The sequence below is a fragment of the Clostridium sartagoforme AAU1 genome, assembly GCF_000401215.1.
Classification (GTDB): domain Bacteria; phylum Bacillota; class Clostridia; order Clostridiales; family Clostridiaceae; genus Clostridium; species Clostridium sartagoforme.
This window is the reverse complement of the sequence record NZ_ASRV01000033.1, coordinates 1-50,739: the sequence shown is the minus strand read 5'-3', so window position 1 is coordinate 50,739 and position 50,739 is coordinate 1. Positions and strand designations below refer to the sequence as shown.

47 protein-coding genes and 2 pseudogenes are annotated in these 50,739 nt (G+C 27.1%); 47 read left to right on the top strand and 2 right to left on the bottom strand.

Translation table 11 applies throughout. From position 1 onward, the window contains the following. From A500_RS02935 to A500_RS02800, 30 genes and pseudogenes are all read left to right on the top strand, one after another. Nucleotides 1-277, top strand: a 277-nt coding sequence (locus A500_RS02935) for a LytTR family DNA-binding domain-containing protein (protein ID WP_016206097.1), incomplete at its 5' end; no start/stop codon positions are given. Nucleotides 278-545: 268 nt separating this feature from the next. Then, complete coding sequence (locus tag A500_RS02930) at nt 546-1,256, top strand: hypothetical protein (protein WP_016206096.1); 711 nt, start codon at nt 546-548, stop codon at nt 1,254-1,256. Nucleotides 1,257-1,391: 135 nt separating this feature from the next. After that, on the top strand, nt 1,392-1,871 hold the full coding sequence (locus tag A500_RS21065; RefSeq protein ID WP_242835029.1) for a cysteine peptidase family C39 domain-containing protein: 480 nt from the start codon (nt 1,392-1,394) through the stop codon (nt 1,869-1,871). A gap of 21 nt (nt 1,872-1,892) precedes the next feature. Further along, nucleotides 1,893-3,647: a peptidase domain-containing ABC transporter gene (locus A500_RS02925; RefSeq protein ID WP_341349933.1), complete on the top strand. Its 1,755-nt coding sequence runs from the start codon at nt 1,893-1,895 to the stop codon at nt 3,645-3,647. Next, entirely contained in the window at nt 3,634-4,131 is a 498-nt protein-coding gene (locus A500_RS02920; protein ID WP_016206095.1) for a hypothetical protein, read from the top strand. Before A500_RS02925 ends, A500_RS02920 begins: the two co-directional genes overlap by 14 nt. Then, entirely contained in the window at nt 4,118-5,230 is a 1,113-nt protein-coding gene (locus A500_RS02915) for an HlyD family secretion protein (RefSeq protein WP_016206094.1), read from the top strand. Before A500_RS02920 ends, A500_RS02915 begins: the two co-directional genes overlap by 14 nt. Nucleotides 5,231-5,368: 138 nt before the next feature. Further along, nucleotides 5,369-5,764: a hypothetical protein gene (locus A500_RS02910; protein WP_016206093.1), complete on the top strand. Its 396-nt coding sequence runs from the start codon at nt 5,369-5,371 to the stop codon at nt 5,762-5,764. 136 nt (nt 5,765-5,900) lie between these two features. Then, complete coding sequence (locus A500_RS02905) at nt 5,901-6,389, top strand: RNA polymerase sigma factor (RefSeq protein ID WP_016206092.1); 489 nt, start codon at nt 5,901-5,903, stop codon at nt 6,387-6,389. Further along, the gene (locus A500_RS02900; protein ID WP_016206091.1) at nt 6,379-6,897 is read left to right on the top strand and encodes a zf-HC2 domain-containing protein; all 519 of its coding nucleotides are present in this window, start codon (nt 6,379-6,381) and stop codon (nt 6,895-6,897) included. Before A500_RS02905 ends, A500_RS02900 begins: the two co-directional genes overlap by 11 nt. Nucleotides 6,898-6,907: 10 nt before the next feature. Continuing rightward, complete coding sequence (locus A500_RS02895; protein WP_016206090.1) at nt 6,908-7,405, top strand: zf-HC2 domain-containing protein; 498 nt, start codon at nt 6,908-6,910, stop codon at nt 7,403-7,405. Nucleotides 7,406-7,634: 229 nt separating this feature from the next. Then, a complete protein-coding gene (locus A500_RS02890; RefSeq protein WP_016206089.1) occupies nt 7,635-8,204 on the top strand; it encodes a Uma2 family endonuclease in 570 nt (189 codons plus the stop codon). 230 nt (nt 8,205-8,434) lie between these two features. Then, nucleotides 8,435-10,837: a hypothetical protein gene (locus A500_RS02885; protein ID WP_016206088.1), complete on the top strand. Its 2,403-nt coding sequence runs from the start codon at nt 8,435-8,437 to the stop codon at nt 10,835-10,837. Beyond that, entirely contained in the window at nt 10,837-11,760 is a 924-nt protein-coding gene (locus A500_RS02880) for an ABC transporter ATP-binding protein (protein ID WP_016206087.1), read from the top strand. Before A500_RS02885 ends, A500_RS02880 begins: the two co-directional genes overlap by 1 nt. Nucleotides 11,761-11,773: 13 nt before the next feature. Next, nucleotides 11,774-12,661 carry an ABC transporter permease gene (locus A500_RS02875; RefSeq protein ID WP_016206086.1) on the top strand — a complete coding sequence of 296 codons (888 nt, stop codon included), beginning with the start codon at nt 11,774-11,776 and terminating at the stop codon, nt 12,659-12,661. Nucleotides 12,662-12,665: 4 nt separating this feature from the next. Next, on the top strand, nt 12,666-14,219 hold the full coding sequence (locus A500_RS02870) for a hypothetical protein (RefSeq protein WP_016206085.1): 1,554 nt from the start codon (nt 12,666-12,668) through the stop codon (nt 14,217-14,219). 12 nt (nt 14,220-14,231) lie between these two features. Then, complete coding sequence (locus tag A500_RS02865) at nt 14,232-15,215, top strand: AAA family ATPase (RefSeq protein WP_016206084.1); 984 nt, start codon at nt 14,232-14,234, stop codon at nt 15,213-15,215. Between the two features lie 3 nt (nt 15,216-15,218). Beyond that, nucleotides 15,219-16,103 carry a DUF58 domain-containing protein gene (locus A500_RS02860; RefSeq protein WP_016206083.1) on the top strand — a complete coding sequence of 295 codons (885 nt, stop codon included), beginning with the start codon at nt 15,219-15,221 and terminating at the stop codon, nt 16,101-16,103. A gap of 27 nt (nt 16,104-16,130) precedes the next feature. Next, nucleotides 16,131-17,918 carry a vWA domain-containing protein gene (locus A500_RS02855; protein ID WP_016206082.1) on the top strand — a complete coding sequence of 596 codons (1,788 nt, stop codon included), beginning with the start codon at nt 16,131-16,133 and terminating at the stop codon, nt 17,916-17,918. Between the two features lie 14 nt (nt 17,919-17,932). Further along, nucleotides 17,933-20,779: a VWA domain-containing protein gene (locus A500_RS02850; RefSeq protein ID WP_016206081.1), complete on the top strand. Its 2,847-nt coding sequence runs from the start codon at nt 17,933-17,935 to the stop codon at nt 20,777-20,779. 265 nt (nt 20,780-21,044) lie between these two features. Next, complete coding sequence (locus A500_RS02845) at nt 21,045-21,464, top strand: PTS sugar transporter subunit IIA (protein ID WP_016206080.1); 420 nt, start codon at nt 21,045-21,047, stop codon at nt 21,462-21,464. Next, nucleotides 21,461-21,931 (top strand): PTS sugar transporter subunit IIB, encoded by a 471-nt coding sequence (locus tag A500_RS02840; protein WP_016206079.1) that lies wholly within the window; start codon nt 21,461-21,463, stop codon nt 21,929-21,931. The genes A500_RS02845 and A500_RS02840 overlap by 4 nt, the downstream gene beginning before the upstream one ends. A gap of 24 nt (nt 21,932-21,955) precedes the next feature. Next, nucleotides 21,956-22,723 carry a PTS mannose/fructose/sorbose/N-acetylgalactosamine transporter subunit IIC gene (locus tag A500_RS02835; protein ID WP_016206078.1) on the top strand — a complete coding sequence of 256 codons (768 nt, stop codon included), beginning with the start codon at nt 21,956-21,958 and terminating at the stop codon, nt 22,721-22,723. A gap of 24 nt (nt 22,724-22,747) precedes the next feature. Further along, nucleotides 22,748-23,578: pseudogene (locus A500_RS02830) on the top strand (PTS system mannose/fructose/sorbose family transporter subunit IID). A 65-nt stretch (nt 23,579-23,643) separates the two neighbouring features. Further along, nucleotides 23,644-24,204, top strand: coding sequence for an SIS domain-containing protein (locus tag A500_RS21060; RefSeq protein WP_242835028.1), 561 nt, complete (start codon nt 23,644-23,646; stop codon nt 24,202-24,204). An 8-nt stretch (nt 24,205-24,212) separates the two neighbouring features. Beyond that, nucleotides 24,213-24,611, top strand: a complete 399-nt coding sequence (locus A500_RS21055; RefSeq protein WP_242835026.1) for a phosphoheptose isomerase family protein — start codon at nt 24,213-24,215, stop codon at nt 24,609-24,611. A 121-nt stretch (nt 24,612-24,732) separates the two neighbouring features. Continuing rightward, nucleotides 24,733-27,477, top strand: a complete 2,745-nt coding sequence (locus A500_RS02820; protein WP_016206077.1) for a sigma 54-interacting transcriptional regulator — start codon at nt 24,733-24,735, stop codon at nt 27,475-27,477. Between the two features lie 13 nt (nt 27,478-27,490). Continuing rightward, a complete protein-coding gene (locus A500_RS02815) occupies nt 27,491-28,120 on the top strand; it encodes an HAD family hydrolase (RefSeq protein ID WP_016206076.1) in 630 nt (209 codons plus the stop codon). Nucleotides 28,121-28,179: 59 nt separating this feature from the next. Continuing rightward, nucleotides 28,180-28,842 carry a hypothetical protein gene (locus tag A500_RS02810; protein ID WP_016206075.1) on the top strand — a complete coding sequence of 221 codons (663 nt, stop codon included), beginning with the start codon at nt 28,180-28,182 and terminating at the stop codon, nt 28,840-28,842. Nucleotides 28,843-29,061: 219 nt separating this feature from the next. Continuing rightward, nucleotides 29,062-29,379, top strand: coding sequence for an RNA polymerase sigma factor (locus A500_RS02805; RefSeq protein ID WP_016206074.1), 318 nt, complete (start codon nt 29,062-29,064; stop codon nt 29,377-29,379). A gap of 8 nt (nt 29,380-29,387) precedes the next feature. Further along, a complete protein-coding gene (locus A500_RS02800; protein ID WP_016206073.1) occupies nt 29,388-30,047 on the top strand; it encodes a hypothetical protein in 660 nt (219 codons plus the stop codon). 224 nt (nt 30,048-30,271) lie between these two features. Here A500_RS02800 and A500_RS20690 read toward each other — a convergent pair whose 3' ends face one another. Further along, a complete protein-coding gene (locus A500_RS20690; RefSeq protein WP_016206072.1) occupies nt 30,272-30,427 on the bottom strand; it encodes a hypothetical protein in 156 nt (51 codons plus the stop codon). Between the two features lie 297 nt (nt 30,428-30,724). Between A500_RS20690 and A500_RS02795 the strand changes: the two genes are divergently transcribed. The 4 genes from A500_RS02795 (at nt 30,725) to A500_RS02780 (ending at nt 34,766) form a co-directional block, all read left to right on the top strand. Continuing rightward, on the top strand, nt 30,725-31,393 hold the full coding sequence (locus tag A500_RS02795) for a response regulator transcription factor (RefSeq protein WP_016206071.1): 669 nt from the start codon (nt 30,725-30,727) through the stop codon (nt 31,391-31,393). Further along, nucleotides 31,393-32,949: a sensor histidine kinase gene (locus A500_RS02790; protein WP_016206070.1), complete on the top strand. Its 1,557-nt coding sequence runs from the start codon at nt 31,393-31,395 to the stop codon at nt 32,947-32,949. Before A500_RS02795 ends, A500_RS02790 begins: the two co-directional genes overlap by 1 nt. Before the next feature lie 152 nt (nt 32,950-33,101). Then, nucleotides 33,102-34,001: an ATP-binding cassette domain-containing protein gene (locus A500_RS02785; protein WP_016206069.1), complete on the top strand. Its 900-nt coding sequence runs from the start codon at nt 33,102-33,104 to the stop codon at nt 33,999-34,001. A 21-nt stretch (nt 34,002-34,022) separates the two neighbouring features. Further along, nucleotides 34,023-34,766 carry an ABC transporter permease gene (locus A500_RS02780; RefSeq protein WP_423219273.1) on the top strand — a complete coding sequence of 248 codons (744 nt, stop codon included), beginning with the start codon at nt 34,023-34,025 and terminating at the stop codon, nt 34,764-34,766. 289 nt (nt 34,767-35,055) lie between these two features. On the opposite strand, the gene A500_RS02775 is transcribed toward A500_RS02780, so the two are convergent. Continuing rightward, nucleotides 35,056-35,472, bottom strand: a complete 417-nt coding sequence (locus tag A500_RS02775) for a YjdF family protein (RefSeq protein ID WP_016206067.1) — start codon at nt 35,470-35,472, stop codon at nt 35,056-35,058. Between the two features lie 400 nt (nt 35,473-35,872). On the opposite strand from A500_RS02775, the gene A500_RS02770 reads away from it, so the two are divergent. The 13 genes and pseudogenes from A500_RS02770 to A500_RS21615 all read left to right on the top strand — a co-directional run. Next, entirely contained in the window at nt 35,873-37,915 is a 2,043-nt protein-coding gene (locus A500_RS02770; protein ID WP_016206066.1) for a YgiQ family radical SAM protein, read from the top strand. 43 nt (nt 37,916-37,958) lie between these two features. Continuing rightward, complete coding sequence (locus tag A500_RS02765; protein ID WP_016206065.1) at nt 37,959-38,762, top strand: RelA/SpoT domain-containing protein; 804 nt, start codon at nt 37,959-37,961, stop codon at nt 38,760-38,762. A gap of 192 nt (nt 38,763-38,954) precedes the next feature. Further along, the gene (locus tag A500_RS02760; RefSeq protein ID WP_016206064.1) at nt 38,955-39,272 is read left to right on the top strand and encodes an ArsR/SmtB family transcription factor; all 318 of its coding nucleotides are present in this window, start codon (nt 38,955-38,957) and stop codon (nt 39,270-39,272) included. A 19-nt stretch (nt 39,273-39,291) separates the two neighbouring features. After that, the gene (locus tag A500_RS02755; RefSeq protein WP_016206063.1) at nt 39,292-40,629 is read left to right on the top strand and encodes an MATE family efflux transporter; all 1,338 of its coding nucleotides are present in this window, start codon (nt 39,292-39,294) and stop codon (nt 40,627-40,629) included. Further along, a complete protein-coding gene (gene gshAB, locus A500_RS02750) occupies nt 40,604-42,907 on the top strand; it encodes a bifunctional glutamate--cysteine ligase GshA/glutathione synthetase GshB (RefSeq protein WP_016206062.1) in 2,304 nt (767 codons plus the stop codon). Before A500_RS02755 ends, gshAB begins: the two co-directional genes overlap by 26 nt. A gap of 214 nt (nt 42,908-43,121) precedes the next feature. After that, nucleotides 43,122-44,159, top strand: a complete 1,038-nt coding sequence (locus A500_RS02745) for a M42 family metallopeptidase (protein ID WP_016206061.1) — start codon at nt 43,122-43,124, stop codon at nt 44,157-44,159. 105 nt (nt 44,160-44,264) lie between these two features. Further along, nucleotides 44,265-44,765: a DedA family protein gene (locus A500_RS02740; RefSeq protein WP_016206060.1), complete on the top strand. Its 501-nt coding sequence runs from the start codon at nt 44,265-44,267 to the stop codon at nt 44,763-44,765. Between the two features lie 82 nt (nt 44,766-44,847). Then, complete coding sequence (locus tag A500_RS02735; protein WP_016206059.1) at nt 44,848-46,503, top strand: multicopper oxidase family protein; 1,656 nt, start codon at nt 44,848-44,850, stop codon at nt 46,501-46,503. 84 nt (nt 46,504-46,587) lie between these two features. Then, nucleotides 46,588-47,190, top strand: coding sequence for an HAD family hydrolase (locus A500_RS02730; RefSeq protein WP_016206058.1), 603 nt, complete (start codon nt 46,588-46,590; stop codon nt 47,188-47,190). 123 nt (nt 47,191-47,313) lie between these two features. Then, nucleotides 47,314-48,757, top strand: a pseudogene (locus tag A500_RS02725) (DEAD/DEAH box helicase). A 401-nt stretch (nt 48,758-49,158) separates the two neighbouring features. Further along, nucleotides 49,159-49,767 (top strand): PAS domain-containing protein, encoded by a 609-nt coding sequence (locus A500_RS19315; protein ID WP_157453600.1) that lies wholly within the window; start codon nt 49,159-49,161, stop codon nt 49,765-49,767. Beyond that, nucleotides 49,764-50,456 carry a GGDEF and EAL domain-containing protein gene (locus tag A500_RS19310; protein WP_016206056.1) on the top strand — a complete coding sequence of 231 codons (693 nt, stop codon included), beginning with the start codon at nt 49,764-49,766 and terminating at the stop codon, nt 50,454-50,456. The genes A500_RS19315 and A500_RS19310 overlap by 4 nt, the downstream gene beginning before the upstream one ends. A 20-nt stretch (nt 50,457-50,476) precedes the next feature. Then, nucleotides 50,477-50,739: EAL domain-containing protein (locus A500_RS21615; protein WP_157453599.1), on the top strand; the 263-nt coding region annotated here is incomplete at its 3' end.

Below are 50,739 nucleotides of genomic sequence, written 5' to 3'. Positions count from 1 at the left end.
GAAAGAAATATTATTTATAGAATATTATTTAAAAAAATGTATTATGCATACTAGAGTTGGAAAATACAATATAAAATCAAATGGACTAGAAAAACTAATAACTGAAATAAACTATAAAAATATTATAAGAACACATAAGTCATTTGCAGTAAACTTAGATTATTTGAAGGAGATAAGAAAAGTAAAACCAAAATTATGGGAGATAAGCTTTAAAAATTATAATGAAAAAGCCGACTTAAGTTATAATTATAAAGATAATATTGAGGGAATAAAATAATAATTAGTAAAATAAAAAAATAGAAAAATAGAAAAAATTAGATTTAAAAGGAAGAAGTTATTTAAACAATTCCTTTTAATCTTTTTTTTGCATTTAAATATAAAGTACATATATAAATATAATTATTTAGTATAATATTATAAATTAGAATTTACTTAATTAGAAGTTATATATAATAAAATAAATGAACATAGCAAATAAATTATGTAGTTTTTTATAATTTAAAGTTATTCTAAAATAAATATATGTAGAAAGAGAGAGGAGAAAAATGAAGAAAAATAAAATTAATAAAAAGAAAAGAGGCATAATTTATATATCTATAATAGCTATAATTATTTGCATATCTGTAATTATTAGATTTAATTACAATAAAGAAGGAAGATTTAATAGCAAAAAAATAGTAGCAAAAATGCTAACAAGTAATATTGAATATGGGCCACTAAAATTTCAAGATTCTATATATTTTCCATCAAAATTTAAGTTTTCAGATGAGTTAAATAGTAACCCTGTGGGGACGGTAGAGCCTAAGAATATGAATTTCATTATTTATCTTTTTATGAATCATGAAATAGTTACAGATAAAACAGATTCTAGCAATACACATATAAAAACTTTAGGAGATGATTCGAGATTTTATTCAAAAGCAGAATTTTTAGAAAATGCTAATTTAGTTAATGAAGCTTTTGAAAAATATTCTAGATTTGCTTTATGTGGAATTAATGCTGAAGAAATGGAAGATATACAAATTGACAAAGATATTTTAATAAAGTTAGAAGAAAGATATGGAGAAATTAAATATAATAAAGAAGATTTTGCTAAGGCAAATAAAATTTATTATATTTATGCAAATTACTTAAATACCCAAGATGCGGAATTTATAGGATGTATCATGGATTACCAAGGAAATTTATATTATGGTAATTTGAGCAATAAAATAGATAAAAGTTTAGCTGATTTAATTAATAAGTTAATATATTAAGATGAAAAATAAGACTTAAAAGGAATAATTTATATAAAAAATTCCTTTTAAGTCTTATTTTTACGTTTAAATCCAAATATAAGTATAAAATTGTAAAATAAATTATAATATTACAATAAAAGGGGGAAGGTCTTGATGAGATATAGATACTTAGTCAAACAGCATGACATAACAGATTGTGCTGCAGCTTGTCTTGCAACAGTTTGTATGTATTATAAAAAAGAAATAACTATAACAAAGTTAAGAGATATACTTGGAACTGATATAAAAGGGACGACCTTATTAGGCTTAGAAGATGGGGCAAAAAAGCTAGGGTTTGATACTAAGGCAATTAGGGTTGATAAGGAAGGGTTTAAAGAAAAATTTACACTCCCTGCAGTTGCTCATGTTATTACAAAAGAAGGATTAAGCCATTTTGTAATTATACATAAAATTAAAAAGGAAGAAGTAACAATATTAGATCCGGCTAATGGAAAAGTAAAAAAGAGCGTTGATGAATTTTTTAAAAGCTTTGATGGAGTATTATTACTATTAATACCTAATAATGAATTTAATGTAGGTAAGGTAAAAGGACAAGGAATACTTTCTAAGTTTATACAATTATTATTACCTTAAAAAGCATTATTTGCATATAGTATTATAACTTCAGCAATACTTACTATACTAGGAATAGCATCTGCCTTTTTTAATAAAATACTTATGGATGAAATACTTCCATATAGTTTAAAAAATCAATTGAATATATTTGTTATAGGATTTTTGCTTTTAGCAATAACTCAAATAGGTTTAGGTGCAATAAGACAGCATATGTTACTTTATTTATCTCAAAAGATAGATATTCCATTGCTACTTGGATATTTCAAGCATGTATATAAACTACCTATGAAGTTTTTTGCTTCAAGAAAGGTAGGAGATATACTTACGAGATTTAGTGATGCCTTTACAATAAAAGATGTATTAACGTCAGTATCATTATCACTAATTATGGATATTGTACTTGCAGTTGTATCAGCTTCAATACTTTATGTAATGAATGAAAAGCTTTTTATTGTTATTTTAGTTTTAACTATAATTAGTGCTGCTTTAATTTATATATTTAAGGCTCCATATAAGAAAATAAACTTAGAACAAATGGAAGCTAGTGCAAGATTAAATAGTCATATTATAGAAAGCTTGAAAGGAATAGAAACTATAAAGGTTCATGCTGCTGAAGAAAAAAGCATTGAAAAATTAGAAACTCAATATATTAAAAATCTAAAGATATCCTTTAAAGAAGGGGTTTTATCAAATATTCAAGGATCAATTTCAGGAGCAGTATCTACTGTGGGAAATCTAGTTATTATGTATATTGGTGCAAGAATGATTATGAATGGAGATATTACCTTAGGTAGTCTTATGGCATTTTCAACACTATCAGGATATTTTATGGACCCAATAGGTAGACTTATAGGATTACAATTAAGTATTCAAGAAGCTAGTATATCATTAAAAAGAATTGCAGAAATCTATGAAGTAGATAAAGAACAAGAAGAAAGTGAAACAGATAAAGTTAAAATAGAGAAAATAGATGGAGATATAGAATTAAATAATATTACCTTTAGATATGGTAGCAGGGCTCCAGTTTTAAGGAATGTTAGTATAAAAATTCCTAAGGGTAAAAATGTAGCTTTAGTTGGAGAGTCAGGAAGTGGTAAAACAACTATATCTAAGCTTTTATTAAAGTACTATACACCTGAAGAAGGGAAAATAAATATTAATGGATATAAAATAGAAGAATTAGACGTATATAATTTAAGAGAAAATATAGCTTATGTTCCTCAAAATGTTGAATTGTTTTCAGGCTCTATACGAGAAAATATAACTTTAGGTAGAGGCAATGCAACTTATGAAGAAATAAAGAGTGCTTGTGAAAATGCAGGTTGTAAGGATTTTATAGAAAAGCTTCCAGGTAAGTATGATACCTTCTTAGAAGAAGCAGGAGGAGGACTTTCTGGTGGAGAAAAACAAAGAATTGCAATGGCAAGAGCTTTAATTAAAAAGCCAAGTTTCTTAATACTAGATGAAGCAACAAGTAACTTAGACTTTATAAGTGAAGCAAAGATATTTGATACCTTATTTAAAAAAGGTAAGAATATAACAATGCTTATGATAGCCCATAGACTTTCAACTATAAGAAGCTGTGACATAATTTATGTTATGGATAAGGGGAAAATTGTAGAAGAAGGAGACCATGAAAGTTTATTAAAGAAAAAAGGATATTATTATAAGCTTTATATAAGCCAAGTTGGTTCAATAGAAGAAAAAGAAATTATATATAAAGATAACTTGGATATAGAGAAAAATATAGAAGCAGATTTTATAGAAGAGGGTGAGGAATATGAGTACAATTGAAAAAATAGTTTTAAGAGAAAATAAAACCTTAAAGCTTAATAATGTATTAATTAGAGAAGTAAGTGAAAATGAATTAATCGATATAAATAAAATTAGCTATATGATGGATAGTTATATTAAATCTAAGGGAAACTCAACTATAGGACCAGCGATAAATTATTCTACAGTAGAAGTAGATGAAAGTGGACAAGTTAAAGTAATAATAAAGCTAATGGTTCAATTAAAAAATCCAATTAATAATGTTGAAAAACCCTATGAATTAAAGTCACAGTTAAGGGTAACTAATTGTCTTTTTGCTAGATTTACAGAAAAAGAAGAAAATTTACAATTTGCATATCAAAAGCTTGGAGTATATGCCTTTGAAAATAATATTAAATTAAAGGGAGATTCTTATACTGTATTTGTAAAACAAGAAGAAGAAGATATAGTAGCAGATGTATTTATGGAAGCTTTGAAAGGTGGAGATTTACTTGAAAGTATATAACTTAAATGAAATTACTGATAGTAAAATCCTTTATGATAGAAAGCCACCAGCTTTTATGAAATATGTTATTTTAATAGTTGCAGCATTAATTATAGTATGCTTAATTTGGGCAAATAAATCAGTAAAAACATATATGGTAAAAGGACAAGGAGTTTTAGTTTCAGAAAATAAATCTCATATTATGACTAAAACTTCAGGAGAAATAAAAGAAGTTTTTGTATCTGAAGGAAGTGAAGTTAAGGAAGGAGATATATTATTTACAACTAATGGTATGGAATCAGATCTTCAATTAGAGCAAATAAATGCACAAATAAACAGCTATAGCAGAAGAATAGAGCTTTTAAGCTTAGCAGAAGAAAATGCAACTAATGGAACTAATTATTTTGATAGATACAATGAGGAAGAAGTTGAATTTTATAATAAGTTAAATGCAGCATATATAGCTAGAAAAGAGTTTGTTATAGATGAAAAAGCATTGAAAGAACAAGGAGCAAATGAACAACAAATAAAAGAGTATGCTAAAACACAAAAAAATAAATCTGATGAGCATTATTATAAAACTATTTCTGAATTTACAAGTGAAAAAAATCAATATGAATTAGAGTTATCTAAATTAGTAGCTCAAAAGGAAGCTATAGAAAAGGGAAAAGAGCAATATAAAGTAGTTGCTCAAAAAAGCGGAGTTATTCATTTAAATACGCCATTAACTTCTGGAATGGTACTACAAGGAGGAAGCTTAATAGGAACTATAACAAGTAAAGAGGAAGAATTAATAATAGAAACTATGTTACCTTCAACCGATAGACCAAGAATACATGTAGAAGATGAAGTATCTTTAGTCATAGGAGGCTTATTGCAATCAGAATATGGAACAATACCAGGAAAAGTAATAAGCATTGATGAAGATGCAACTATAGATAATGAAAAAGGAAATGTATTTTTTAAAGTTAAGGTTAAACCAGATAAAACATATTTAGAAGATTCTAAAGGAGAAAAAGTTAACTTAACTATAGGTATGGTAACTGAAACAAGGGTTAAATATGAAAAAATTACTTATATGAAATACATTTTAGAATTGATAGGTGTTAAATTTAGTTAATTACTTTGCATTAAAAGAAAATTAGAAAAATAAATTTTAGCAGACATAGCGCGCGAATTAATTAATTGTTTGTTAATTATTTACAACATTCTAAAATTCTTTTAAAATAAATATATGTATAAAAATGGAGGAGAGAAAATGAGCGCTTTTGTATTAAAAAGAGAATACGCCTTACAATTACCAAATAGCTATGTAGAAATTGACAAGGATGAGATGGAGTATGTTGATGGGGGTGGAGCAAGTCTAGCAATGTCAACATCGTATTTAAATAAGGATACTTGCTTAAGCACAGCTGATGTTTTAATAAGAAGTTATCAAGTTAGACTTATGACAAGGTATCAAATTGCTAAAGAAATATATGCACATGCAGTAATATATTATGCTTCACCTGCTACATTAGCAATTCTTGGGCCTATTGTTGGAGCACCTGTATTAAGTTATTTAAGAAGTCATGCAAATCCAATAGATATAGCAGATGGTGGGGATATAAAATCTAGAGAAGATATTTATAATATAATATGGAATAAAATATAATTAAATTATAAATTATACTAAACTTAATTTAAAAAGTATTTCTTGATTATGAATTAATTCACTAGATAGAAATACTTTTTACTTATTTTGTAACGAATTCACAAAAAATCGGATATATATTACAGGAGGTGAAACATTGCTTACTATTGGTGAAATATATAAAGAGAATTCTAAGATTGTATATGGTTTTTTACTTAGTTATACAAAGGATGCAAGTTTATCTGAAGAATTAACACAGGAAACTTTCTTAAGGGCAATTAAATCGATTCATAAATACAATGGAAAGTGTAAAATTTCGGTATGGCTTTGTCAAATAGCTAAACATCTTTTATTTCAAGAATGGGAGAAAAGAGGGAAAACAATAAATGTTTCATATGATGAAAACATCCAAATTAGGAGTGATTCTACAGAAGAATTAGTTATATCAAATGAAAATAAGAAAAAAATATATAAGATAATACAATCTTTAGATAATCCTTATAAGGAAGTTATGTATCTTAGATTAACAGGAGATTTAAGTTTTAAGGAAATTGGTGAGATTTTAGAAAAATCAGAAAATTGGGCTAGAGTTACATTTTATAGAGGTAAATCTAAGTTTATTAGGAGGTTAGAATATGGAAAATAAATTATCTTGTATCATAATTAAGGATTTATTACCTATATATATTGATGAAATTGCAAGTAAGGAAACTAATGCTTGTGTTGAACAACATTTAAATGAATGTGATACTTGTAAAAAAGAATATTATAAAATGTTAGATGTTAATAATTCTAATGAAAAAAATAGTGAAATAGATACATTTAGAAAATTTAAATTAAAAATTATATTAATGTTTGTTTCATTAATAATGATAAGTGTAGCTTGTATAAGTGTAGCAATGATGTGTGAAAACATTCGACTTGGTTTGCATAGAATTTCCACTAAAGAAATTATTTTAATGGTAATATTTAATATAGGTATTTATTTTATTCCAATGATGGCATTATTATTTTGCTGGATATGGAAGAAAGCTTCATATGGAAGTAGTAGCTATAATATTTCAAATTCATTTTTTATATCTTTATTAATTATAGTGATATATTTAATAACTGAGTTACTCTATAAGTATATAGATTTATTAAACTTTTTATAGGAGGGGTAAGATGAAACATATAGTATCATGTGAAATAATTAAAGATTTGTTGCCTAATTATATTGAAAATATATTAAGTAATGAAGGAAATGAATTAGTGAAAAGCCATATTGATAGTTGTAGTAATTGTAGAAAAGAATGTGAAATCATAAGTTCTAATCTTAGTATAGATAGTATAGGAAAAGCGAAAGTAGATTATTTAAAAAAGATTAATAAAAAATTTTTAATTATATTAATATCATTGTTGTTAGTTACAGTTATTTCAACTATACTATTGGTATTTTATAGTGAACCTAATATTGACGAGGGAATTTTAACACTAATATTTTTAGTTTTTGTTATTATTGCAATTATAATAAAATACGTAATTCCATTAATTGGATTAGTATTTAGTATCGTATATTTAAAGAAAACACATAAAAAGTTTCTTATTATTCCAATAATTATATTCGGTATATTGTTATTCAAATCTTTATATATTTATATAAGAAATCTAATATATTATTAAAATTTAATTCAAAGTTTTACAAGGTTATAAATTAATAATACGTTAAAAGGTTTTGTTTAATAAAATTATATATTTAAAATAGAGGGTAAGTATGTACAATTACAGTTGGCTTTTTCAAGCAGAAGCTATATGAGAATTTTTTAAATTTTAAGAATACCTATATAAATGAGTAATATTGGTATATAATAAAAATAATAAATCTTATATAGTAAAAGAGGTGAAGACATTAATGTTATTACCAAAATCTGAACAAAGATATACTTATGAAGAATATTTAAAATGGCCAGAAGAAGAGCGGTGGGAGCTTATTGAAGGAATTGCATATATGCAAGCAGCACCATCATGGCAGCATCAAGCTATTTCAAGAGAATTAATAATTCAATTTGGAAACTATTTAAGAGGAAAAAGTTGCAGTGTCTTTTCGTCACCATTTGATTTAGTTCTAACTAGTGATGAAAATGAAAAAGAAAGTAAAAACGTTTTTCAACCAGATTTATTAATAGTTTGTGACTCTAGTAAATTAATAAGTACAGGATATGTAGGAATTCCTGATTTAATAGTAGAAATTGTGTCTCCATCTACAGCTAGAAATGATAAATTTTATAAGTTTAACATATATGAAAAGTTTGGAGTAAAAGAATATTGGATAATAGAACCAGACATAAAATTACTTAGTGTTTTTACCTTAAGTGAAAATAAGAGGTATGGAAGGCCAGAAATATATAGTGAATTAGATAAAGTTAAAGTTCATATATTAGAAAATTTAGAAATAAATTTATCAGATGTATTTAATTATTAAAAGATTAAATAATAGCTAAAAGCCAGTATTCAATAAAGAATACTGGCTTTTTTACTAAATTTGTTAAAAATAAGGAATTTTTAAGAAATTGTTAAGGGAAATTTATACTAAATAGGGTACAATTATAGTATGGATAAATTTTAATCAAAATAACAATAATTAACTATTAATTACTAAATGTAATTGTTAACTGTTAACTGTTAATTGTTATTAAAATCGGGGGGATAGTAATGAAATACTTTTTTAGAAAAGGTATAGTAATTGTCATTGTAGCGTTAATGATTTTAACTTTACCTATTGGAACTTTATTAACAAAGGCTGAAGACAGCAAAACAGATCCTTATGAAGTGAAAATTACTTCAGGTATCGAAGGCAAGTATAGAGCTTTAAAGTATATACCTGTTATAGTGGAATTTACTAGTTTGGAAAAGGATTTTAATGGAGAAGTAGAAATAAGGGCATCTGCTCAATATAGCTCAACTTATGATGCATATAGTAAAGAAGTTTCAGCATTACAGGGAGAAACAGCTAAAGTAATTATACCAATTAAAGTTTTAGATGGCTCAAGTAAAATCACAGTTAATCTTATTGAAAATGGAAAGGTTTTATATGAGAAGAAAAGTTTAATATCAAATGGTAGAGTCGGTGAAGCTAATTTATTTATGGGTGTATTAACAGATGATGCAACTTCACTATCTTACACAGGGTCAATTTCCTTTGATAATACTCAAGGTGTTACAGGGGTAATTGAAAAAGTTCAATTAGATAAAGATATTATAGGAGAAAGTAATTTAAACATAGATGGATTAGATGCAATTATTATAAATAATTACAATATGTCAAATTTAAAGAAAGAACAATATGAAGCTTTAAATTCTTGGATAAATAAAGGTGGAACTTTAATAATTGGATCTGGAGCTAATGAAAGCAAAACAATTTCGAGTATAGATAAGGAATTTTTAGATATAAAATCTAATGGAGCTAAAGAAAAAAATATTAAATTAGTAGATGATAGTTTAAATCTTATATTATCTAGTTTAGAAATTAAAGGTGGTAGCCTTAAGCAAGGTACAAATGAGGATCCATTAATTTATTCAGTAAAAAGGGGAAAGGGTGAAATCTTAGTTTCAACTATTGATTTAGGATTAGAGCCATTAATATCTTCAAAAGATGCAGGAAAATTTTTAAGTGCAATTCTTGCAGATGCAACAGGTGGGCTTTTTAATAAAAATATGAATGGTGGATATATGCCGGGATACTATAGGTCTAGAGAATTAACTAGAAATATTCCTATAAATGAAATAGTAGGGGTTAAGTCTTTAATAGTTGTTCTTGCAATATATGCATTAATAGTTGGAGTAATTCTTTATATAGTATTAAAGAAATTAAATAAAAGGGATTTTACTTGGATAGCAGTTCCTTTAATATCAATAATTTTTACTTTAGTTATATACTTTATGGGCTCTTCAACAAGAGTAAAAGATGTTGTGTTAAATCAAAATAATATTATTTCAATAGATAAAGATGGAAAAGGAACAGCAAAGGGATATTTAGGAATAGGCACAAAATATAAAGGAAATATAATTGTTAAAAAGCCAGAAGATTTAACAATGAATTATTCTACTGAAGATAATTATTACTATGGTAACCCAGAAGAAGAGGAAGTCAGTAATGTACTTAGAGTAAAAACTACTTATGTTGGAAATAATGCTTACTTTACATTTAATGATAGTGCTGCATTAGATATGAAGAGTTTTGATGTAGTTGGTAAGGAACAAGTTCTTTCAACAATTGAATCATCTTTTAGCTTATTAGATGGAAAGTTAAATGGTAAAGTTAAAAACAACTTAGATTGTGACATAAAAAAATTACTGTTAGTAGCTGGTAGAAATATTTGGGACATGGGATCTTTAACTAAAGGAGAAGAAAGAGAAATTAGTAACTTATCTACTACTGGCTCAAGTGGATTACAAGCTTATTCAGATGTATTAAATCAAAAGTATTATGATGCTAAATGGAAAAAAGATAAAGATTTAAAGTCCGAAGAGTTTAAAAATATAATTAGAACTTCAGCTATAATTGGAACAGTTTCTGATGAAATACTTATTAATAAAGATATTAAATTAGTTGCAATAACTGATCTACCTGTAGAATATGGAGTTGATTTTGGTAATAAGTCAGTTTCAAAGTTTGATACAACAGCAATAGTTCAGAATGCTGAGTTAGATTTTAAAGATAAAGATGGAGTTTATAATTTCCCAGATGGATATTTTGGATCTACTATAGAATCATCCAGCGCTAATGTTCATGTAGATGATTATAATGGATATCTTTATGGTCAAGGGGAAGTAGTATTTAAATTTGCAGTAGATAAAAATATTGAAGTTTTAGAGTTAACAGTAAAACAAGGTGTAGATAGATATGGATATAATGGAGGAGATAATTCTGAAAAATATATCTATAATTATAAAACAGAAGCCTATGATAAATTTACAATGTCTCAAGGATATGAAAAAATTAAGGACTTAGGTAACTATATAAATAATAATGAAGTTAAAGTAAAATATGTTGTAGATGATATGAAGGGGCAATCCATGATTCCAATGATTACTGTTAAGGGGAGGGAAAAATAATGCTAGTTATAAAGAACCTTGAAAAATCCTATGGTAAGTTTAAAGCATTAAAGGGACTTAACTTAGAAATTGAAAAAGGTGAAATATTTGGATTTATAGGTCCAAATGGAGCAGGAAAAAGTACTACTATGAAAATTGTATCAGGTCTTCTTTCCCCAGATAGCGGTGAAGTTTATGTAGATGGAATAGATGCAATAAAAAATAATAAAGCTTTAAAAGATAAAATAGGATATATGCCAGATTTCTTTGGTGTGTATGATAATTTAAAAGCTATTGAATATTTAGAATTTTATGCCTCTATATATGGAATAGTTGGAGAAGAAGCAAGAAAATTATCTATGGATTTATTAGAACTTGTTAATCTTCAAGATAAATATGATGCAAATGTAGATGGGTTATCAAGAGGTATGAAACAAAGATTATGTTTAGCACGATGTTTAGTTCATAATCCAGAACTTTTAATTTTAGATGAGCCAGCTTCAGGTATGGACCCAAGAGCAAGATTTGAAATGAAGGGAATATTAAAAAACTTAAAGGAAATGGGAAAGACTATTATAGTTTCTTCCCACATATTATCTGAACTTGGGGAAATTTGTACTAGAATTGGAATAGTTAAAAATGGAGTTATAGTTTGTGAAGGTACTGTTGAAGAAGTTATGCTTATGGCATCAGGTACAGCGCCAATAAATATAACTGTTATGGATAGCGTTGAAGAATCCATAGCTTTATTAAAACAAAGACCAGAAGTTAACGAAGTATCTGTTGATGGAAATAAAATTACTATAAATGTAGTTGGTGGAGATAAGGAAGCTAAGGATATACTAAAAGAATTAGTAATTAAAGATATTCCAGTTATAAGTTATAGTAAATCAGCAGGTAATTTAGAAGAAGTATTTATACAAATAACTGAGGAAAATAATTAAGGGGGGAAGTAGTATGAGATTAAATTCAGTTTTAAGAAATGAAAGTAAGCTATCTGTTAGAACACATAGATTTTCATTAATGCTATTAATATATATTTTGGTTTTATCAGTAGGAACTTTGTTGTTTTACAATGGTTATAGCAGTGATGTTTATGCTTCAGGAATAAATCCTCAAAGTGCAGTTACTCTTTACATTGCAATGGCAGTAATTCAAGCAATATTATTAATGTTTATAGTTCCTTCTTTAACAGCAACTTCAATATGCTCAGAAAGGGAAAAACAAACATTAGATATATTACTATCAACAAGGCTAAGTCCTCTTCAAATTGTACTAGGAAAACTTTCAGCTTCATCACTAAAAGTAATAATATTAATAATATGTACGATACCATTATATTCAATATGTGGATTAATTGGCGGTATAAGATTAAGCAATATATTAATTTTAACAGGATCATTTATTATTAATACTATATTTGTAGGAGCAATTGGAATTTTTGTTTCAACTTATTTAAAAACCTCTAAAGCAGCAACAGCCTTATGTTATGCATTAGTATTATTTATATTTGCAGGAACAATTGTTATAGCATATATAGTTTTCTTAGTTAATATGACAAAGCTTGGCTATACAAGTGGGAAAACTCCAGCTATATCTCCTATTGCATATTTAAGCCCAGCTACTGGATTTTTTATGATGCTATATAATCAAGTAGGCTTTGGAGGGAATTCTATGTATTTTATAGGGCAACTAGGACTTGCTAAATACACAGAATATATTTCCGTGGCAATTCAAATAGTATTAAGTTGTGGTTTTATAGCTTTAGCAGCTAGAAGACTTAATCCATTAAATAAAAGAAAAAAGAAGGTAAAGATTAAGGCGAAGAAAAGCGTAAAGGAGTAAAGCTATGAATTCTTTAAATAATGAAATATTAACCTTTATAAAAAAGGCATCCAAAAGAATTAAAGCGAACTTTATAATAAATTTAAGCATAGTAGGTTTAAAATACCTGCTATGCTTAATCTTATGTTTACTGTTAATATCTTTATTTATAACATTTCCATATGTTGAAGAAGTTTCACTTGGTGTTTTAGCTGTAGGATTAATTTCAATAATAATATATGGTTTTATAAAATCACCTGATAAAAAGAAAGTTGCTTTAATAGTTGATTCAAAAGGATTAAAAGAAAGAGTTACAACTTCTTTGGAATTAATAAATGAAGAAGATAATATTTCAATTGCTCAAAAGAAAGATACGGTTTCTTATATCAAAAGTTTTAATATAAAAAATAATTTAAAGATAAGTATAGATAAAAAACAAATTCTTATAGTTTTAGGATTAATAATAGTATGTCTTATAACTTCATTTATAGATACTTCAGCAAAAAAGGAAGCTAATTCAATTAGAGAATTTAATAGATATCAACAAGATTTTATTAAAAAGGTTGAAGAAGAAAAGAAATTAGTTGAAAAGTCAGAAGAGTTAACTGAAGAAGAAAAAGAAGCTATAAAAAAGATATTAGAAGATGCAAAAAAGGAATTAAAGGAAAGCGAAAAGAAGCTTGATGTAAATAAGACTTTAGAAAGAATGGAAAAAAAGCTAGAAGATAAAAAGAATGAGGCAAAGAGTGATAAAAGTAAAGCGGTTATAGAAAAAACTCAGAAAAACCTACTAGATGAGTTTAATAAAGATAAAGAAGAAAGTGCAAAGAAAGATTTAAATAAATTAGTTAATGAGCTTATGAAAAAGAAAGAGGGAAAGGAACTTTCTGATGCAATATTATCCAAGGATAAGGAAGCTCTAGAAAAGGCCTTAGGAAAGTTAAAGAAATCCCTTGGGAATATGAGTAGTAGTGAATTAAATAATTTATCAAAAGCTCTTGCAAATGCTGCTAATAGCATGGATGATGAAAATCTTGCAGAAGCGCTAAGTGAGGCTTCAAATTCAGTTTTAGATGGGAAACTTGATGCAGAAAGTCTAAAGGATGCAATTCAAAATTCACAAAATAATAGCAGTGGAAATAAGCCTGGAGATAAAAGTGGAGAAGGAGCTGGAGAAGGGGAAGGTTCTGGAGAAGGAGAAGGGCAAGGAGAAGGCCAAGGTCAAGGTGGTCAAGGAAATGGAAATGGTAATGGAAGTGGAAATGGCCAAGGAGGAACAGGCTGGGATACAGGGAACAATGAAGGTAATAAAAATGATTTAGATAATAAAAAAGGAGAGCAAATATATATTCCAGGACGAGAAGTTGGTAACGATGAGAATCTAACTGGAAACAAAAATCAAGATGGAAATTCTCAAACTATAGAAACAGAAAATGGATTCAATTTAGATGGGAATAAAATAAATTACGATAAAGTAATAGGAGATTATACTAATAGTGCATTAGAAGGTGCAAATAATAGTAATCTTCCAGAAAGTTTAAAGAATCTTATAAAGGATTATTTTGAAGGATTAAACTAAGAGGTGAGAAAGATGGAAATAAACGAAAAAGAAATGATAGAGGTTTCAACGAAAATAAAAAGATGTGAGGAAGAAATAGCAAAAGGAATTATAGGACAAAAGGATATAATTAGAAATGTTTTAGTTGCTATTTTTGCAGATGGTAATGTACTTTTAGAGGGTATGCCTGGAATGGGAAAAACTCAATTAGTAAAAACAATAGGAAAAGTGTTGAATTTAAGTTTTTCTAGAATACAGTTTACACCAGACTTAATGCCAGCAGACGTAGTTGGAACAAATATAGTAGTTAAAGAAAATGATAAAACTTTATTTAAATTTGAAAAAGGACCAGTATTTACGAACTTACTATTGGCAGATGAAATAAATAGAGCAACTCCTAAAACTCAATCTGCATTACTTGAAGCTATGGGAGAAAAAACAGTAACAGTTGGTAAGACAACTTATGAAATGTCAAAGCCATTTATGGTGCTTGCAACTCAAAATCCAATAGAGCAAGAAGGAACATATCCACTTCCAGAAGCACAATTAGATAGATTTTTATTTAAGTTAAATGTAGATTTTCCAAATCTTCAAGAGCTTAAAGAAATTATGGATTTAACATTAACTAATAACAAAGTTGAATTTGATCCTGTTCTTGAAGGTGATGAAATATTAAAGATAAGAGAAACAATTAGAGAAATAAAACTTGCAGAAGCAGTTAAGGAATTTGCATTAAAGCTTATATTAGCAACTCATCCTGAAATTCCAGAAGGCTCAGAGTTTGTTAAAAAATATGTAGAAGCAGGAGCTAGCCCAAGAGCAGCACAAGGTATTATCAGCGGAGCAAAAGTAAGGGCTGTTATGGAAGGGCGATTAAATGTATCCTTTGATGATATAAAAGCATTAGCTTATCCTATTTTAAGACACAGAATAATATTAAACTTTGATGCTATAACTGAAGGTTTAACCGAAGAAAGTATTATAGATAAGATACTAGAAGATTTAAAGGTTGTGTAATAAATGAGTGAAAGGATATTTAATGAGGACTTTTTTAAAAAGCTAAATAAAATAAATATGCATATAAATTTTAAGCTTTCCTCAGGGACACAAGGGGGAAGAAAGTCAAAAGCAAAGGGAGTTTCTGTAGAGTTTTCAGATTATAGAGAATATGCTCCAGGTGATGATTTTAGACGAATAGATTGGAATGCATATGGTAGATTCGATAAGTTTTTTGTAAAAGTTTTTATGGAAGAAAGAGAAGGGGTTTTTAATTTCTTTGTTGATAAAAGTAAATCAATGGATTATGGAAATGAGAACAAAAAAGATACTGCATTAAAAGTAGTTGCGGCTTTAAGTTATATTGTCTTAAATAATCTAGATAGAGTAAATATAAACACTATGGATAGTGGTGATATACAAAGTATAAAATCAGCAGCTGGGAACAAGGCCTTTCAAAGAATACTAAGAGAATTAGAAAATATTGAATTTGATGGTAAAACAGATCTTACAAGCAGTATAAAGAAGAGACCATTAACTCCAAGAGGTGTATCTATAGTTGTATCTGATTTTTTAAATAATGAAGGATTAAAAGATTTAGAAGATGCTCTTAAGTATTTAGCATTTAAAAAACAAGATATAATCTTAGTTCAAATACTATCAAATGAAGAAATTAATCCAGAGTTTAATAATGAAATTACTTTTATAGACAGTGAGACAAGTGAAAATGTAAAGATGAGTTTAACTCCAAGTCTGATAAAGGAATACAAAAGTACTTTAAAAGCTTATAAAAAATCTATTGAAGATATTACAAAGAAATATGGTGGTAAATTCATAAGTGTAAATTCATCTATGGAAATTGAAGATATTATATTAGGTGAATTTAACAAGAAAAGAGTATTGTATTAAGGCACAATCCAATAAAAGGAGGAAGTCATGGGATTTACAAATTTTTGGCCCTTATTCTTATTAATAACAATTCCTCTTTTAATAATGCTTTATATATTGAAAAGAAAGTATAAAGAAGAGGTTATATCTTCAACACTTTTGTGGAATGAAGTATATAAAAATACTAGAGCAAACACACCATGGGAAAAGCTAAGAAAAAATATTATGTTACTACTTCAAATAATAACATTGATTGCCCTTATTTTTAGTTTAATGAGACCTTTTTTAAACTTTGGAGGCAAGAGTTATAAAAATATTATTTTAGTATTAGATAATACTGCAAGCATGAGTGCAGAATATGGCAGTAATACCAGGTTAGATGAAAGCAAGAATTTAGCAAAAGAGTTTTTACAATCAACAAAGGATGATACTAATGCTTTTATAATAAGCTTTGATGGAAGTAGTAATTTACTTCAAAATGGAGATTTTAATAAAGAAGCCTCTAATGAAATAATTGATTCAATACCTCAAAGTTATAATACTGGAGATATAAATGATACTTTATCATTTATAAAAGCAATAGGCCAAGGAATTGAAGAAGAATACGAAGTTATAGCTTTTACAGATAAAGAATTTTCATTAGGTGATGTTAATGGAAAGGTTATATCATTAGCTAACTCAGGAATAAATGCATCTGTGGATAATGTATCTCATAAGTTTTTAGAGGATAAGGTAAGAGTTATAGCAACTATAACAAATAGAGGAATAGGAGTTTACGAAGGCGATTTTTCTCTTTATGATGGCGAAGAACTTGTAGCTGTCGAAAGTTTGCAATTGCAAGAAGGAGAAAATAAAACTTTAACTTTTGACTTTCCTAAGATAAATGGTGAAGTATTAAAGGGAGAATTATCTAGAAAAGATATGATTTCTGGAGACAATACTTATAACAATGTGGTGGGAAAGAAAAAGGTAAATAAGATTCTTATAGTTACAGAACAAAATGTATTTTTAGAAAGAGCTTTTGGTAGTATTGAAAATACAGAAGTATATAAAACTAATGATGCATCAAATTTAACAAGTGCAGATGAATATGATTTATATGTATTTGATAATGTTACTCCAGATATAATCCCATCGAAAGGAAGTATATTATTTATTAATCCAAGCTCCAATGAATTCTTTAAGGTTGTTTCAGGTGGAGAAGGGGGAGAGGCTAAAGCTGTTATAGGAGAACTTTCAAAGTACTTAGAAGATACAACATTTACTGCTGCTAAGTATAATGCAATAGAAATTCCTTACTATGGAAGAGGCTTCTTAAATATAGATGAAAGTTATATAGGATTCAAGGGAGAAATTGATGGAAGGAAAATAGCGGCTTTATCATTTGATCTTCATAATAGTGATTTTGCACTTAAAAAGGAATTTCCTATATTAATGTATGAACTTGGAGAAAATTTAATATCAAGTGGAATGGTTTATAAGAGTAATTTTAAAGCTGGAGAAAAGATAATAGCTAAAGGGTTATCTTTAGATAATAATATAACTTTAACATATCCAAGTGGAAAAACATTAGAAATAAAATCAGGGGATGATATAAAAGAAGATAGTGAACTTGGAGTTTATAAACTAAATGTTTTAGAGAAAAAAGAACTATTTTCAGTTAACTTTCCATCAGAAAAGGAAAGTAATACTAATGTAAATAATATTGGCGAAAGTGAGAATATAAGTAATGCAAAGGCTGATTTGAGAAGGGGTTTAAATCTTGCTCCATTACTTATAATATTGGCTATTTCAGTAGTAGCTTTTGAATGGATTATGTATAAGAGAGGAAATTAGGAGGCAAAGAAGAGATGAAAATAGAAATAGGAAATTTATACTTTTTAATATTGATTCCAGTTATTTTTGCCTTTATGTATTATAGCTTTAAAAAATATAAACCATGGAGTAAAAATGAAATTGCAGTATTTATAAGTAGAGTAGTAATATTTATACTTTTAATATTAGCATTTGGAAATATAACTATAAATTTAAAAGGTAGAAATATATCAACTGTATTCTTACTTGATGTATCAGAAAGTGCAAGTGACTTTGAAGAATCAGGAAAGGATTTTATATCTACAGCTATAGAGTCAATGCCAAGAGGAAATAAAGCAGGAGTAGTTTTATTTGGTGATAACTCGAAGATTGATAAGGTATTAAATAAGAAAAAAGAATATAAATCAATAAATGAAAAGCCAGTTGTAACAGCAACAAATATTCAAGAGGCAGTAGAAAGTGCTTTGGGATTATTTGAAAGAGGCGGTTCTAGAAGAATAGTTTTAATAACTGATGGTGAGGAAAATCAAGGAGATATATTAAAATCCATACCATTAATAAATGAGCAAAAAATAGATTTTAAAGTTTATAAAATTACTGGTGAAAAAGGTGATGAAATCTACGTTGATAATGTAAAGGTACCAGATAATATATCTGTAGGGGAGGAATTTTCGGTTTCTATTGATATAAAATCAAATTATGCAACAAAGGCAAAACTTACATTATTTTCAGGTAGGAACAAAGTTGGAGAACAACAGGTACAAATACAAAAAGGGAAAAACTCCTTTGTATTTAAAGACAAGCAAAGTTCAGGTGGGTTTAAGGGATATAGAGTGCTAATAGAAGCAGATGGAGATAAAAACAAAGTTAATAATGAATTTAGCACTTTTACAAATGTAATGGATAAGCCCAATATTCTTCTTATTAATGGAGTTAAGGGCGATTCAAAGGCATTAGAAGAAATATTAGTAAACTCAGGTGCTAATATTAAGAAAATATCACCAAGTGCATCACCAAGTACTTTAAATGAATTACTTGAATATAAATCAATAGTTTTAAATGATGTTCATAGAGACGATTTAAGTAATGGATTTATGGATAATATAGAAGACTATGTAAAAGATTATGGCGGCGGATTAATTACTTTTGGGGGTGAGGATTCCTATGCTCTTGGAGGATATAAAGATACTTCACTTGAAAAAGTATTACCTGTTTATATGGATAAGAGAGGGAAAAATGAAGTTCCAGCAATAAGTATTAACTTAATAATAGATAAATCAGGTAGTATGAGTGCTGAGGGAGGTGGAGTTAGTAAACTAACTTTGGCTAAGGAAGCTGCGATGAAGGCATTAGAAAATTTAAGAGAAGTAGATGAGATATCAGTAATAGCTTTTGATGATACTTACGATGAGGTAGTACCTCTTCAAAAGGTTGGAGATAAAGAAGCTATAAGGGAGCTTATATCAGGAATTCAAATAAGAGGAGGAACATCAATTTATCCAGCCCTTGAACAAGGTTATAATATGCAAATGCAAAGTAGCGCAAAGATAAAACACACAATATTATTAACAGATGGTCAAGATGGATATGGATTTGATAACTATGCTAATCTTCTTAAGAACTTTAATGATAATAATATTACTCTTTCAACGGTGGCCGTTGGTGAAGGCGCTAATGCAGATCTTTTAAATCAGCTTGCTTCAATAGGAAAGGGAAGAAGTTATTATACAGATATATATACTGATATTCCAAGAATATTTGCAAAGGAAGTTCTTTTATCAGCAGGGACCTATATAATAAATGAAGAGTTTACTCCTAAGATATTAAGTAATCACGAAATATTAGCTGGAGTAAAAACGTCAGATGGAATTCCAAGCTTACTTGGATATATAGGAACATCTATAAAAGAGAATGCAGTTGAAATATTAAGTTCTAATCATGATGAGCCAATTTTAGCTGCAATGCAATATGGAATAGGAAGAACAGTAAGTTTTACTTCAGATGTTAGTGGGCAGTGGAGTAAAAATTATTTGGCGTGGGAGTATGGACCGCAACTTATAAAAAATATGGTTTACTTTACGATTCCAAAGTATGGAGAAGAAGGAAAGCTTAATATCAGCCAAGAAGGAAATGAAGCAAAAGTAGAGTTTTATAATGATAAGATATCTAAGGATGCAAAGGTTAAAGGGATATATAATGGGGAAAATGGAGAGGAAGGGGAATTTGAATTAAGCCAAGTTGAACCAGGGAAATTTCAGGCTAATATTCCACTAAGTTCATTAGGATTTTATAATTTCAGCATAAGAGAAGAAGAAAGTGGAAAAATAAAAAACAACTATAAAGGCGCATTTGCTCTTCAATACTCAGATGAATATAAATTTAATACTAATGGAGAAAAGTTAGATGTAGTAATTAAAGAAACAAAGGGAAGTTTCATAAATAAGCCAGAGGAAGTTTTTGAAGGAAAGCTTCAAAGAGAATATAAAAAGATAAACTTAACAACTCCATTAATAATAATAAGTATTTTATTATTTATGCTTGATATAGTTTATAGAAGGCTAAATATAGATTTAGTTAGATTCTTTAAAAAGAGAAAAGATAAGGTTAAAAAAGAAAAAATAGCTAAAAATAATAATTCTGTGAAAGTAGAAAGTAAAGCTATCAAAGGAAATAATATATCAGCAGTAGATGCTAAAGAACAAAACAAGCTTAAAATTAAATCTAGCGCTGAAGCTGAGAATCAAAATTCAGCTAAGAAAAATGAAATTAAAGATAAAGAAAGTAAAAAACCAAAGAAAAAGTTAGAGAAGGAAGTTCCAAAGAAAGACTCATTAGATACAAGTGCTCTTCTTAAGAAAAAGAGCGATAGAAAGAAAATATAAATATATAGATTATTACAGAAGATTAGTTATATAGTTAAATGAAATTTAAGGATCATATAAAGTGCCATTGTAAAGATGACTTTATATGGTCTTTTTTTACTCAAAATATACAACACTTTTGCATAACACTTTTATTAGTATGATTTAAAGTGTTGAAACAATAGTAATTGAAGATATAAATATAGTAAATATAAGGGATATGAAGCTTAAATAAACTTTGGCATATATATTGCTTAATAAATTAATGAGTAAAGGAGGCAGAAATATGAATCAAATAATTTTAGCAAGTCATGGTGAATTAGCAAAAGGAATGAAAGATACTTTAAACATGATTATAGGAAATACAGAGTCAATAAAGGTTTTTTCTTCATATAGAGACGAGGAAACTAGTATAAGAGATTTAATTGAAGAAGTAATTATAGAAAACTATGATATCAATAAAATTTATATTTTAACAGATATCTTTGGCGGAAGTGTAAACAATGAAATTATGGATTTAATGAAGAAGTATTCAAAAATAAATTTAATATCAGGAATGAATTTACCTTTAGTTATTTCTATAGCAACAACAGATAATATTTCAGATGAATTATTAGATGAATTTATTAAAGATAGTCAGAGTGCAATTATAAATTGTAATAAGCTACTAAACAAATTTATAGATAGAAAGGAGGAAGATTTATGATAAAACTAGTTAGAATAGACCATAGGTTACTTCATGGACAAGTCGTTTTTGCATGGACAAAAAGCTTAAATATTTCAAGAATCATCATAGTAGATAATAATGCAGCCAAAGATGAATTAAAAAAGATGTCATTAAACTTAACCAAACCATCAGGGGTAAAGTTAAATATTTTTTCTGTAGAAGAAGCTTTGTCTAAAATGCCAAAAGTAGAAAAATTAAATGAAAATATAATGTTTATATTTGGTGGTACAAATTCAGTACTAAAGTTTTGTGAAGGTTACAACAAAATTAAAGAAATAAATTACGGTGGAATTGCTAAAAAAGATAATTCAAAACAATATAGCAATGCAATTTTTCTTAATGAAGATGAATTAAATGATTCAGTTAAATTAAAAAACATGGGAATAAATTTATATATGCAACAAGTACCTACTTCAAGAAAAGAAGATTTGTTATCTAAAATTTAAATTTAAATAGAGGGAGGTTATAAAATGTTACTTAAATCTGTATTACTAGGTTTTATTGGTGTTTTTTGTATTTTAGATTCAAGACTTTTAGGAAGACTTAATTTTGAAAGGCCACTGATTGTAAGTACATTAGTGGGAATTGTTTTAGGAGATATGCAAAAGGGGTTAATGGTTGGAGCATCTCTCGAATTGATTTCATTAGGGTTAGTAAATATAGGAGCTGCTGCACCACCAGACATGAATATGGGCTCTATAATAGCAACAGCATTTGCAATTTTATCAAATACAGATGCAGAAACAGCACTAACAATTGCTATTCCAATTGCTATACTAGGTCAAATGATTGGAATTTTATTAAGAACTATTCTTTCTAATTTAACTCATACAGCTGATTCATTAATTGAAAAAGGGGAATATAAAAAAGCATATAGAGTTCATATTGTATTAGGGCCTATATTATATTCATTAATGTATTTTATACCTATATTTTTAGCAATATATTTTGGAACAGATTTAGTTAAAAGTATTGTTGATACGATTCCTGAATGGTTAACTAGCGGATTGACTCTAGCAAGTAAAATATTACCAGCATATGGTTTTGCATTACTTCTAAATACAATGCTTTCAACAAAGATGTTACCATTCTTATTAATAGGATTTTTTGCTACTGCATACTCTGGATTAAGCGTTACAGGTATAGCTATATTTGCATGTACACTTGCGTTTATATTGTCAGAATTCAAATTTAAGAAAAATAAGCAAGAAGATGAATTAGATGCTTTAGATTTATAAGATTATTTGAGGGGGGAAAGGAATATGCAAGATAAAAATGTATTAAAAGAAAAAGATAAAAATAAATGGAAATATAGAAAATTCTTTTGGCGTTCTTGGAATATACAAGCTTCATGGAACTATGAAAGACAGATGAATATGGGATTTTTATATGGAATTGCCCCAATATTAGATGAAATATAAAAAGATCCTAAAGATGAAGAATTAAAGAAGGAAGCTTATAAAAGGCATATGGCATTTTATAACTGTACACCTCAAACAAGTGCTTTTGCATTAGGGTTAAGTTCAGCTATGGAAGAACAATATTATGAAGACAGAGAAAATTTTAATCCAGAGGCTATTAATGCAATGAAGACTTCTTTAATGGGGCCTTTATCAGGTGTAGGAGATTCATTTTTCCAGGGAACTATACGTGTTTTAGCTTTTGGGCTTGGAATAAACTTAGCAAGAGAAGGAAACATACTAGGACCTATCTTAGCCATGATAATATCATTCATACCATCATATTTAGTTACTTATTATGGAGGAAAGATTGGATACTTAATGGGAAATAAGTATTTAAGCAAACTTTATAATGAAGGCCTTATGGATAAGGTTATGTATATATGTTCTATAGTAGGATTAATGGTTATAGGATCTATGATGGCAAGTATGATTGGAATAACTACACCAATAAAATTTGGAGAGAAATTAATATTACAAGATATTTTAAATGGAATTATTCCTGGAATCATACCATTAGGATTAACTTTCTTCATGTATTGGCTGCTAAAGAAAAAAGTCTCTACAGGATGGATTCTTAGTATCAGTATAATAGGTGGAATAATTCTTGGTGTATTAGGAATTTTTAAATAAAATTTATGATATTAAAAATAAATTAATATAAATAAAATCTAGTTAATAAGTAGGAGGAAAATATAATGAATTCAAAAGAAATTATCCAAGGAATAAAAGAAAAACAAGGTGAAATAAAGAGTGTAATTTTTGTAGGCTGCGGAGCATCAAAAGCAGATTTATACCCAGCAAAATATTTTTTAGATGGAAATGCTAAGGCGTTAAGAGTTAGCCACTATACAGCTAATGAATTTAACTATGCAACTCCAGAAGCTGTAAATGATAAATCTATAGTAATTACAGCATCATTAGGAGGAACAACTCCAGAAACTGTACAAGCTAATGCAAGAGCTAAAGAATTAGGAGCTCACGTAATCAGCTTAACTAGGACTGTAGACTCACCCCTTACAAAGGATGCTGATTATGTAGTATATCATAGATTTGCAGAAAGCTATTCAGCAAAATTAGAAAAAATGGGATTTGCTTTAGAATTAGCAGTTGAGATATTACAACAATTTGAAGGTTATGATAACTATGAAGATATGCAATTAGCTTTTAGTAAGATATATGACTTAGCAGATACAGCAGCAAAATCAGCAATACTAGATGCAAAGAAATTTGCAAATGAATATAAAGATTCCCAGTAATATATGTTATGAGCAGTGGAGCAACTCATGAAGTAGCTTATTCTACATCAATTTGCTTAATGATGGAAATGCAATGGATTAATTCAGGAACATTCCATTCAGGAGAATTTTTCCATGGGCCATTTGAAATAGTAGACAAAAATGTTCCATTTATATTATTGATGAATGATGGTAGAACTCGTAAGATTGATTCACGTGCATTAACTTTCTTAGAACGTTTTGAAGCTAAAGCAACAGTTGTAGATGCTTTAGATTATGGATTATCAGCTGTTATTCCTAAAACTGTAATTGATTATTTTAATCCTATGATACTTACAGCAGTATTCCGTGTATATGCTGAGGAGTTGTCAGAAGCACGTCAACATCCATTAACAAAGAGAAGATATATGTGGAAGTTAGAATACTAAGATAAATTTAATTTAGCAAAGAAATCAAATATATATGATTTCTTTGCTTTTTAAATAATACAAAATAGTATAAAATTATTATAATATTTACATTCTTATAGGAAAAGAGGTGGATTTGTAATTGAAAATAGATATATCTAGTTATTTAAAAGAGTTAACTAAAAAATTTAATAAAGATAATCTAAATTTATTTTCAGCAAATAATATAGCAGAAAAAATTAATTTAAGTAGGAGTACTGTAAGTAGTTATCTTAATAAGGAAGTAAAAGAAGGAAATATTATTAAAGTTAAGGAATATCCTGTTATTTTTTTAGATAAAGAAACATTTTCTACTCTATATTTTAAAGCAGGTTTAAATGAATACGAATCATTAGAGGAACTTTTTGAAGAAGATAAAGGAACAACATGTAATAAGGATATATTAAGTAATATTATAGGAGCAAGAGGAAGCTTAAAAGAGCAAATAGAACAAATAAAAACAGCATCTTTATATCCAAACAATGGATTACCTATAATGCTTTTAGGGCCAAGTGGGTCTGGAAAAACTTATTTAGCTAAATGTATATATGATTATTGTATTAATGAAAAGTTAATAGATAAAAAATCAAAATTTATATCATTAAATTGTGCTCAATATTATCATAACCCTGAGTTACTATCTAGTTTATTATTTGGATATATTAAAGGTACTTTCACTGGTGCAGATAAGGATAAAAAAGGACTTCTTGAAAGTGCTGATGGAGGAGTGTTATTTCTTGATGAAGTCCATAGATTAACAGAAGAGGGACAAGAAAAGCTATTTACTTTTATGGATTCGGGAGAATATTCGCCTATAGGTGATAATAGTATAAAGAAAACATCAAGGGTAAGATTAATTTTTGCCACAACAGAATCAATACAATCTACTTTTTTACCAACATTTATCCGTAGGTTACCTGTCATAGTTAATATTCCAAGTTTTATGGAAAGGCCTCAACAAGAAAGGCTTAATTTAATCGATAGCTTTTTTCTAATAGAAAGTGAAATATTAAAAAAGACTATAAAAGTATCTAAAAATGTTATTTCATTTCTGCTTTCAAGTAGCTATGAAGGAAATGTAGGAAAAATAAGAAATATTGTTAAATATAGCTGTGGAAGTAGTTATGCAAGAATGAGAACTGAAGACGTAATAAAAGTAAAAACTACTGATTTACCTATTGAATGTCAAGATAGAATTAAAGATAGTTATAATTTTACTAACAAATATCAAGATAGATTATATGATTTCGAATGTCCTGAACTATTAAATGTAAGTAGTAATGAACAAAAGAGTATTGCTACAACATACTTCCAATTTATAGAAGAGTTTAAGCAATTAGAAAAAAATAATATAACAAGGGAACACTTTATAAATAAAATGACAAACAATGTAAATATATTATTAGATGATCTTGTTTTCAATTCTGGATTTACTAAAGAGCAAAGTTTGTTTTCAGTACTAACATTTAATATAAGATATACCTTCAAATATCTTGAAGAAAACTACGGATTTAATCAAGATGGAAATAAAATATTATCTATTGCAAATCTTTTATATTTTAAGGGTGAAAGTGAAATATTAATTAATCATCCAGATTGGAATAGTGTAAAAGCTAAATTACTTTTGTTTATTGGAACTCATATGGAAAATTCTCTATGGTTAGCAAAACTTATGTTAAACAACTTAAGCAAATATCTAGATTATAGATTTTTAGATGAAGATTTGATATTTATAACATTTTATCTAAATAGTACAGAAATGCCTAAAATAAAAAATAAAGTAAACAGTATAATTTTAGCTCATGGGTATTCTACAGCAAGTAGTATAGCAAATGTTGCAAATAGAATGTTAAAGAAGAATTTTTTCCAAGCAATAGATATGCCTATAGATACAACAATAGATGATATTGAAAATAAGGTTATAGAGTTTATTGATAATTATAATACTGAAAATGGATTGATTTTATTAGTAGACATGGGCTCTCTTTCTGACTTAACTAATAGACTAAAAGATAAAATAAAGGGACCTATATTAATAATAGATTATGTATCAACACCTATAGTATTAGAGATAGGTAGCTTATTATTACAAGAAAAAAATATTAATGAAATAAATGATGAAATATTAAAGGATATAAAAATTAATAAGAAACTAGTATATCCAAATAGAAATAAGAAGAGGGCTATATTAACATGTTGTTATACTGGAATGGGGAGTGCCGTTCAAATACAAGATATACTTTATAAAAGCTTAAATGAAACAAAAGATTCATTTGCAATTATTCCATATGATTATCATAAGCTACAAAAAAATAAACAAAAAGAAATGCCATTTCAAATTTACGATGTTCTTGCAATTATAGGTACAGCAGATCCTAAAATAGATGGAGTTAAGTATATTGGATTGGATCAATTAATTAGTGGAGAAGAAATTCAAGATTTTATTAATATATTGAAGAAAAACTTCGAAATCGATGAAGATAAATTAAAAAAGGACATATTATTTAATTTTTCAATAAAGAAAATAATAGGAAATTTAACAATATTAGATGTTGAAAAAGTATTAAAATCTATAGAACAAGCAGTAGATAAAATGGAAGAAAAACTAGATATTAAGTTATCTAATAACATAAGATTCCTATTGTATCTTCATTGTAGTTGTATGATAGAGAGAATTTTAAGAAAAGAAAAACTAGATGAACAGTTAGATATTCAAGAGTTTTTAGATAAACAGAAAGAGAAAGTTGATATTATTAAATATTCCTTTTTAGAAGTACAAAAGGAATACAGTATAAATATTTCAGATTTAGAAATTAGATTAGTTCATGATATAGTATTTAATTATTAAAGGGGGATAAATATTGAAAAAGGCTGTTATTTTTGATATGGATGGTGTTTTAATTGATAGTGAATATGCTTATTTTTTAAGAAGAATGAAATTTTTTGATAGTATTGGAATTGAACCAGGAACTAGAAATTTCACTGATTTTATTGGATTAAGTGATAGTATGATATGGGAAAAGCTTATTATTGATGATAAAAATAAAAGAGAAAGATTAAGAGAAGAATATAAAAAGTATAGAGAGATAAATAAAATTAATTTTAAAAAAGTCATGAATAAATCAGTTAAATATATAATTAAAAATCTAAGAGATAAAAATATAAAAGTTGCTATTGCTTCATCATCAGAAAAAAAAGAAATATTAAGAATGATGAATGAATGTGAGATAACTGAATATATAGATTTCGTAATAAGTGGAGAGGAATGTACTGAGAGTAAGCCAAATCCAGAAATATATATTAAGTCTATTGAAGCTTTAAATATATTACCTAAAGAAGCATTAGCTATAGAAGATTCAACATTAGGAATAGCCTCAGCAGTATCAGCTGGCTTAGAAGTAGTAGGAGTAAAACAAAAAGATTACGATTTAGACCAATCAAAGGCAACATACACAATATCAGATTTAGATGAAATAATAAAATACTTGTAGCAAAACAAGTTAATATAAAATACTTATATAGTAACAATAATTTAATAGGAGAAAGCCATATGCAAATGATGGACATGCTTTTTAAAGGTCTTATGGGTGGCGGAATGGGAATGCCTAATATGGGAGGAGGAAATCCTTTAGGTGGACTAGGCGGAGGAAATCCACTTATGAATATGTTAATGGGCTCCATGATGGGAGGCCAAAACCAAATGAATGGAGCTAATAATCCATTATCTATGCTGATGAATGGAATGGGAGGAATGAATAGGGGAAATAACCCTATGAATAATCCCATGAATCAGCAAGGAAATGGAATTAATCAATTGTTAGGTATGCTAATGGGTGGTAATGGATTAAATATGCTAAATCAAAATAGAGGTGGAATGAATAATATTAATAATAATTCCAATGCTAACAATCCACTTGCTGCTTTAATGAATGGGATGAATCAAGGTCAATCAGGAACTCAGCAAAGAAACTCAAATAATGGAACTGTAGATATGAATCAATTAATTAGTATGCTAATGAATGGAAATGGTTCAAGTAATACAAATAGCGCAAATAATTTCTCTCAAAATAATAATAGCAATGCTCAAATGGACCCATTAGCAATGCTTTTTAATTCCATGAATGGTGGTAATGCAAATAATAATGCTAATGCTAACTCAAATAATGGAAGAAGACAATCTTCTAGTAGTAGACATCATAGAAGTAGAAGATAGTGAATCTGCTAGCGTATAAAAATTAAACTAATAATTGTTTATTAATAATTTTTTGATTATTAATTACATTAATTTGGCTGTCCTTGTGGCAGCCAAATTAATGTAATTAACATAATGTAGTAAACTATAAAAATATAAAATTTAAAACATAAAAAATTATTTTATTTATGCAACATTTTAAAGAGTTAAATTGTATTAAAGGTGAAAGGGGGAGAGAAAATGAATGAGTTTTCTTTACCTAGGGAAGAACTGATTTTGAGAGTTATAGAAAAGTATTCAAATACAGTATATAGATTAGCTATTTCAAGGACTAAAAGTGTCCATGATGCCGAGGATATAATGCAAAATGTATTTATAAAATTTATAAATTGCAATATTAACTTTGAAAGTTATAATCATATAAAAGCTTGGTTAATAAAATTAACTATAAATTTAAGTAAGAATTTATTAACATCAGCTTGGTTTAAGAAAACTACAGCTTTAGATGAGAATATAGTTGCAGTAATAAAGGAAGAATATATACCACCCAAAGTGTAGAGTTTCCTTTGGAAATAGGGAAGGAATTAATAGATAAAAAAATAGGAGTTACATGGGACCTAATGAGTGAAATTCAGGATAATGGAACTTCAGCAGGATATATAGATTTAGAAGCTTTAAAGGATTTTGCAAGCATAAGCGAAGGTGATGAAGTTTATACAGCAAAGGGCTATGATGAAAGCTTTAGATTAATAACCTATACTAAAAATGAATACGGAGAATATATTAATCTATGGGAATGTTTAAATGACTTTATATTAGCTGATGGTAGTGATGTTTTTGGAATGATGAATATAAGAGAAAACTTAGGGAGTGCTACATGGAAAAGCTTTAATAACTGGAATAATGGAATAATAGAAGAAAAAGAAATTACTATAGATGATACAGTAAATAGTTTTATAGATTCTATGTATAAAGGAACACCATATTCACTAGAGGATGAAAGCTTAAGAAATGAATTGTTTGATAAAGAAAGTAACTATTCAAGCGAAGAAGATTATGCTGATATAAATGAAGAAAGTCAAAAATTTATTTTTTTGAAAATGAAAGATGGAACAAAAGCTGAAATAAGACTATTCAAGAATGGATATATATACTATTCAGGATTAAATTTTGCTTTTAAATTAGATGAAGAATCCTTTAATAATATGTGGAATAAATTGAATTAAAATATTATAGTAATAAAAATAAATTATATACGTAGGCTTAGGGAATCTAAATTTGCAATAAAGTCACGTGATGACCAAATGAAAATTATAATAAATTTGCATATGCTAAATTAAGATTGTAAAAAATAGTTAGTTTTGTATAAAAACAAAACTAACTATTTTTTTAAACTACGAAAGAAGTTTGCACCTTAATTATCCATTACGTAGTCATTGTGCATTAGGACCTAAAAGCCTCTTTTCTTTGCTTCTTCACCACTTTCATTTATTCCAGGTTCCTTAATTGTAAAGTTATATGAACTATTTGCAGATTGATTTTGTGTTTTTGTCCCATTTCTTAGCACATTTTCTTTTGAATGAGTTCTTTTATTATCATTTTTCATAAATGTTCCCTCCTAAATAAGATAGATTACATATATAGTATTAGAAAATTAATAGAAAATTATTAGAGTAAATAAAATTGAAAAATTGAAAGAATTTATATAGTTCACAGTGCACAAGGCAAAGTTCACAGTTTCTTAGATAAAGTAACATTTATCAGGGAACAGGTAACAACTTCAGTTATGAAATGATATAATTTACCATAGTTTTTATATTGGTAAATTAAAACAAACAATAAATAAATTATATATTTATTGTATAATTAATATATAATTTATTTTTTGGGGGATTGAATAGACATGATTAAAATTTTATTTTTAGAGGATGAACCAAATATACTTGAGGTTACAACTGAATATATGAAGATGCAAGGCTATGAGGTTACTTGTGTTAATAATGGACAAGATGCCTTAGAAATTTTAAAAAATGAAGATTTCAATTTAGCTATTTTAGATATAATGGTACCTAAGGTTAATGGTTTAGAAGTACTTGAATATATAAATAAAAGCAAAAGGAATATGGCGACAATTATGTTAACTGCACTTGGAGATGAACAAACTCAACTTAAAGCATTTAACCTTAAGACAGATGATTATGTTATTAAACCATTTTCTCCATTATTATTATTAAAGAGAATTGAAGCGGTTTTGAGAAGGAGTTTAACAGAAGGTAAATTTGATAACGATGATACTGAGTTTTATATAGATGATAATACTTATCAGGCTTATTATAAAAGCGAAAGTTTAAATTTAACATTAAGTGAATTTTTATTATTACAAACTTTAATGAAAGAACCTAATAGAGTTTTTAATAGAGAACAATTGATAATGAGAATTTTCAATGAAGATTATATTTCAAATGATAGAATAATAGATGCGCATGTTAAAAACTTAAGGAAAAAACTACCTCATAATTATATTAAGACTGTAATTGGTGTAGGATACCAGTTTAACAAGGAGGATATTTGATGAATTTATCTAAAAAGACTTTTATTTATAGTTCTATACTTGTAGGGACAATTGTATCACTAATAATAATTTATTTTGTGGTTATGTTACCCTCATTATATATTGATCATTTGAGAAAAAGTCATTATCAATCTATAAAGAAGATTCAAGAGAACTATATTGAAAATAAGGATTATAATAGTATATACTCACCTAATCCATCAGGTACAATAAGTCTTATGATTCCATCAAGTGGAGATAATGTATATGCGGCTAATAGATTTGGAACAGCAAAGTTTACCATTAAAGATAGCAATTTAATTAAATTAATAGATGAGTTTAGATATTATTCTAATAATATTGATGAAATTAAAGAACTTGAAAACTATGATATTAAGGTTTTGGATACATTAAAAGAAAGCTTCAATAAAAAAGTATTTATTGAAGAATTACCAGTAAAATTTGAATTTAGTAAAAGTAATAATGTTAATGTATTTACTGAGGATTCAAGTAAAATGAGTATTGCTTCAGATGATACTATTATTTATGAATTTAATAGCTTTGATGGAATAAATTATTATACAGTTTACTCTGCAATTACAATAAGAAATGGAGATATTATAATTTCATTGTTATCTGTAATGACTCCAAAGATAGAGGAAATTACATCAATAGTATTTCAAAGCTTACCAATGATAGTATCAGTACTTATATTAATAATATTGCTCTCAACATATTATTTTTCAAGAAAAATAATAGTTCCAATAAAAAGGTTAGCTAATCATGCTGAATTTATAAAAAATAATAACATAAATAATATTTATCCTATAGAAATTCAAGGAGAAGATGAAATTTCGGTTTTAGGAAATACATTAAACGAACTATATATTAAATTAAATGAAAGCTTTAAAAGTTTAGAAGAAAAAAATAAATTATTGATTACTGAAAATAAAAGACAAGATGTATTTTTAAGGGCATCTTCGCATCAATTAAAAACACCAGTTGCTGCATCGCTTTTACTTGTAGAAGGAATGATAGATGAAGTAGGAAAATATAAAAATACAAAGGAATATTTGCCAAAAGTTAAAGCTCAACTCCAATCGATTAGAAAGATTATTGATGAAATATTAAACCTTAATAATAAAGATATAAATAAGAAAATGATTAATATAAATGATTTAATAGAAGAAATATTAATTCAACATGAAATCCAAATAAAAGAGAAATTTATAAATGTAGAAAGAGAATTAAAGAATATAAACTTAGATACAGATTATCATTTAATGTATAAGATTATAGATAATTTAATTGCAAATGCAGTAAGATACACAGATAGAGAAAATAATATAAAAATAACTTTAAATGAAGGCAGCCTTATAATAGTAAATTATGGAGCTCATATAGATGAAGAACTTTTGCCTAATATATTTGATGCTTTTGTATCAAGTAATTCAGAAAATAGGGGAAGTGGTTTAGGGCTTTATATAGCATATTATTATTCAAATTTATTAGGTTATAAGATAGAAATTAATAATATAAGCAATGGAGTAGAAGCAATAGTATATTTTAATTTTTAGGAATTTATAAAAACTTACCCTTTGAATAATCTTTAATAAATTCCTATTAACATGAATTAAAGCTACAGAACATTTGCATATTAAATTCACAGGAAATTCATACCAAGGTAATATACTTAGAGTATAGAAATTAAGACAAAGGGGGAGCAATAGTGATTACTATAAATAACTTAGAAGTTAAATATGGAAAAGAAGTAGCTTTATTAATAAAATCTCCTATTAAATTTGAGGCAGGAGATAGAATTGGAATAATAGGTTCAAATGGTGCAGGAAAAACTACTTTAGTTAAATCAATTTTAGGACTTATTAATTATAACGGATCTATCAATACTAATATAAGGCCTGAGGATATATCTGCACATATGCAAAGCAATAATTATGCAGAGACAATGGCAGTTAAGCATATAATAGAAGCTGTTTTAGATACAAAAATTAATAAGAATAAAAGGTTACAAGATTTAATTAATTTTTTCGACTTTGATAAGTGCTTAAATAAAAGGTATAGTGCACTTTCAGGAGGGCAAAAACAAAGACTTACTATAATATTGGTTTTAATTCAAGATTCACCACTAGTATTTTTTGACGAAGTTACTTCAGGCCTTGATTTTGAAACAAGACAGCAATTAATGAGTAAAATTGAAGAATGGTACAGAAATAAAAATACAACTATTTGTATAGTATCTCATTATTATGAAGAGCTAGAGCAATTAACTAATAAAATATTAATATTAGAAAATGGTAGAGTTATTGATTTTGGAAGTAAAGAAGAATTGTTTAAAAAATATTGTGGAAATTCCATCATAACTTTATCTAAAACAAGTGAAAATATTGAAATCACAAAGGATTTTAGAAAAATAAAATCTCCAAAGCATTTAATAGCAATTCCTAGTTTCAGTATAGAAGAAGAATTAGAAGTATCAAAGCTTTTAATAGAAAAAGATATAAGCTTTAAAAGAAGTAATTCAGATATAGAAATAATGAGTATTAATGCTAAAAGTAAAAATGAAGTTTATCAAAAGGATGGTGAGACCCTTGAAAGCAAAATTAGTTAGATATAATTTAGTTAAGTATGAATTAAGAAATTTAGTAGGAAATATATTTTCAATAATATTTGGAGTTGTTTTCCCAATATTCATGTCTATTTTTTAGGGAATATAATTTCTTCAAAATCTCCAGAAGAATTTAGAGAAGTTATAATGACTAGTATATTTATAAGTAATAGTTTAATGATTCCATTAGCTACTGTGTTTGTATCATATTCAGCAACTTTTTCACAAGAACTTGAAAAAGGAATTCCTCTTCGTTTTAGATTGTTTGGATATCGTGAAAAAGATTTGATTATATCTAAAATATTAGCTTATTTAATTTTTATGACAGTAGCTATAATTATTTATGGAATAGTATCTTTTTTAACATTAAAAATACAGGTTCCATCATTTTCTTCAGCATTAGTTTTAATAGGCTCACTATATTTTCTTGCTATAATATTTTTTGCATTGGCTCATGGGATATCTTTATTTTTTAAGAAGTTTGGACCAACTTATTCTATAACAATGTTACTTTATTTTGCAATAATGATTTTAAGTGGAATGTTTGGAGTACAAGCAAAAGATTTTCCAGAGTTATTAATGAAAGTTGCATATTTGTTACCAACAACTTATATATGTGGTGATTTTATTGATTTCTGGCAAAAAGGAAGCTATAACTTTATGCCGTATATACAATCTTTAGTTCTACTTGCATCAATAGCAGCAATAATTATGTTTTTAGCAATAAATAAGAATTCTAGATATATTCATAGGGATAAGGCGATTTAAATTGCGAAGCAATTTTCAGTTCACAGTTCACAAGGCACAGTGCACGGTTTCGGATTATAAGGGGTGTAAGGGAATATGGAACAAGTAACAGGGAATAGGTAACAGGGAACACAAGTAACAGGTAACAGGTAACGGGTATAGTATTTTGCTAAGTAAAATTAAATGAAAAAGTGAAAGAGTGAAGGAATGAAAGAGTTGAGGAAAAAATCCTCAAAGGATTTTTTCCATCACTATTCACTTTTTCACTTTTTCACTCTTTCCCTTTTCACTATTTTGCTTCGCAAAATAATTAATGTCCTTTGTGTTTTTCTTTCTTTTTTTGTTGGCGTATCAAAAATTGTCTATCTTTTTCTTGTTCTTTTTTTTCTTTTGAAATCTTTCTTCTTTCAAGTTTTCTTTCTTCTAATTGTTTTTTCATAGCAATTTGTGCCTTTGATCCAATTTGAATTTCTTGAACTTCTTTTTTTATTTTCTTTTGAAGTCTTTTAGGATTAATTCTTCTTTGTTCAATTTTATCATCAGATAGAGGGGGGCTAAATTTACACTTATTGTATTCTTTTAATAAGAAATCATACACCTCATAATCTTTTGGCTCAGGACCAAAAACTATTCTACAAAAGCATAGATAATTTTCTTCGGATTTTTCAAAGATACCTACCCAAAATGGGTCTTCAAAAAATACAGTTAATTTTGAATTTGCATACATAAAATTTTCCTCCTGTTTTTAAAAATTATTAATGGAAAATGGACAACCCCAGGAGGGCAGGTTACTGCTATAGATTTAATGAATAGGTTCGGACTACCAACCGAAACTGTGTTTTTATCTCCATGAAATTATTATATATTACATAAATATAAAATTACAAATAGATTAAACAGACTATATATAAATTTTTTGAATTTAGAAATCTATTGAGGCTATATAAAATAATGAATATTAAATTTTATCAACAAATTTATTAATTTGGAAATTAATAAAATATAAAAAATAAATGATTTAATTTATTTAAAATGTTATAATCATTAGACGTAATGTTAATATTGATATATAAGAACTAATACAAGATTACATTATTAATTTTCAATTTAAAAAAGTGAGGGTTTAAATGTTAAATAATAGATTTTTACCAATTAGTAAAGAGGATATGCAAGAACGTGGATGGGAACAATGTGACTTTATAATAGTTACAGGGGATGCTTATATAGATCATCATAGTTTTGGAACAGCAATTATTTCAAGAGTTTTAGAAAGTGCAGGATACAAAGTAGGTATAATTCCACAGCCAGACTGGCATAGTACAGATGACTTTATGAAACTTGGAAGACCAAGGCTTGCGTTCTTAGTTAATGGTGGAAATATGGACCCTATGGTTAATCATTATACTGTAAGTAAGAGAAAAAGAGATAAAGATCTTTATACCCCAGGTGGGAAAATGGGTGCAAGACCAGATAGAGCTACAATAGTCTATTGTAATAAAATAAAAGAGGCTTATAAAAATATAGATATAGTTATAGGTGGGTTAGAAGCAAGTTTAAGAAGATTAGCTCACTATGATTATTGGGATAATAACGTAAGAAATTCAATACTTATAGATAGTGGTGCTGACCTTTTAATATATGGAATGAGTGAAAAGCAAATTGTAGAAGTTGCAAATTCTTTAAATGATGGATTTGAAGCAAAATACATAAGACATATAAATGGAACTACATATGCAATAGATTCATTAGAAGAAATTTATGGTGATTATAAATTGTTACCTTCAAGAGAAGAAGTTACAAAGGATAAGATGAAATATGCTGAAGCTTTTAAAATACAGTACGAAGAGCAAGATCCGGTAAGAGGAAAAGTTCTTGTGCAGAAGCATGGAGATAGATATGTAGTTTGTAACACTCCAGAGATGCCACTTACAAGAGAAGAATTAGACAAGGTTTATTCTCTTCCTTATACTAAAGAATGTCATCCTATATATGATGAATTTGGAGGAATTGCTGCTTTAGAAGAAGTTAAATTTAGTATAGTAAGCTCAAGAGGATGTTTTGGTAACTGTTCATTTTGTGCCATTACATTTCATCAAGGAAGAGCAGTGCAAAGTAGAAGTGAATCATCTATATTAGACGAAGCTGTTGAAATAACAAATCTTAAAGACTTTAAGGGATATATACATGATGTTGGAGGCCCAACTGCAAACTTTAGAAAGCCAGCTTGTAAAACTCAGCTTACTATAGGTGCATGTAAGAGTAAACAATGTTTAACTCCAAAGCCATGTAAAAATTTAATAGTAGATCATAGTGAATTCTTAGGACTATTAAGAAAAATAAGAAAGCTTCCTAAAGTAAAAAAGGCATTTGTTCGTTCAGGCTTAAGATATGATTATATAATGGCAGATAAGGATGATACATTCTTTAAAGAACTTGTTGAACATCATGTTAGTGGACAGTTAAAAGTTGCACCAGAACATGTAGCACCTAATGCTCTAAAATATATGGGTAAGCCATCGGGTGATACTTATGATAGGTTTAGAGAAAAGTTCTTTAAAATAAATAAGCAATTAGGAAAAGAACAATATTTAATACCATATTTGATGTCAAGCCATCCAGGAAGCGGATTAAATGAGGCAATAGAACTAGCTGAATATTTAAGAGATACAAAATATCAACCAGAGCAAGTTCAAGACTTTTATCCAACTCCAGGAACTTTATCAACTGCTATGTTTTATACAGGTATAAATCCTATAACTGGCGAAGAAGTTTATGTTCCTAAGACAAGAGAAGAAAAAGCTATGCAAAGAGCACTTCTTCAATTTAAAAATCCTAAGAACTATAATTTAGTTCATGATGCTTTAGTTAAAGCAGGAAGAGAAGATTTAATAGGAAATGGGCCTAAGTGCTTAATAAAATCGAAAGCTGATAGATATATTTCTAAAATGAGAAAAGAAGAACCAATATCTAAAGTAAATTCAAAATCAAGAAAATCAAACTCTAAGTTAAACTCAAAATTAAGCTCTTCCTCAAGGTCCGGAGTAAAATCAAATACAAAAGAAAATAAACCTACTTCAAATGGAAAGTTAACTACTAGAGATAAATATGATGGGTTTAAAGGGAAAAAATCTAGTCCAAGAAATAGCAAGAGTAGTAGACAAGGAAGATAAATTGAAATATATAATAATCCTATAGCCAAAGGAGAATAAGTAAATGAAAAAGAGTTTTAGAATAGATGAATTCATATTGAAATATCCACATGTAGAAGAGAAAATTAAAGAAAATAATATAGATATTAAAGCTTTAAATGATATTTATAATGATTTTGTAGATTATGAAATATCTTATGAGAATCAAGCAGATTTTATATCTAATATTTTACGTTCTCAGCCAATGATTCATTCAGTAAAATCAAGAATAAAGAATCCTGATAGATTGATTGAAAAGATTATAAGAAAAACTGAAGATAGAAAATTAAAATATGGTGAAGACTTTCAATTCACGTTAGAAAATTATAAAAATGAAATAAATGATTTAATTGGAATTAGAGTAATACACATATTTAAAGATCAGTGGCAGGATATTCATGAATTTATCACTAAGACTTGGAAGGTTATTGAGGTTACTGCAAATGTAAGAGAAGGGGATAATACTAAGAAGTTTGAAGAACTAGATATTGAAGTAAGATCAAGAATATCAGGATATAGATCTGTTCATTATTTAGTTGAGTTTTATCCAACTAACGAAAAAGTTATAGCTGAAATTCAAGTTAGAACAATATTTGAAGAAGGCTATGGAGAAATAGACCATAGATTAAGATACTCACATATAGAAATACCGGAAATATTAAAATCAAATCTTCTTTTATTTAACAGAATTGTAGGAAGTGCTGATGAAATGGCATCTTTAATTAATGATCTTAGTAAAGAATGGTTTAACAAAGAGGAAGAATTTTTAAAAGTTATAGAAGAGCAAAAAGAAGAGCTAGATAAACTAAAAAGTTTAAGTAAAAAGTAGCAAGGTAAAGTGATATTATATTTTTATATAAAGATATAATATCACTTTTATTTTATAATTTTATTATACAATTAATGAAATTATATTGACTAAATATAGATAATAATCTATATTTAAGTATGATATATATAGATATGTGTCTATATATTTTAAGATTAGTATATAGACAACAATCTATATAAGGAGGTTACTATGATTAAAAACTATGAAAAAAATATAAGAATATTTAAAGCTCTTGGAGAAATAAATAGAGTAAAAATCATAGATATGTTATCAAGTGGTGAAAAATGTGCCTGCATAATATTAGAAAGTTTTCATTTTACTCAACCAACATTATCACATCATATGAAAGTTTTAATAGATTGTGGAATAGTAAAATGTAGAAAAGAAGGAACCTGGATATATTATAGCTTAGATAATGAAATTTGTAATGATCTTATGAAATTTCTAAATATAATATTAAATAGTAAAGAAAAATGTATATGTAGCGCAAATAAAAAGTCAGAATAAATTTAGAGTAGGAGAAAATATGAAAAAGATAGATCTTACAAAAGGGAAAGTTCTTAATGTTTTAATAACTTTAGCAATCCCTATAATGGCAAGTTCATTTCTACAATTTGCATATAATATAATTGATATGATATGGGTTGGAAATCTTGGGAGTGATGCAGTAGCAAGTATAGGTTCGGCGAGTTTTTTTATTGGACTTGGTAATTCTATTAACTCTTTTGTTGTAATAGGTACAGGAATAAAGGTAGCTCATGCAATAGGTGAAAAAAAGGAAAATGAAGTTAAGGAGTATATATCTTCAGGCATAATTCTAAATTTGTTTGTTGCATCAATATATTGTATTGTAGTTTTAATATTTGGTAGAAATCTTATAGGATTTTTAAATACAGGGAATCCTATAGTGGAAAATGAAGCATATAAGTATTTGGCTATAAATGGACCAATTTTATTCTTTTCATTCTTTAATACTTTATTTATTAGAATTTTTAATAGTTTTGGAAATAATAAAAGTGCTTTAATAATAAATATTATAGGTATAGTAGTAAATATAATTTTAGATCCTATATTTATATATGGCTTAAAATTAGGAGTAAGTGGAGCGGCTATAGCTTCTTTAATAGGAACAGTAATAGTTTTTCTATTACTTTTATATAATGGAAAAACAGTTTTAAAAATAAATAAGGAAAATATAATAGATATAATAAAGATAAAAGAAATAACAATTTTAGGGACTCCAATGGCCATGCAAAGAATTTTATTTACATTAATAAATATAATTTTAGCTAGGATAGTTGGAGGATTTGGATCAGAGGCAATAGCTGCACAAAAAATTGGACTTCAAATAGAATCAATAATTTATATGGTTATTGGTGGATTAAATGGAGCCATAACAAGTTTTGTAGGACAAAATTATGGAGCAAAGCAATTTAGAAGAATAAATCAAGGATATAATACATCAGTAGGTATTGGAGCTATATATTCTTTATTTATAACAATAATTTTTATATTTACTCCAGAAGTTTTAGTCAAATTATTTATTAGGGAACAAAATACTATTCATATTGCAAGTAATTATCTAAGAATTATAGGAGTATCTCAGATATTTTCAACTATAGAAATGATATCGAATGGAGTTTTTACAGGCCTTGGATTACCTAAAATCCCAGCAATAATAAGTATAGTTTTTACAATACTAAGGATACCTATAGCTTTAATACTAATAAGGTTTTTTGATGTAAATGGAATATGGTTAGCAATATCAATTTCAAGTATTTTAAAAGGAGTTATATCTTATTTGATTTATAAATTAAGAATATGGAAGGAGTACAAAGATGTTAAATGTGATCAAATCACTTGAATATAAAAATAAATTATTAAAAGGAAATTTTGGGGTAGAGCGTGAAACACTGAGAATAGATAGAGAAGGGAAATTGGCATTAACTAAGCATCCTAAAGTATTTGAATGTAAAATCAGTCATCCATATATAACAACTGATTTTTCAGAAAGTCAAATAGAGCTTATAACTCCTACCGTAAATACAGTAGAAGAGACCTATAGTTTTTTAAATTTACTTTATGATATTACAGCTTTAGAAATAAAAGATGAACTTCTTTGGCCTCAATCTATGCCATGTAGTATTCCAGAAGATGATTTTATTCCAGTTGCAGATTATGGAGATTGTGGTAACGGGAAAGGTGCAAGTGACTATAGAAAAAAGCTACTAAAAAAATATGGTGGAAAAAAACAATTAATATCAGGAATACATTATAATTTTTCCTTTAATGAAGAATTAATAAAGGACTTATATAAAATTTTAGGGAAAGAAGAAGATTACAGAGAGTTTAGAGATAATATATACTTGAAAGTAGTTAGAAACTATTTAAGATATAGATGGCTTCTTATATATTTATTGGGTGGAACTACCATAATGCATGAAAGTTTTGGTGATAAGTGCGTAGTAAACTTAGATAAAGTATCAAAAGATGGTTTTAGTAATGATGGAGTAGTATCTTATAGGAATAGTGAATGTGGATATAAAAATCCTATAGATTTATATCCAGACTACAGTTCAGTTAAAGATTATGTTACAAGTGTTAATAGATTTATAGATGATAAACTTATAGATAGTCATAAAGAGTTATATACACAGATAAGATTAAAAGCAATAGATAACACAAAATTCTTAGAGTCTTTATTAAATGATGGAATAAATTACTTGGAAATAAGAAGTATAGATATAAATCCATTTAGTAAGGCTGGAATATCCTTAGAAGACTTGAATTTTATAAATATATTCACTATATACTTACTTATAAAAGAGGAAAGTTCTTATGAAACTTGGCAACAAGAAGCTCAAAATAATCAAAATATAATTTCTATGTATGGGCAAATGGATGTGGTTTTAAATAAAAATGGAAAGACTATATCTAAGAAAGACTGGGCTTTAGAGATATTAAGCGAAATCAGAGTTATGAATAATGAGTTATGTTTAGGTAAGGAAGAAGTAGTAGATAACATGATAGAAAAGGTATTAAATCCTAAATTAACCTATGCATATAAACTTTCAGAAATGGTTAAGAAAGAAGGATTTTTAGAAGGACATATTAAATTAGCAAAAGAATATCGTGAAGATGCCTATAAAAACAGGTTTAAATTAGAAGGTTTTGAGGATTTAGAATTATCAACACAAATACTAATGAAAGAAGCCATAAAAAGAGGTATAAAAGTCGATTTAATAGATAGAAGTGAAAATTTTATTTCATTACAAAAAGGAAATCATATAGAATATGTAAAACAAGCAACAAAAACTTCTAAAGATAGTTATATAACAATTCTAATGATGGAAAATAAAGTTGTTACAAAAGAAATCTTAAATAAAAATAATATTAAAGTTCCTTCAGGTTTTGAATTCTTTTCTCTAAATGAAGCACTTGAAAGTGTTAATAAATTTGTAAATAAATCAATAGTTGTTAAACCTAAGTCAACAAATTTTGGTATAGGAATATCTATATTTAAAGATGGAGCAGGAGAAGAAGATATTAAAGAAGCCTTTAAAATTGCTTTTGAAAATGATACTACAGTTCTAGTTGAAGAATTTATAGAGGGAAAAGAATATAGATTTTTAGTTGTTGGAGATGAAGTTCCAGGAATACTTCACAGAGTTCCAGCTAATGTTATAGGAGATGGAAAAAGCACTATAACAAAACTTGTAGAAGAAAAGAATAAAAGTTCACTAAGAGGTAAGGGATATAAAACCCCACTAGAAAAAATCAATTTAGACAATAATGTAAAGTTATTTTTAAAGCAAGAAAATAAAGATTTTGAATACATTCCTCAAAAGGATGAAATTGTATATCTTAGAGAAAATTCTAATATTAGTACTGGTGGAGATAGCATAGATTATACGGATTTAATACCTAAAAAGTTTAAGGATATAGCAGTAAATTCAGCAAAAGCTGTAGGTGCTAATATTTGTGGTGTTGATATGATGATAAAAGACTACAAAGATGAAAATTCAAATTATGCAATAATAGAGCTTAATTTTAATCCTGCTATTCATATTCACTCATATCCATATAAAGGAGAAGAAAGAGAGATTGCCAAGGGAATACTTGAGTTGTTGGATTTTATTTAGAATAAAACCTACCTTAGATATATTCTCTTTTTAATAAGGGAACAGTTTTAGAGAGCAAAAGAGCTTTTAGTACAAAATATATTGTATTAAAGGCTCTTTTCACTATCTTACTTCGCATTTTATAACATTGATTTATTAAATATTAAAGTTATAGAAATAATAATATTATAATGATAAAATTGATTTAGAAAATTAATGTAGGAGGAGTAAATATATGAGTTTTAAGATTAATAAGGAATATGTATTAAATACAGCAAAGAGAATATTAGAATTTGATAGTCCAACTGGATTTTGTTTTGATATTATGAATATTATTGAGGAAATAGCTACAAGCTTTGAGTATAAATTTGAAAGAACAAATAAAGGTTGTGGAATAATTACTATTGAAGGTCAACAAGAAGGGAAAGTTATAGGACTTTCTGCTCATGTTGATACTTTAGGTGCAATGGTGAGATCCATAACTAATAATGGGACTTTGAAGTTTACATTGCTTGGAGGTCCAATACCTGCAACTTTAGATAGTGAGTATTGTAAAATAAGAACAAGAGAAGGAAAAATATATACAGGAACATTTTTAAGTACAAGTCCAGCTGCTCATGTTTATGCAGATAGTAAGGACAAAAAGCGTGATCCAGAAAATATGGAAGTTAGAATAGATGAAAGAGTTTTGTGTAAAAAAGATGTTGAAGAATTAGGAATTTGTTCAGGAGATTTTATATTCATAGATACAAAAACAACTATAACAGAAAGTGGATTTATAAAATCAAGATTTATAGACGATAAGGGTAGCGTAGCTGCATTGATGGGGTTATTAGAATTCTTAAACAGAGAAAAAGTAATACCTAAATATAAAACTAAAATATTTATTTCAACATATGAAGAGGTTGGTCATGGCTCATCATATATTCCACAAGATATAACTGAAATGATAGCTGTAGATATGGGATGTATTGGTGATGATTTAACTTGCACAGAATATGATGTATCAATTTGTGCTAAGGATTCAGGTGGACCTTATGACTATAATATGGTAACTAATTTGATAAATATAGCAAAAGAAAATAAATTAAGTTATGCTGTTGATATATATCCATTTTATGGTTCAGATGTTGGAGCTGCATTAAGAGGTGGTAATGATATAAGGGGAGCCCTTATAGGACCAGGAGTTCATGCATCTCACGGAATGGAGAGAACCCACTATGAGGCTTTAGAAAATACAATAAAACTACTTATTGGATATATAATTCAGTAAATATACAGATAGAGTTAAGTAAATATTAAGAATCTTTATATTTAATATTAAGAAAGATAGGGTATAATAACATTCATTAAATATAAATTTGGAGTGTAAATAAATATGGATAAGATACAAATAATAATAGAATATTTCTCAACATATGGATTAATATTTTTGTTTGTAGTTATATTTTTAGAATATTTAAATTTCCCCGGATTAGGGGCAGCAATAATAATGCCTGCGCTAGGAATAGCAATTGCTAAGGTGGGAATAAATTTTTTTGTAGCTTTAGGAATATCTATCTTAGCAGGAGCCTTAGCAAGTTATATTTTATTTGCTCTATCTTATTGGTTTGGGGGACCTATATTAACAAAAGTATATAATAAATTCCCTAAATCTCGAAAATCTATTGATAAAGTATGCTTTTATATAGAGAATTATGGTGATAAAGGGGTTTTAATAACAAGACTAATTCCAGTGGGAAGAACTCTAATACCTTTTGTAGCTGGGATGTTTAGAATGAACATAATAAAATTTTCAATATATTCAACAATAGGAATAGCTATTTGGAATGCGGTATTTATATATGCAGGATATGCTTTTGGATATTGGTTTATTTAAAAAATAAAAGATAAGTCGTATAAGAACATTTTACATAATGGAGAATATATTATACTATAACTTAGCTTAAGGAGTGATATGTATGGTTTTAAGTGAACCAAATGAAAGAAATTCCAAAAATGAGCTAGAAGAAAGTTCAAATGATAAAGTAGAAGCAAAATGTTGTAGTAATAATATATGTTCTGTAGTAAATCCTTCTGATCCTTTTACAATACCGAAGTTTGTAGATAAACTACCAATTCCGAAAGTAGCAAAACCTATAAATAATGATAATAAATGTGAAGAGAAAGAAAACCATTATAAAATAACTATGGAAGAAGCAGAGCATCGTTTTTCATCATATTTTCCACTAACTAAGGTATGGGGATATGATGGATTATATCCTGGACCAACTATAGAAGCTTTTAAAAATATAGCAACTTATGTTTTATGGGATAATAAATTGCCTAGCAAGCATATTTTACCTTATGATAAAACTTTGCATGGAACAGTAGATGATCCGGAAGTTAAAACAGTAGTTCATTTGCATGGGGCCAAAGTAGAAAGTGATAGTGATGGACATCCAGAGGCTTGGTTCACAAATGGATTTAAAATTACAGGATCTGAGTTTACTAGAAAAACTTACAAATATACAAATTTTCAATCTGGTACTACCATGTGGTATCATGACCATGCCATGGGACAGACAAGATTAAATGTATATGCAGGTCTTGCAGGTTTTTATATATTAAGAGATTTATTAGAAGAAAGATTAAATTTGCCTAAGGGAAAATATGAAATTCCACTTTTAGTACAAGATAAGTCCTTTACTGAAAATGGTCAATTGTTTTACCCAGCTGCTCCACCATTTCCAGTAGATGTATTTCCATCAATAGTACCTGGATTTTTGGGAAATACAATAATAGTAAATGGAAAGGTATGGCCATATTTAAATGTTGAACCTCGTAAATATAGATTTAGAATATTAAATGGTTCAAATAGGCGTGAATATACTATGAGCTTATCTAATGGGGGAGAATTTATTCAAATAGGTACTGATGGCGGATTAATAGAAAGTCCTGTTAATTTAAAATCATTTAAGTTAATGCCTGCTGAAAGAATTGATGTTATAATAGATTTCTCAAAATATAAGGGAGAAAGAATAATATTGATGAATGATGATCCTGCTGCAAATTTATCAGGGACTAATATGATTATGAGATTTAATGTAATAGAGCCATTAAAAGGCGAAGATACAAGTACTGTTCCAAATACTCTTAGAGTTGCACATCCACTAAATGCAGATTTAGCAAGAAGAAAAAGAAAAGTATCATTTGGAGCTATGACGGATAATTACGGTAGACCAATGCTCCATATTGATAATATGACTTGGAGCGATCCTGTAACAGAAAAACCAGCACTAGATAGTATTGAAATATGGAATTTAATTAATCCAATGTTAGGAGCTCATCCTATTCATATTCATTTAGTACAATTTAAGATTCTTTGGAGAAGGCCATTTGACGTTGATGATTATAATAAAACAGGCAAAGTAACATTTACTGGACCTGAAGAAGAGCCGTATGATTATGAACGAGGATTTAAGGATACAGTAAATGCTGAGGCAGGAAAAGTAACAAGAATCATAATGCAATTTAAAGGTTATGCAGGAGATTATGTATGGCATTGTCATTTCTTAGAGCATGAAGATCATGAGATGATGAGACCTTTAAAGGTTGTAGAATGTAATTGCGATTAATGATATAATAATGTTATCTAAAATAATTAAACAGTAGATAGAGACCTATCTACTGTTTTTTATAAAATAATGAGGGAGAAATTAATGTATAAGAACATAATTTTTGATATTGGGAATGTATTACTAAGTTTTAATCCGAAGGAATATTTAAGACAAAAAATAGGAGAACAAAAGTTAGAAGAAATATATAAAGCCATTTTTGAAAGCGAAGAATGGGTTATGTTAGATAGAGGAACTATAACAGAAGAAGAAGCAGTAAAAAATATAATTCAAAGAAATAATTTATATGCTACTGAAATTGAATTAGCATTTAAAGATTGGTATGGATTATTAAAGCCAATTGAAGAAACTGTAGAGATATTAAAAGATCTAAAAAATAATAATTATAAAGTATTTTATCTATCTAATTTTCATGATTTAGCATTTAAGGAAGTAAATAAAAGGAACTCTTTCTTTAAAGTTTTTGATGGAGGAGTAGTATCTTATGAAGAAAAACTAATTAAACCAGAAGAAGCTATATATAATTTAATTCTAGATAAATATAATTTGATTGCAGAAGAATCTATATTTATTGATGATACAAGAGCAAATATAGAAGGTGCAAAAAAACTTAATATAAAGACTTTATTATTTGAAGCACCAGAGAAATTAAGGAAAGATTTAAAACAATTAAATATAAATATTTAATTGATAGAGTAGGGACTAAGTTTATATTAATGTAGTCTCTACTTTTTATTATAATATCTGTCATTGTTAAATTTAGTGCTATAGGGTAAAATAAATAATAGTTTAAAAAAGTGAGGTAAATTAATGGTTATAGATAATTTTAAAAATATGAAATTAAGTGAAGAAATTCTTAAGGCATTGAAAAATTTAGGCTTTGAAAAACCTTCAGAAGTTCAGCAAGAAGTTATTCCATATATGTTGAAAAAAAGAGATTTAGTAGTAAAATCTCAAACTGGAAGTGGTAAAACAGCAAGTTTTGGCATTCCATTATGTGAATTAGTAAATATAGAAGAAAATAAGGTGAAAGCTTTAATATTAGTTCCAACTAGAGAACTTGCAATGCAAGTAAAAGAAGATATATCTAACATAGGAAGACTAAAAAAAGTTAGATGTGCAGCTATCTTTGGAAAACAACCTTTTAATGAACAAGTAAGAGAACTTAAACAAAGAGTACACATAGTATGTGGGACTCCAGGTAGAGTAATAGATCATATAGAAAGAGGAAATTTAAATATAGAGAATATTGAATTTGTAGTAATAGATGAAGGGGATAAAATGCTTAATATGGGATTTATAGATCAAATTTCCGAAGTATTAAAAAGATTACCTAATTCTAAAAATACTGCTTTATTCTCAGCAACAATACCACAAGAAATAGAGGGGTTATATTCTAAATATATGAATGATCCACTAGTTCTAAATATAAAATCAAAAGTATTTAATAGAGATAAAATAATAGAGAAATATATAAGTGTAGATAAAGAAGAAAAATTTAAGTTTTTATTAAAGTCCTTATATGCCTGGACAGATGAATCTGCAATAATTTTTTGTAATACAAAGGATTCAGTTAAAAACTTAAGTACATTATTAAAAAAAGAAAAAATTAACGCAAGAGAATTACATGGAGATATGGAGCAAAAAGAAAGATTATCAACAATGGATAGTTTTAAAAATAAGGAGTTTAAGGTATTAGTAGCAACTGATATAGCAGCAAGAGGAATACATATAAACCATATAACAAATGTTTTTAATTATGAAGTTCCAATGGAAAAGGAAAGTTATGTACATAGAATAGGGAGAAGTGGAAGAGATAATAAAAAGGGGCTAGCTATATCTTTAGTAGGAAAAATGAAAATAGATTTTACAAGAGATAGAGGAGTACATTAATTATAAAATAGAAGAAATAAAAATACCTTCTTATGAAGAAATAATAGATGGAAGAAAAAGATTTTTTGAGAATCAGAAAAATAATTATGGAAACCAAATAATCACAAAGAAAAATATTCATAGCGAAGTAATAAAAATACACTTATCAGCTGGTAAAAAGAAAAAAATAAGAAATATAGATATATTAGGAGCTTTAAGTAATTTGGAAGAACTAACTGGAGAAGATATAGGTATAATAGACGTTCAAGATGGATATTCATTTGTAGATATTTTAAATGGTAAAGGAAATATACTTTTAAAGAGATATAAAGAAATAAAATTAAAAGGTAAAGTGGTTAAAATCAGTAAGGCTAAAAGTTAATAGAGATAGTATTTCAATTTTTTTACAAGAGATATGTTATATTTATTTATAGTATAATATATCTCTTGTTTTTTATGTTAACAAAAAATGAATATAATGTGGTATTTATGTTTATTTATTCATATAAATTATTAATTAATATATATTAATTGAATTATCAAGTAAAAGTATTGAATGATATATACAAAAAATTGTATAATAAAACAAAGAAGAATTATAAGAATTGGGATGGTGGAAAATTTGAAGCTTTCAAAGAAATTAGCTACATTTTTATTCTATTCCACATTATCTATATCTATTATTATAATTGCAATATTTTTAAATATAATTTACAAATTAAAAAGTGCTTCTGTAGTCTTTATTATAGATTACAGGCTAATATCCTTTTTATAATATTTTTAATGGTTATTTTAAATATAAGCACATATATATTCATCAATAAAAATGTAATAAAAAGATTAACAGTAATTAAGCAAAATATAAACGAATCAAGTTTACTTGAAGAAGAAAATATTATAAACCTTGAAGACGATGAAATAAATTGCATTTATGATAAAGTGAATGCTCTTAGTAATGAAGCTAATGTAACTAAGAAAAAACTTATAAATACAATTAATAATTTAAAAGAAGAAGAAAAAAATTATTCTAATATATTAAATGCAATGTCTAATGCATTTTTCTCTTTGAAAGCTATAGTAAATGATAAGGGAGAATATATAGATGGTGAAATTACGGATGTAAATCTTGCAGGAATGGAGCTATTGGGATTATCTAGAAAAGAAATTATTAACAATAGATTTTCTAACTTATATATGAATTTCTATAGAGATGAAGAAGAGATAATACAAATATTTAAAAGAATTAAAAAATCAAAATCGGAATGTATTGCACGAGAAATAAACATAATAGATGATAAATGGGGATTAGTATCTGTATACTCACTTAGTGATGGGTATTTTTCTATAATAATAAATAATATTACTGAAATAAAGAAATATGAAAAAACATGACGTATCTAATTAATTATGATACTTTAACAAACTTATTAAATAGAAATAACTTATTAGAATATTTAATGGAGTTAACAAATTTAAGTAAAGAGTTTAGCATATATTTTATAGATTTAGATAACTTTAAGAATATTAATGATACAGTAGGTCATAATACAGGAGATGAAGTTTTAAGAATAGTATCAGATAGATTGACTCAATTATCCTCAAACAATATAACTGTTGGTAGATTGGGTGGAGATGAATTTATTATAGTAGAAAAAGAAAATTCAGATCCAGAGTCAATTATAAAGCTTGCTGATAAAATATTGAATTTATTAAATAAAAAAATTCAAATTAATAGATATAGTTTTAATTTAAAAGCAAGCATAGGAATAAGTCACTATCCTAAGCATTCAAAAGATATATTTACTTTATTAAAATATGCAGATATATCTATGTATAAGGGAAAGCAGGATGGTGGGAACATAGCTAAAATATTTTCTAAAGATATGGTTGAAGAAATAGAATTAGAAAATAAATTAATAACGGCTTTAGATAACAATGAATTTGAAGTATATTATCAACCTATATATAAAGTTAAGCAAGAAAAAGTTGTAGGTGCAGAAGCACTAATTAGATGGATAAGGAATGATGAAATAATTTCACCTATAAAATTTATACCATTAGCTAAAAAAATAGAGAAATAATAAGAATAGATGAATTTGTATTGAAGGAAGCTTGTAAATACTGTGAAAAAATGATAGCTTTAGGAGAAAAGGACTTTAATATATCAGTAAATGTGTCTCTTTTAGCATTAAAACAAGAAGATTTCATAGAAAAAACTCTTCAAATATTAAATCAATTTAATATTACTCCTAAATCTATAAAGTTAGAAATAACGGAAGATGAAATAATAGATAATACGGAATTTGTTATTGATGTACTAAATAATTTAAGAAAATTAGGTTTTAAAATATCCTTAGATGATTT

Excerpts from the sequence above, each read along its gene's own strand:
- A500_RS02930 (WP_016206096.1), top strand. The coding sequence starts at position 546 with ATGAAGAAAAATAAAATTAATAAAAAGAAAAGAGGCATAATTTATATA.
- A500_RS21065 (WP_242835029.1), top strand. The coding sequence starts at position 1,392 with ATGAGATATAGATACTTAGTCAAACAGCATGACATAACAGATTGTGCT.
- A500_RS02920 (WP_016206095.1), top strand. The coding sequence starts at position 3,634 with ATGAGTACAATTGAAAAAATAGTTTTAAGAGAAAATAAAACCTTAAAG.
- A500_RS02910 (WP_016206093.1), top strand. The coding sequence starts at position 5,369 with ATGAGCGCTTTTGTATTAAAAAGAGAATACGCCTTACAATTACCAAAT.
- A500_RS02900 (WP_016206091.1), top strand. The coding sequence starts at position 6,379 with ATGGAAAATAAATTATCTTGTATCATAATTAAGGATTTATTACCTATA.
- A500_RS02895 (WP_016206090.1), top strand. The coding sequence starts at position 6,908 with ATGAAACATATAGTATCATGTGAAATAATTAAAGATTTGTTGCCTAAT.
- A500_RS02890 (WP_016206089.1), top strand. The coding sequence starts at position 7,635 with ATGTTATTACCAAAATCTGAACAAAGATATACTTATGAAGAATATTTA.
- A500_RS02885 (WP_016206088.1), top strand. The coding sequence starts at position 8,435 with ATGAAATACTTTTTTAGAAAAGGTATAGTAATTGTCATTGTAGCGTTA.
- A500_RS02880 (WP_016206087.1), top strand. The coding sequence starts at position 10,837 with ATGCTAGTTATAAAGAACCTTGAAAAATCCTATGGTAAGTTTAAAGCA.
- A500_RS02875 (WP_016206086.1), top strand. The coding sequence starts at position 11,774 with ATGAGATTAAATTCAGTTTTAAGAAATGAAAGTAAGCTATCTGTTAGA.
- A500_RS02870 (WP_016206085.1), top strand. The coding sequence starts at position 12,666 with ATGAATTCTTTAAATAATGAAATATTAACCTTTATAAAAAAGGCATCC.
- A500_RS02865 (WP_016206084.1), top strand. The coding sequence starts at position 14,232 with ATGGAAATAAACGAAAAAGAAATGATAGAGGTTTCAACGAAAATAAAA.
- A500_RS02860 (WP_016206083.1), top strand. The coding sequence starts at position 15,219 with ATGAGTGAAAGGATATTTAATGAGGACTTTTTTAAAAAGCTAAATAAA.
- A500_RS02855 (WP_016206082.1), top strand. The coding sequence starts at position 16,131 with ATGGGATTTACAAATTTTTGGCCCTTATTCTTATTAATAACAATTCCT.
- A500_RS02850 (WP_016206081.1), top strand. The coding sequence starts at position 17,933 with ATGAAAATAGAAATAGGAAATTTATACTTTTTAATATTGATTCCAGTT.
- A500_RS02845 (WP_016206080.1), top strand. The coding sequence starts at position 21,045 with ATGAATCAAATAATTTTAGCAAGTCATGGTGAATTAGCAAAAGGAATG.
- A500_RS02840 (WP_016206079.1), top strand. The coding sequence starts at position 21,461 with ATGATAAAACTAGTTAGAATAGACCATAGGTTACTTCATGGACAAGTC.
- A500_RS02835 (WP_016206078.1), top strand. The coding sequence starts at position 21,956 with ATGTTACTTAAATCTGTATTACTAGGTTTTATTGGTGTTTTTTGTATT.
- A500_RS21060 (WP_242835028.1), top strand. The coding sequence starts at position 23,644 with ATGAATTCAAAAGAAATTATCCAAGGAATAAAAGAAAAACAAGGTGAA.
- A500_RS21055 (WP_242835026.1), top strand. The coding sequence starts at position 24,213 with ATGAGCAGTGGAGCAACTCATGAAGTAGCTTATTCTACATCAATTTGC.
- A500_RS02810 (WP_016206075.1), top strand. The coding sequence starts at position 28,180 with ATGCAAATGATGGACATGCTTTTTAAAGGTCTTATGGGTGGCGGAATG.
- A500_RS02805 (WP_016206074.1), top strand. The coding sequence starts at position 29,062 with ATGAATGAGTTTTCTTTACCTAGGGAAGAACTGATTTTGAGAGTTATA.
- A500_RS20690 (WP_016206072.1), bottom strand. The coding sequence starts at position 30,427 with ATGAAAAATGATAATAAAAGAACTCATTCAAAAGAAAATGTGCTAAGA.
- A500_RS02795 (WP_016206071.1), top strand. The coding sequence starts at position 30,725 with ATGATTAAAATTTTATTTTTAGAGGATGAACCAAATATACTTGAGGTT.
- A500_RS02790 (WP_016206070.1), top strand. The coding sequence starts at position 31,393 with ATGAATTTATCTAAAAAGACTTTTATTTATAGTTCTATACTTGTAGGG.
- A500_RS02775 (WP_016206067.1), bottom strand. The coding sequence starts at position 35,472 with ATGTATGCAAATTCAAAATTAACTGTATTTTTTGAAGACCCATTTTGG.
- A500_RS02770 (WP_016206066.1), top strand. The coding sequence starts at position 35,873 with ATGTTAAATAATAGATTTTTACCAATTAGTAAAGAGGATATGCAAGAA.
- A500_RS02765 (WP_016206065.1), top strand. The coding sequence starts at position 37,959 with ATGAAAAAGAGTTTTAGAATAGATGAATTCATATTGAAATATCCACAT.
- A500_RS02760 (WP_016206064.1), top strand. The coding sequence starts at position 38,955 with ATGATTAAAAACTATGAAAAAAATATAAGAATATTTAAAGCTCTTGGA.
- A500_RS02755 (WP_016206063.1), top strand. The coding sequence starts at position 39,292 with ATGAAAAAGATAGATCTTACAAAAGGGAAAGTTCTTAATGTTTTAATA.
- gshAB (WP_016206062.1), top strand. The coding sequence starts at position 40,604 with ATGTTAAATGTGATCAAATCACTTGAATATAAAAATAAATTATTAAAA.
- A500_RS02745 (WP_016206061.1), top strand. The coding sequence starts at position 43,122 with ATGAGTTTTAAGATTAATAAGGAATATGTATTAAATACAGCAAAGAGA.
- A500_RS02740 (WP_016206060.1), top strand. The coding sequence starts at position 44,265 with ATGGATAAGATACAAATAATAATAGAATATTTCTCAACATATGGATTA.
- A500_RS02735 (WP_016206059.1), top strand. The coding sequence starts at position 44,848 with ATGGTTTTAAGTGAACCAAATGAAAGAAATTCCAAAAATGAGCTAGAA.
- A500_RS02730 (WP_016206058.1), top strand. The coding sequence starts at position 46,588 with ATGTATAAGAACATAATTTTTGATATTGGGAATGTATTACTAAGTTTT.
- A500_RS19315 (WP_157453600.1), top strand. The coding sequence starts at position 49,159 with ATGGTTATTTTAAATATAAGCACATATATATTCATCAATAAAAATGTA.
- A500_RS19310 (WP_016206056.1), top strand. The coding sequence starts at position 49,764 with ATGACGTATCTAATTAATTATGATACTTTAACAAACTTATTAAATAGA.